Annotated in this window: 45 protein-coding genes and 1 pseudogene (1 of these 46 running past the window's edge); 27 read left to right on the top strand and 19 right to left on the bottom strand. The window is 72.1% G+C overall.

Going from position 1 to position 57671, the window contains the following annotated elements:
- The 3 genes from B207_RS0118455 to B207_RS0118465 all read right to left on the bottom strand — a co-directional run.
- Positions 1–672, bottom strand: a 672-nt coding sequence (locus tag B207_RS0118455) for a FadR/GntR family transcriptional regulator (protein WP_018638062.1), incomplete at its 3' end; no start/stop codon positions are given.
- Positions 673–1365: 693 nt separating this feature from the next.
- On the bottom strand, positions 1366–1905 hold the full coding sequence (locus tag B207_RS0118460) for a carboxymuconolactone decarboxylase family protein (protein ID WP_018638063.1): 540 nt from the start codon (positions 1903–1905) through the stop codon (positions 1366–1368).
- Positions 1905–2468: a peroxiredoxin gene (locus tag B207_RS0118465; RefSeq protein ID WP_018638064.1), complete on the bottom strand. Its 564-nt coding sequence runs from the start codon at positions 2466–2468 to the stop codon at positions 1905–1907. Before B207_RS0118465 ends, B207_RS0118460 begins: the two co-directional genes overlap by 1 nt.
- A 109-nt stretch (positions 2469–2577) precedes the next feature.
- Here B207_RS0118465 and B207_RS0118470 point away from each other — a divergent pair, with 109 nt between their 5' ends.
- From B207_RS0118470 to B207_RS0118505, 7 genes are all read left to right on the top strand, one after another.
- Complete coding sequence (locus B207_RS0118470) at positions 2578–3615, top strand: LysR substrate-binding domain-containing protein (RefSeq protein WP_018638065.1); 1038 nt, start codon at positions 2578–2580, stop codon at positions 3613–3615.
- A 730-nt stretch (positions 3616–4345) separates the two neighbouring features.
- The gene (locus tag B207_RS0118475) at positions 4346–7018 is read left to right on the top strand and encodes a carboxylate--amine ligase/circularly permuted type 2 ATP-grasp protein (protein WP_018638066.1); all 2673 of its coding nucleotides are present in this window, start codon (positions 4346–4348) and stop codon (positions 7016–7018) included.
- A 243-nt stretch (positions 7019–7261) separates the two neighbouring features.
- Positions 7262–9043 (top strand): N-acetylglutaminylglutamine amidotransferase, encoded by a 1782-nt coding sequence (locus B207_RS0118485; protein WP_018638067.1) that lies wholly within the window; start codon positions 7262–7264, stop codon positions 9041–9043.
- On the top strand, positions 9044–11224 hold the full coding sequence (locus B207_RS0118490; protein WP_018638068.1) for a S9 family peptidase: 2181 nt from the start codon (positions 9044–9046) through the stop codon (positions 11222–11224). It begins immediately after the preceding gene.
- A gap of 86 nt (positions 11225–11310) precedes the next feature.
- A complete protein-coding gene (locus tag B207_RS0118495) occupies positions 11311–11736 on the top strand; it encodes a GNAT family N-acetyltransferase (RefSeq protein ID WP_018638069.1) in 426 nt (141 codons plus the stop codon).
- Between the two features lie 224 nt (positions 11737–11960).
- Positions 11961–13289, top strand: coding sequence for a sensor histidine kinase (locus B207_RS0118500; RefSeq protein WP_230205096.1), 1329 nt, complete (start codon positions 11961–11963; stop codon positions 13287–13289).
- Complete coding sequence (locus tag B207_RS0118505) at positions 13286–14080, top strand: DUF4097 family beta strand repeat-containing protein (RefSeq protein ID WP_018638071.1); 795 nt, start codon at positions 13286–13288, stop codon at positions 14078–14080. Before B207_RS0118500 ends, B207_RS0118505 begins: the two co-directional genes overlap by 4 nt.
- Positions 14081–14195: 115 nt before the next feature.
- On the opposite strand, the gene B207_RS0118510 is transcribed toward B207_RS0118505, so the two are convergent.
- Positions 14196–14975, bottom strand: a complete 780-nt coding sequence (locus B207_RS0118510; RefSeq protein ID WP_018638072.1) for a sporulation protein — start codon at positions 14973–14975, stop codon at positions 14196–14198.
- Positions 14976–15272: 297 nt separating this feature from the next.
- On the opposite strand from B207_RS0118510, the gene fdhD reads away from it, so the two are divergent.
- The 8 genes from fdhD (at position 15273) to B207_RS0118550 (ending at position 27732) form a co-directional block, all read left to right on the top strand.
- Positions 15273–16133, top strand: a complete 861-nt coding sequence (gene fdhD / locus B207_RS0118515; protein ID WP_026311199.1) for a formate dehydrogenase accessory sulfurtransferase FdhD — start codon at positions 15273–15275, stop codon at positions 16131–16133.
- A 131-nt stretch (positions 16134–16264) separates the two neighbouring features.
- Entirely contained in the window at positions 16265–16840 is a 576-nt protein-coding gene (locus B207_RS0118520; protein ID WP_018638074.1) for an Ntn hydrolase family protein, read from the top strand.
- A gap of 136 nt (positions 16841–16976) precedes the next feature.
- Positions 16977–17984, top strand: coding sequence for a hypothetical protein (locus B207_RS0118525; RefSeq protein ID WP_018638075.1), 1008 nt, complete (start codon positions 16977–16979; stop codon positions 17982–17984).
- An 8-nt stretch (positions 17985–17992) separates the two neighbouring features.
- Entirely contained in the window at positions 17993–18721 is a 729-nt protein-coding gene (locus tag B207_RS34500; RefSeq protein ID WP_154675454.1) for a hypothetical protein, read from the top strand.
- Positions 18718–19617, top strand: coding sequence for an inositol monophosphatase family protein (locus B207_RS0118535; RefSeq protein ID WP_018638077.1), 900 nt, complete (start codon positions 18718–18720; stop codon positions 19615–19617). Before B207_RS34500 ends, B207_RS0118535 begins: the two co-directional genes overlap by 4 nt.
- A complete protein-coding gene (locus tag B207_RS0118540; RefSeq protein ID WP_018638078.1) occupies positions 19617–25616 on the top strand; it encodes a TIR domain-containing protein in 6000 nt (1999 codons plus the stop codon). The genes B207_RS0118535 and B207_RS0118540 overlap by 1 nt, the downstream gene beginning before the upstream one ends.
- A 107-nt stretch (positions 25617–25723) precedes the next feature.
- A complete protein-coding gene (locus tag B207_RS0118545) occupies positions 25724–26899 on the top strand; it encodes an ArsB/NhaD family transporter (RefSeq protein WP_154675455.1) in 1176 nt (391 codons plus the stop codon).
- A gap of 95 nt (positions 26900–26994) precedes the next feature.
- Positions 26995–27732: a hypothetical protein gene (locus B207_RS0118550; protein WP_154675456.1), complete on the top strand. Its 738-nt coding sequence runs from the start codon at positions 26995–26997 to the stop codon at positions 27730–27732.
- A 42-nt stretch (positions 27733–27774) separates the two neighbouring features.
- Here B207_RS0118550 and B207_RS0118555 read toward each other — a convergent pair whose 3' ends face one another.
- The gene (locus tag B207_RS0118555) at positions 27775–28761 is read right to left on the bottom strand and encodes an aldo/keto reductase (protein WP_018638081.1); all 987 of its coding nucleotides are present in this window, start codon (positions 28759–28761) and stop codon (positions 27775–27777) included.
- A 212-nt stretch (positions 28762–28973) separates the two neighbouring features.
- Between B207_RS0118555 and B207_RS0118560 the strand changes: the two genes are divergently transcribed.
- The 3 genes from B207_RS0118560 to B207_RS34505 all read left to right on the top strand — a co-directional run bounded on the left by B207_RS0118560 (position 28974) and on the right by B207_RS34505 (position 32508).
- Entirely contained in the window at positions 28974–30704 is a 1731-nt protein-coding gene (locus B207_RS0118560; RefSeq protein WP_018638082.1) for a TerD family protein, read from the top strand.
- Positions 30705–30791: 87 nt separating this feature from the next.
- Positions 30792–31469 (top strand): AIM24 family protein, encoded by a 678-nt coding sequence (locus B207_RS0118565; RefSeq protein WP_018638083.1) that lies wholly within the window; start codon positions 30792–30794, stop codon positions 31467–31469.
- A gap of 28 nt (positions 31470–31497) precedes the next feature.
- On the top strand, positions 31498–32508 hold the full coding sequence (locus B207_RS34505) for an AIM24 family protein (protein ID WP_026311201.1): 1011 nt from the start codon (positions 31498–31500) through the stop codon (positions 32506–32508).
- Between the two features lie 34 nt (positions 32509–32542).
- On the opposite strand, the gene B207_RS0118575 is transcribed toward B207_RS34505, so the two are convergent.
- The 4 genes from B207_RS0118575 to B207_RS0118590 form a co-directional block, all read right to left on the bottom strand.
- Entirely contained in the window at positions 32543–33436 is an 894-nt protein-coding gene (locus tag B207_RS0118575; RefSeq protein WP_018638085.1) for a DMT family transporter, read from the bottom strand.
- A 30-nt stretch (positions 33437–33466) separates the two neighbouring features.
- Positions 33467–35032 (bottom strand): wax ester/triacylglycerol synthase domain-containing protein, encoded by a 1566-nt coding sequence (locus B207_RS0118580; protein ID WP_195905317.1) that lies wholly within the window; start codon positions 35030–35032, stop codon positions 33467–33469.
- A 160-nt stretch (positions 35033–35192) separates the two neighbouring features.
- Positions 35193–35801, bottom strand: a complete 609-nt coding sequence (locus B207_RS0118585; RefSeq protein ID WP_230205097.1) for a TetR/AcrR family transcriptional regulator — start codon at positions 35799–35801, stop codon at positions 35193–35195.
- 122 nt (positions 35802–35923) lie between these two features.
- Positions 35924–37483 (bottom strand): MFS transporter, encoded by a 1560-nt coding sequence (locus tag B207_RS0118590; protein ID WP_018638089.1) that lies wholly within the window; start codon positions 37481–37483, stop codon positions 35924–35926.
- 150 nt (positions 37484–37633) lie between these two features.
- On the opposite strand from B207_RS0118590, the gene B207_RS0118595 reads away from it, so the two are divergent.
- The gene (locus B207_RS0118595) at positions 37634–38518 is read left to right on the top strand and encodes a hypothetical protein (RefSeq protein ID WP_018638090.1); all 885 of its coding nucleotides are present in this window, start codon (positions 37634–37636) and stop codon (positions 38516–38518) included.
- Positions 38519–38565: 47 nt separating this feature from the next.
- Here the strand turns inward: B207_RS0118595 and B207_RS34510 are convergent, their stop codons facing one another.
- Positions 38566–38847: a hypothetical protein gene (locus B207_RS34510; RefSeq protein WP_230205098.1), complete on the bottom strand. Its 282-nt coding sequence runs from the start codon at positions 38845–38847 to the stop codon at positions 38566–38568.
- Positions 38838–39344 (bottom strand): nuclear transport factor 2 family protein, encoded by a 507-nt coding sequence (locus tag B207_RS0118605; RefSeq protein WP_018638092.1) that lies wholly within the window; start codon positions 39342–39344, stop codon positions 38838–38840. Before B207_RS0118605 ends, B207_RS34510 begins: the two co-directional genes overlap by 10 nt.
- A gap of 162 nt (positions 39345–39506) precedes the next feature.
- Here B207_RS0118605 and B207_RS0118610 point away from each other — a divergent pair, with 162 nt between their 5' ends.
- Together B207_RS0118610 and B207_RS34515 are read left to right on the top strand one after the other, a co-directional pair.
- Positions 39507–40628, top strand: a complete 1122-nt coding sequence (locus B207_RS0118610) for an LLM class flavin-dependent oxidoreductase (protein ID WP_018638093.1) — start codon at positions 39507–39509, stop codon at positions 40626–40628.
- 144 nt (positions 40629–40772) lie between these two features.
- Positions 40773–41438: a formylglycine-generating enzyme family protein gene (locus B207_RS34515; RefSeq protein WP_018638094.1), complete on the top strand. Its 666-nt coding sequence runs from the start codon at positions 40773–40775 to the stop codon at positions 41436–41438.
- A 64-nt stretch (positions 41439–41502) separates the two neighbouring features.
- Here B207_RS34515 and B207_RS0118620 read toward each other — a convergent pair whose 3' ends face one another.
- Positions 41503–42903: an APC family permease gene (locus tag B207_RS0118620; protein ID WP_018638095.1), complete on the bottom strand. Its 1401-nt coding sequence runs from the start codon at positions 42901–42903 to the stop codon at positions 41503–41505.
- 634 nt (positions 42904–43537) lie between these two features.
- Between B207_RS0118620 and B207_RS0118625 the strand changes: the two genes are divergently transcribed.
- From B207_RS0118625 to B207_RS0118640, 4 genes are all read left to right on the top strand, one after another.
- Entirely contained in the window at positions 43538–46051 is a 2514-nt protein-coding gene (locus tag B207_RS0118625; RefSeq protein ID WP_026311203.1) for a putative bifunctional diguanylate cyclase/phosphodiesterase, read from the top strand.
- 140 nt (positions 46052–46191) lie between these two features.
- The gene (locus B207_RS0118630) at positions 46192–46656 is read left to right on the top strand and encodes a flavodoxin family protein (RefSeq protein WP_018638097.1); all 465 of its coding nucleotides are present in this window, start codon (positions 46192–46194) and stop codon (positions 46654–46656) included.
- Positions 46657–46859: 203 nt separating this feature from the next.
- Positions 46860–47105 (top strand): hypothetical protein, encoded by a 246-nt coding sequence (locus B207_RS0118635; protein WP_018638098.1) that lies wholly within the window; start codon positions 46860–46862, stop codon positions 47103–47105.
- Complete coding sequence (locus tag B207_RS0118640) at positions 47102–47503, top strand: type II toxin-antitoxin system VapC family toxin (protein ID WP_018638099.1); 402 nt, start codon at positions 47102–47104, stop codon at positions 47501–47503. The genes B207_RS0118635 and B207_RS0118640 overlap by 4 nt, the downstream gene beginning before the upstream one ends.
- A 375-nt stretch (positions 47504–47878) precedes the next feature.
- Here the strand turns inward: B207_RS0118640 and B207_RS0118645 are convergent, their stop codons facing one another.
- The 4 genes from B207_RS0118645 to B207_RS37015 all read right to left on the bottom strand — a co-directional run bounded on the left by B207_RS0118645 (position 47879) and on the right by B207_RS37015 (position 50568).
- Entirely contained in the window at positions 47879–48367 is a 489-nt protein-coding gene (locus B207_RS0118645) for a hypothetical protein (protein ID WP_026311204.1), read from the bottom strand.
- 6 nt (positions 48368–48373) lie between these two features.
- Entirely contained in the window at positions 48374–48994 is a 621-nt protein-coding gene (locus tag B207_RS0118650; protein WP_035741214.1) for a GNAT family N-acetyltransferase, read from the bottom strand.
- A 232-nt stretch (positions 48995–49226) separates the two neighbouring features.
- On the bottom strand, positions 49227–49535 hold the full coding sequence (locus B207_RS0118655; protein ID WP_230205099.1) for a hypothetical protein: 309 nt from the start codon (positions 49533–49535) through the stop codon (positions 49227–49229).
- A 196-nt stretch (positions 49536–49731) separates the two neighbouring features.
- Positions 49732–50568: a hypothetical protein gene (locus B207_RS37015; protein ID WP_018638103.1), complete on the bottom strand. Its 837-nt coding sequence runs from the start codon at positions 50566–50568 to the stop codon at positions 49732–49734.
- A 200-nt stretch (positions 50569–50768) separates the two neighbouring features.
- Here B207_RS37015 and B207_RS42930 point away from each other — a divergent pair.
- Positions 50769–51065: pseudogene (locus tag B207_RS42930) on the top strand (Clp protease N-terminal domain-containing protein); the annotation flags it as partial.
- A 499-nt stretch (positions 51066–51564) separates the two neighbouring features.
- Here the strand turns inward: B207_RS42930 and B207_RS0118670 are convergent.
- The 3 genes from B207_RS0118670 to B207_RS0118680 form a co-directional block, all read right to left on the bottom strand.
- Positions 51565–52005: a carboxymuconolactone decarboxylase family protein gene (locus B207_RS0118670; protein ID WP_018638105.1), complete on the bottom strand. Its 441-nt coding sequence runs from the start codon at positions 52003–52005 to the stop codon at positions 51565–51567.
- Between the two features lie 153 nt (positions 52006–52158).
- Positions 52159–54162, bottom strand: a complete 2004-nt coding sequence (locus B207_RS0118675) for a serine/threonine-protein kinase (protein WP_026311205.1) — start codon at positions 54160–54162, stop codon at positions 52159–52161.
- A 264-nt stretch (positions 54163–54426) separates the two neighbouring features.
- On the bottom strand, positions 54427–56349 hold the full coding sequence (locus B207_RS0118680) for a protein kinase domain-containing protein (protein ID WP_026311206.1): 1923 nt from the start codon (positions 56347–56349) through the stop codon (positions 54427–54429).
- A 391-nt stretch (positions 56350–56740) separates the two neighbouring features.
- On the opposite strand from B207_RS0118680, the gene lat reads away from it, so the two are divergent.
- Positions 56741–57671: the 5' portion of an L-lysine 6-transaminase gene (lat, locus tag B207_RS0118685; RefSeq protein WP_018638106.1), read on the top strand. 608 nt of this gene lie beyond the right edge of the window; 931 of the gene's 1539 nt are visible here — the first part of the coding sequence; it begins with the start codon at positions 56741–56743; its stop codon lies off the right edge, out of view.

Genomic DNA, 57671 nt, shown 5'->3' on the forward strand with positions numbered 1-57671 from the left:
GGGGGGTGGGGTGTGGGTGTCGAGGATGTGGCGGAGCATGCCGGCGATCATGGTGAGGGTCTGGTTGCCGGCGTGTTCGAGGAGCTGGTGGTGGAAGTGGTTGGGGTCGGGGTGGGTGAGGGCGGTGTGCAGGGCGGTGAGGGTGGTGTCGGTGTGGTGGGTGGCGAGGAGGCGGACGGCGGCGGGTTCGAGCAGGGTGTGGGCGGTGTGGACGTCGGCGACGGTGGTGTGGCGGTGTTCGAGGACGAGGCCGGCGTAGCGGGCGGCGACCTGGCCGTCGGGGGTGTGGACGCGGGCTCCGCCGTGGGCGCCGCGGCGGACGGAGATGAGGGCTTCGGATTCGAGGACGCGGAAGGCTTCGCGCAGGGTGGGGCGGGAGACGCCGAACTGTTCCATGAGGACGGCTTCGGGGGGCAGGGCGTCGCCTTCGACGAGTTCACCGCGGACGATCTGGCGGCGGAGCTGGGCTGCGACGAGTTCCGCGGTCTTCGGCACCCGGACCTGCTGGCCGACCTTGTTCTCGGACAGCGGGTTGACGCGTGGTGGACCCGCGGCGCCGACGCCCGGTCCGTCGGCGGGTGTGCCGCCCACGGGCTCGCCGCCGCGCCGGGGCACGCGCAACGCGTGTCCCCCGCGCACCGCGCTGATGTTGGCCGGATTCAGTAACGCCATGACGGTGCTCCCCCAGTTCCTCGAGCCGCCGCCGCGGTCGGCCTGCGGTGACCGGTGCGTCGGCGGTGTTGATGTGCACGCCCGGCATTGGCCGGCAGCCAGGTCGGGCGACCAGGCGGATCGGCGGTCGCCCGCCGGGCCTCGTCACGTCGCCCGGCGGGCGAAACCTCACCTCGACTACCTGGCGTGCTTGTGAAGATGCATTCTGGCACCAGATGGTCGGCTTGGTTGGCCTGCGAGGAATCAGACCACGCTGTAAACCAGAACTGGCTAGTCGTAATACGGCGTCATGGTTACTCAAAGTGGCGGCATCGAGTCGGTGGTCCGCGGTTCCGGCCGTGCCGCCCGCTGCCCGGCGCGGCCGGCGATCCGCGTGCTGAGCGGACTCGTCGATGGTGAGGCGGCTGCGGGGGGCGCCGCTCGGCACCCGGCCGGGCCGGGTGGTGCCGCCCCGTGCGATCACGCAGGGTCGCTCCCGCGGCCGGGTGACTGCCGTCACGCGTCCGGCGCGTCGCGGTCACGCGTCCGGCGCGTCGCGCGATGCCGAGTGCCGCCGCCGGACGCGTGACCGCGACGCGCCGGACGCCGGCCGCCAGGCACCCGGGACACGGCAGGGCCCGGCACCGTGGCAGCCACTGCCACGGTGCCGGGCCCTGGAGGACGAGTGCCGGAGCTCTGGCTCCGGCCGGACGCTCAGGCCGTCGCCGGAACCTGTTCGTGCGCCTCGATGGTCACCGCCGCCGCGTGTACGACGGAGGCGACGCGGATCGCGTCCTGGATGACCTCCCGGGACACCCCGCGCTCGCGCAGCTCGTGCTCGTGCGCGGTCAGGCACATCCCGCACCCGTTGACCGCCGAGACCGCCAGCGACCACAGCTCGAAGTCGATCTTGTCGACTCCCGGGTTGGCGATGGCGTTCATCCGCAGCCCGGCGCGCAGCCTGGAGTACTCCTTGTCCTCCAGCAGGTGCAGGGTCCGGTAGTACACGTTGTTCATCGCCATGAGGGCCGCGGCGGTCCGGGCCGCCGTGGCTGCCTCGGGGGTGAGGTGCTCCAGCGCCTCGGCCTCCAGCTCGGCACGCACGGTGGCGCCCCGGCTGGCGATCGCGGCGGCGAGCACCGTGCCCCACAGTTGCTGGGCGTTCAGCTGTGACTGCGAGGTCACCGAGCCGAGGTTGAGCCGGATGTCCTTGGCGTAGTCGGGAAGCTGCTCCCGCACCCGGGCGACTCCCATTACGCCGCGACCTCCACCGGAGCGGCCGCGCCGCTGCCGAGGGTGGCCTCGCCCTTCTGCCAGTTGCACGGGCACAGCTCGTCGGTCTGCAGGGCGTCGAGCACCCGCAGCACCTCGGCCGGGTTCCGTCCGACGCTGCCGGCGGTGACCATGACGAACTGGATGACGCCGTCCGGGTCGATGATGAAGGTGGCGCGCTGCGCCACGCCGTCGTCGCCGAGGACGCCGGCGGCCTGCGTCAGCTCGCGCTTGATGTCCGCCAGCATCGGGAAGGGCAGGTCCCGCAGGTCCTCGTGGTTCTGCCGCCACGCGAGGTGGACGTACTCGCTGTCCGTGGAGACGCCCAGGACCTGGGCGTCACGGTCGGCGAACTCGCTGTTGAGCCGGCCGAACGCGGCGATCTCGGTGGGACACACGAAGGTGAAGTCCTTCGGCCAGAAGAACACGACCCGCCACTGCCCGGGACGGCTGCTGGACGTCTCCTGGACGAAGGCGGTGTCGGGGTTGGTGGTGACGACACCGGTCAGGTCGTAGGCGGGGAAGACGTCGCCGACGGTCAGCATCCGGAGTTTCTCCTCTCAGAACGCCCCGCGGTGGGGCGCGGCTCCACTCTTACGACAGCAGACTCAGAAGTGAAATCGAAAAATTCGGGCAGTCTGATAGCTTGAGGCTATGGCTCAACCTCAGCCCACCCTCGCGCAGCTGCGGGCGCTGGTGGGTGTCGCGGATCACCGGCACTTCGGTCGGGCCGCGGCCTCGCTGCACGTCAGCCAGCCCACCCTCTCCAGCGCCGTGGCGGCGCTGGAGCGCACCCTGGGCATCCAGCTTGTCGAGCGGACCACTCGCAGTGTGCTGTTGACTTCGGTAGGCGAGGAGATCGTGCGCCGTGCCCGCGGCGTGCTCGGCGCGCTGGACGACATCACCCAGCTCGCGGTGAGCGCGCGGGAGCCGCTGACCGGCGACATCCGCCTCGGTGTGATCCCGACGGTGGCTCCTTATCTCCTGCCCCGGCTGCTGCCGTCGCTGCGGGCCCGGCGCCCGCGGGCGCGGCTGCGGCTGCGTGAGGCGCAGACCCACGCGCTGCTGGAGGAGCTCCGCGGCGGTGCGCTTGACCTCGCGCTCCTCGCCCTGCCGAACGACGAGCCGGGCGTGGCCGAGCTGCCGCTCTACGACGAGGACTTCGTCCTGGTCACGCCCTCCGACCACCCGTTGGCCGGCGGCAGCGGGCTGCCGGTGGGTGCGCTCGGCGGCCAGGAGCTGCTGCTGCTCGAGGACGGGCACTGTTTCCGCGCGCAGGCGCTGGACGTCTGTCGCGAGGCCGGCGCCCGGGAGCGCAGCGCGCTGCGCGGCGCCAGCCTCTCCACGATCGTGCAGATGGTCGCCGGCGGCCTGGGTCTGACACTGGTGCCGGCCGCGGCGGTGGGTGTCGAGGTGGGGGAGGGGCGCGGCCTGGCGACGGCCACCTTCCGCGACCCGCCCCCGCGGCGACGCATCGGCCTCGCCTTTCGGGCGACGTCCGCGAGAGTGGCCGACTGGGACCTGCTCGCCGCGGAGATCCGTGCCGCCCTCCCGGTGACGGAGCTGCGGGTGACTCCCGTCGGGGATCTGCCCGCGGCCGCTGTCCGTCGTGACCTGTCCGCGGTCGGCTCCGGCGGACAGTCCGGCTCCGGCGGACAGTCCGGCGGCGGCGAGCCGCCGGACGAGGCATAGCCGGCAGGCGGCGCCGCGGCCGGGGGCGAGGGGCGGCGTGGCGCGTCGGAGAGTGGTGGCGGCCGACGGAATCCGTCAGGTCGTCGCTGCCTTCCTGCGGATTCTTTCCCGGCTTCTGCCCTCCGCCATCCGTCCTGGTCGTTTTCCGGAATCAGATGGATGCCGAAAACGGCGCCGGAGGTGCTTCCGGATCGTGTTCGGATGCTGCCGCGGCGCACTCCGGTCGGTGCGCCGGGGCGAGTCCGGTCGATCGTGCTGTGGGATTTCTCGTCGGAGTTCGTGCCCCGGACCGTGGCGCTGGCTCTTGTTCCGCAGTCGGCCGGTCGCCCCGCCCCGGGCCGCAGGCCGGGCGTGGGAGCAGTCGATCCACAGCTGTTCCGGGCGATTCGTCACGGTTTAAACACCTTCTCGGTGGGTAATAGAGCCCTGCTGGCGGAGGCGGCGCTTCGTCGTGGCCGGCACGCAGGCGTCGTCCGCTCACGCCCTGACGGGCAGCAGCGGGACCGTCCGCGGATCCGGCCCACATGGAAACCGCCATGTGTGGCCGGCCGCGCCTGATCAGTTCGGAGCCGATGTGAACAGGCGAGACCGCGGCACGGCCGCGGCGTCGAGGATTTCCGGCAAGTGCCCGACAACACCTGACATCCCGCGCATGATTGTGCGGACGAGGGCGAGCGGTGACACGCCCAGGACATATCCCCGTAACCCGTCGGCCCTAGTGTAGGTATTCATGAGCGACGCGCGGATTGCGGCGGTCGGTGTAGAAGAAGAGTTTCACATCCTCGATCTGCGGACCCGGCGGCTCGCGCCTCGGGCCGAGGAGATACTGCGCGGGCTTCCCGACGACCAGTTCTCCCCGGAGCTCCTGCGGTCCGTGGTCGAGACCAACAGCCGGCCCTGGACGGATCTTTCCGACCTGCGGGCCGACCTGGTGGACCTGCGACGGCGGCTCGCCGCCGTCGCGGAGCCCCTCGGGCTGGGCCCGGTGGGCGCCGGTACCGTCCCGCTCATCGCCGAGGACCCGCACGACGTCTCGCGGGACCCGCGGTACATCCAGATGGCCCAGGAGTACCAGCTCCTCGCGCATGAGCAGCTGATCTGCGGCGCCCAGGTGCATGTGGACGTCGCCGACCGGGATCTGGCGATGGCGGTCACGTCCTGGGTGGCCCCGTGGCTGCCGATGCTGCTCGCGCTCTCGGCGAGCTCCCCGTACTGGAACGGGGCCGACAGCGGCTACGCCAGCATGCGCACCCTGGTCTGGCAGCGCTGGCCGACCGCCGGCGTGGCCGGCCCGTTCAGCACCGCGGCCGAGTACGACCAGCTGGTGGCGGACCTGGTCAAGTCGGGCGTGATCAGCGACCCGGGGATGGTGTACTTCGACGTGCGCCCCTCGGCGCACCTGCCCACCGTCGAGCTGCGGATCTGCGACGCCTGCCCGGACGTCGACACCGTGATCCTGATCGCCGGGCTGTTCCGCGGGCTGGTGTGCCACGCGATCAACGCCATCCACGCGGGCACCCCGCCCCCGCCGCCCCGGGCGGAGCTGCTGCGCGCCGCCACCTGGCGGGCCGCCCGCTCCGGTATCGAGGGCGACCTGGTCGACACCTCGGGCACCGGCAGCGTGCCGGCGGAGGAGCTGCTGCACCGGCTGCTCGCCGAGGTCCGCCCGGACCTGGAGCGCGTCGGCGACTGGGAGCTCGTCCGCCACCTCGCCGAGGCCGCCGTCGGGCGTGGCAGCGCGGCCTCCCGGCAGCGCCGGGCGTTCGCCCGCCGCGGCCGGCTGACCGACGTCGCCGACCTGCTGCTCGCCGAGACCCGCGAGTCGCCGCCACCGTCGACGGACCCGCCGGGCGTCCCGTCCGCGGCCCGCCCGGTGTCGGCGCGGCCGCTGTTCCGGGGCTACCGCCCCACCGGCTTCGACGAGGTCGTCGAGGTCGTCGAGGCCGGCGCGCAGAGCGACGGCGAGCGCGGCGGCGGCGGCGACGGCGAGCGCGGCGGCGACGCGCAGTGCGGGGGAGAGGCACAGGTGCGGGTCGCCTACCGCGGTGTCGCGCGCACCCTGGAGCGCCTCGGGCCGGCCGTGCTGGCGGAGCGTCGCGAGGCCATGGAGGCCGAGCAGATCGACCGTGGCGTGGTCTTCCGGGTGGCCGGCGAGTCACAGCAGCGCCCGTTCCCGTTCGACCTGGTGCCGCGGATCGTCACGGCCGGCGACTGGGCGCGGCTGCAGGCCGGGCTCACCCAGCGGGTCCGCGCGCTGGAGGCGTTCCTGCGCGACACCTACTCCGAGCGGGCCGCGGTCGCCGACGGGGTCATCCCGCCCTGGGTGGTCAACGACTCGCCCGGCCTGCGCCACGCCGGCCGCCTGCTGTCGCGGGAAGGCTCCCCGCTGTCCGGTGGCGTCCGGGTGACCGTGGCGGGCATCGACCTCGTCCGCGGCGGTGACGGCGGCTGGCTCGTCCTGGAGGACAACCTGCGGGTGCCGTCGGGGATCGCCTACGCGATCGAGAGCCGGCAGCTGACCCGCGCGGCGCTGCCCGAACTCAACCCGCCGGGCGCCATCCTCGGGGTGGACGCGGTGCCGTCCCTGCTGCACGAGGCGTTGGTCGCCGCGGCCCCGCCGGCGGTGCGCGGCGAGCCCTCGGTGGCGGTCCTCAGCGTCGGCCCGCAGGACTCGGCCTACTACGAGCACACGTTCCTCGCCGAGGAGATGGGCGTCCCGCTGCTCACCCCGGCGGACGTCCTGGTCGACGGGGACGTCCTGTACGCGGTCACCGGCGGCGGGCGGCGGCGCCTCGACGTCCTGTACCGGCGGGTCGACGAGGACGAGCTGATGGGCCTGGCCGGGGCCGACGGGGCCCCGCTGGGGCCCGGTCTGCTGCGCGCTGTCCGGGCCGGGTCGCTCGCGCTCGCCAACGCGCTCGGTAACGGGGTCGCCGACGACAAGGTGGTGTACGCCTACGTCGCCCGGATGATCACCTACTACCTCGGTGAGCAGCCGCTGCTCGACGACGTCCCGACCTACGTGTGCGGGGACGAGGAGCAGTGCGCCCACGTCATCGACAACCTCGACCGGCTCGTCGTCAAGCCGGTCGACGGCTACGGCGGCGCGGGGGTCCTCATCGGACCCGCTGCCACGCCGGAGGAGCTGGCGCGGGCCCGGGAGCAGATCACCGCCGACCCGCGGGGCTGGATCGGCCAGGAGGTCGTCGACCTCTCCACCCACCCGACCTGGGTGGACGGTGAGTTCCTGCCGTGTGCGGTCGACCTGCGGGCGTTCGTCTACGCGGGCCGCGAGACCGTGGTGGCGCCGGCCGCGCTCAGCCGGATGGCGCCGCCCGGCAGCCTGATCGTCAACTCGTCGCGCGGCGGCGGGTGCAAGGACACCTGGCTGCTCCGCTCCTGATCACCGTGACGCCGGCAGTGCTGTCGTGCACTGCAACACCGGCGTCATCGAGGTGAAACCTCGGCCGTCGAAGGTAGGTGCGCGGTAGGTCGCGGTCACCGGCTGCATACGTCCGTTACGTCCGACGTGTCCGGTTTCCGGGTCCTACCGTGACCTTCGCCGTTTCTGGTGGCCCGAACGGGTGGCCTGCGCCGAGGAGGAGCAGAACGACCGTCTGACCGACCGATCGACGGGAGCTGGAACATGTGCGGGCTGAGCGGTGAACTCAGGTTCGACGGCCGGGGGGCGGATGTCGCCGCGGTGGAGCGGATGACCGCCGCGATGGTCGCCCGCGGACCGGACGGCGTCGGGACCTGGTCGTCCGGCCCGGTCGCGTTCGGGCACCGGCGGCTGCGGATCATCGATCTGTCGGAGCGGGGCGCCCAGCCCATGGTCGACACCGCGCTCGGGCTCACCGTGGTGTTCAACGGCTGCATCTACAACTACCAGGAGCTGCGGGACCAGCTCACCGACGCCGGCTACAGCTTCTTCTCGACCTCCGACACGGAGGTCATCGGCAAGGCGTACCACCACTGGGGCGCCCGCTGTGTCGACCACTTCGCCGGCATGTTCGCCTTCGCCGTGTACGAGCGCGACACCGGCCGCCTCGTCCTCGCCCGCGACCGCCTCGGCATCAAGCCGCTCTACGTGACCCGGGACGCGCGCCGGCTGCGGTTCGCCTCCAGCCTGCCGGCGCTGCTCGCCGGCGGCGAGGTGTCCTCCGACATCGACCTGGTCGCCTTTCACCACTACCTGTCGTTCCACGCGGTCGTGCCGCCGCCGCACACCATCCTCGCCGGGGTGCGCAAGCTGCCGCAGGCGACCATCCGGGTGATCGAGGCCGACGGCACCACCCGCGACGAGGTCTACTGGCGGCCGGAGTTCACCCGCCGGCCCGAGCACGCCGACTGGACCGCGCAGGACTGGCAGGAGGCGATCGGCGAGCGGCTGCGCACCGCCGTGCGGCGCCGCATGGTCGCGGACGTCCCGGTCGGGGTGCTGCTCTCCGGCGGGCTCGACTCCAGCCTCATCGTCGCCCTGCTCGCGGAGGCCGGGCAGCGCGACCTGGCGACGTTCAGCGTCGGGTTCGAGGCCGCCGGCGGCGAGTCCGGCGACGAGTTCCACTACTCGGACATCATCGCCCGCCGCTTCGGGACCGACCACCACCAGATCCGCGTGCCCGGCGCGGGCCTGCTGCCCGCGATCGACGCGGCGGTCGCCGCGATGAGCGAGCCGATGGTCAGCCACGACTGCGTCGCGTTCTACCTGCTCTCCCAGGAGGTCGCCCGGCACGTCAAGGTCGTGCAGTCCGGGCAGGGGGCGGACGAGGTCTTCGCCGGGTACGCCTGGTACCCGCCGCTCGCCAGCGTTCCGCGGGCCGAGGCCGTCGACGCCTACCTGCGGGTGTTCGCCGACCGCCCGCACAGCGACCTGCCCGGGATGGTCGAGGCGCACCACCTCATCGAGGCCGACGCCAGCCGCCACTTCGTCGCGGAGCGGTTCGCCGAGCCCGGTGCCGCCACCACCCTCGACGCCGCCCTGCGCCTCGACTCCACCGTCATGCTCGTCGACGACCCGGTGAAGCGGGTCGACAACATGACCATGGCGGCCGGCCTGGAGGCCCGCACCCCGTTCCTCGACCACGAGCTGGTCGAGCTGGCCGCGGCCTGCCCGCCCGAGTTCAAGCTCGCCTCGGGGGGCAAGGGCGTCCTCAAGGATCTCAGCCGTCCGCTGATGCCGGTGGACGTCATCGACCGTCCGAAGGGATACTTCCCGGTCCCGGCCATCCGTCATCTCGACGGGCCCTTCCTGCGCCGGGTCGCGGACGCGCTGACCGACCCGGCGGCGCGGGCCCGCGGGCTGTTCCGGAAGGACTGGGTCGACTCGATGCTCGCCGAGCCGAACTCGAACCGCACGACGTTGGGAGCGAACGCGCTCTGGCAGGCAGCCCTGCTGGAGATGTGGTTGCAGACACAGGGGGTGTAAATGCTCCGTCCGGCCGACCCGGTCTCCACCGGTATTCCGTTGCAGGCCACCGCACCGGGGCCGGAGAGCCTCGCGGTGGACGTACCGTTTCCGGACCTGCCGTTCCCGCGGAGCGGGGCCGGCACGCGCGACCTGGTCGACGAGTGGGCGGCGCCGCCCAGCGTGCGCTGCCCCTCACCCGGGCCGGGCGGCACCCTCGCGTTCGTCGGTGACCGCACCGGGCCGCCGGCGCTGTGGATCCGCGGAGCCGACGGCGGCGAGCGGGTGGTCGACACCGGCCCCGGCCAGGTGCGGTCGGTGATGTGGTCGCCGGACGGTGCCTGGATCGCGGTCGTGGTGGCGCCCGGCGGTGGGGAGCGCACCGAGGTCCGGGTGCTCCGGCCGGACGGCACCGGGCTGCGTACGCTGGCCGGCGCCGGCGCCGCGGGGTCCGGCGGGCCGAACCCGACCGACCCGGTCGCGGCCACGGCCGTCCGCTGGCTCGCGGGCGGTACGGCGCTCCTGGTCACCGAGGCGGGCCGGAGCGGCCTGACCCACGCGCTCGCCGTCGAGCTGTCCGGGCGCCGCCGTCATCTCGCCGCCGGTCTTGCCCTGCAGGTCTGCGCCGTGCACGAGGCGGCCGGCCGGTGGCGCCTGCTGCTGCGCGAGGGCCCCCGCGGGGCCCGCCGAGCCCTGGTGACGCAGATCGACGTCCAGCCGGCCGATGTGCCGCCGGTGGACGTCCAGCCGGTGGACGTCCTGCCGGCCGACGCGGTGGCGGCCGGGTCCGCGGTGCCCGGCGGCACGGTGACGGCGCTCGCCGGCACCTTCCTCGCGGACGGCTCCCGGGTGCTGATCGCCTGCGATCTCGGCCGGGAGCGGCCCGGGCTGCTGGAGGTTCCGCTCGACGCGGACGCCACCCCCGGCCCCGCCCGCCTGCTGGCCGGGCGCGACGACGCCGATCTGGAACGACTCGTCCTGGTCGACCCGGCCACCGCCGTGCTGAGCTGGAACGCCGGCGGCCGCAGCGAGCTGGCGCTGTGCGATCTCGCCACGGGCGCCTCCCGGCCGTTGCCGCCGCCGCCGGGGGAGGTGGTCACCGGCCTGCTGAGCGTGGCCGACGGCGCGACCCTGATGCTGGCCCTCGCCGGCCTGACGGCCCTCGGCGAGGTGTGGACCTTCGACCTGGCCGGCGCCCGGGCCGACGGCGAGCCGGCGTACCGATGCCTGGTCTCCCACACCCCCACCGCCTACCCGACCGTGGACCTGGCGGCCGTGGACCTGGCGGCCGTGGACCTGGCGGCCGTGGACCTGGCGACCGTGGACCTCGCGGTCGTCGGCGCCGCTGCCGACCGCGCCCCCGCGGGGCCGCCGGCGCAGCCGGTGGGCTACCGGCTCGTCCGTCCGGTCGGCCTGCGGTTCCACGCCCACGACGGGCTGGAGCTGAGCGGCTGGTGGTACCGCCCGCCGGCCGGCCCCGGCCCGCTGCCGACGCTCGTGTACTTCCACGGCGGCCCGGAGGCCCAGGAGCGCCCCGTCCTGAACCCGCTGTTCCACGCGCTGCTCGCGCAGGGCATCGCGGTGTTCGCTCCGAACGTGCGCGGCTCGACCGGGTTCGGCCGGTCGTTCGAGGAGGCGGACCACGGCGAGCACCGGTTCGCCGGCATCACCGACGCCGCCAGCGCCGTCCGTCACCTGGTCGACGAGGGCCTGGCCGCGCCGGGCCGCATCGGCGTGGCCGGCCGTTCCTACGGCGGGTACCTGACGCTGGCAGCGCTCGTCACCTTTCCCGACCTGTTCGCGGTCGGGGTGGACGTCTGCGGGATGGTCGACCTGGAGACCTTCTACCAGCACACCGAGCCGTGGATCGGGGCGCCGGCGGTCGTCAAGTACGGCGACCCGGTGGCGGACCGGGAGCTGCTGCGGGCCCTGTCGCCGCTGCACCGGATGGACGCGCTCGCCGCCCCGCTCATGGTCGTGCACGGGGCCAACGACACCAACGTCCCGCTGTTCGAGGCCGAGCAGACCGTCGCGGCCGCGCGGGCCCGCGGGGTGCCGTGCGAGTACCTGCTGTTCGAGGGGGAGGGCCACGAGGTCGCGGAGCGGGCGAACCGGCTGGCCTTCGTCCGCGGGGTGGCCGGGTTCGTCTCCGCGCACCTGACCGGAGCCGGGGCGGCGGAAAGCCTCGGTGAGGCCGTCTGACGGCCCGAGTCGGGCGGGAGGGACGCCGTCCACGCAGGAGGGGTGCCGTCCACACATCGCGCGATGGAGCTGTAACGTAGCGTAATGTGAAGATAGAGGAGCTGGAGGCCGAACGTACCTGGCTCGCGTTCGACCCCATGCGACAGCTGCGGCCACACCTGACCTCGGCCGGATTCGTGCGGCTGGTGAACGAGGTACAGCGGCCGCAGGGGTACCGCCTGATCGGCTCGTGGGACGCGGAGTCGGGCCGGGTGGTGGCGGCCATCGGCTTCCGCGAGAACAGCTCGCTCGCCTACGGCCGCTACCTGCTCGTGGACGACCTGACCACCATGCCGAACATGCGCGGCCGGGGGCACGCCACCCGACTGCTGGCCTGGCTCGAACGCGAGGCCCGGCGCCTGGGCTGCGCCCAGATCCACCTCGACTCCGGCACCCATCTGCACGACGCCCACCGGCTCCTGCTGCGCAGCGGCTTCACGATCCCGGCCTTCCACTTCTCCCGCCGTCTCTGATCCGCCGCCGCTGCTCCTCTCCCGCTGCCGTCGATCCGCCCGGCCGTCGATCCGCGGGGCGCCGAGGTATGGCTAGCCCCAGGGCAAACCGACCAGCCAGCTCGGTCGTGGCGCCCGGTCCGGGTGATTTACCGTCGCGTCAACGGCCGGTCATGGGCCGTACGACACGCCGGCCGGGTGCGGGATGCCCGACCGGCGGCGGACGGGGCGGGAGGTGAGGCGGGGTGCGGATCCCTGGAGTGGTTCGGCGCCTGGCCCGATCGGCCTACGGGCCGCAGACGTGGAGGGCGACGATCTTCGTCGCCCAGTCCGCGGTGGTCGCGACGGTGGCGTTCCTCGTGGTGCTGGTCAGCCTGGTCGTCGGAGTGCCGTTGCTCTTCGTGGCCCTGTTCGGGCTGCCGCTGCTGTGGTTCTGCCTGGTGGCCGCCCGGACCAGCGCCGTCGTCGACGCCTGGCGGTTCACGGCGGTGCTGGGCTGGCGGCTGTGGCTGCGGCCGCGGGCGGGATCGGTGCCCCCCGGGACGCCCCCGGACCTCGTGCCCGGCCGGCTCGGCCGGGCCGTGCTGCGGCTGACCAGCCCGGCGGCCTGGCTGGAGGTGCTGTACGCCTTGGTGGTGCTGCCGCTGTTCGGGTGGCTCGGGGCCTGGCTGGTGTTCGTGGTCTGGGGCGCCGGTCTGTCGTTCACGCTGTTCCCGCTGTACGGGCACGGGCTGGCCGACTCCGGCCGCTTCCTCGGCCTGGACCTGGGCTACCCGGGGTCGCTGCTGCTCCACCTGGGGATCGGGATCGCCGCTCTGCTCGCGGCGCCGTGGGTCGCCCGAGGGGTGGCCGTGGCCCACTTCGCGGTCGCGCGGCTGGTGCTGTCCCCGTCGGTCGAGCCCGACCTGCAGGCCCGGGTGGACGACCTGGAGGCGAGCCGCGCCGGCATGGTCGCCGCGGCCACCGCCGAACGCCGGCGCATCGAACGTGACCTGCACGACGGTGCGCAGGCCCGCCTGGTCTCGGTCGCGATGACCCTGGGCCGGGCCCAGGAGCGGTTCACCGACGATCCGGAGAGCGCCCGCGGCCTGGTCGCCGAGGCGCACACCGAGGCCAAGCGGGCGCTGGTCGAGCTGCGTGACCTGGCCCGCGGGATCCATCCGTCGGTGCTCACCGACCGCGGCCTCGACGCGGCGCTGTCCGGTCTCGCCGCCCGCTCCCCGGTGCCGGTCACGCTCGACATCGAGATCGGCCGGCGGCTGGACATCGCCACCGAGTCCGTCGCGTACTTCTTCGTCGCCGAGGCGCTGACCAACGTCGCGCACCACGCGCAGGCCACCCAGGTCCGGGTCGGGGTGCGCCCTGCCGGCGACCGACTGGCGGTGGAGGTCGCCGACGACGGCCGCGGCGGCGCCCGCGAGGACGCCGGGACGGGCATCGCCGGCCTGCGGGACCGCGCCCGCGCCGTCGACGGCGACATCGTCCTCGTCAGCCCGCCTGGCGGCGGGACCACGCTGCGGATGGAGCTGCCGTGGGCGATGACCGGGGGGACGACCGGAGGGAAGAAGCGATGAGGGCCGGGTACGGACGGGGCCGGATCGCCGCGCTCGCCGCCGGAGCGGTGCTCGCCGCCGCCGCGACGGCGCTGGCCGGCCTGCAGCTCGTCGACTGGACGTCCGGCACCGTGCAGCGGATCGAGCGGCGCAGCTTCGCCGCCGACATCGAGCGGATCAGTGTGCGGACCGGATCCGGGGAGATCCGGATCGCCGGAGCCCCCGGCGGTGCGGTCACCGTCGAGGGCAGGCTGTCCGGCTCCGTCGCGGTGCCGCGGCTGTCGGCGGTGGTCCGCGACGGCGTCCTGTTCGTCGACACCACCTGCGGCTTCGCGCTCTGGTCCTGCCAGGGGTCGCTCGACCTGCGGGTGCCGCCGAACATCCCGGTGTCGGCGCGGACCGGTTCCGGCGCCATCACGGCGACGGACCTGCCTGCCGCCGCGACGCTGCACACCGGCTCGGGCTCGGTGCGGGTGGACGGCGCCGGCGCGACCCTGGCCCTGTCGACCGGTTCCGGTGATCTTCGCGCCCGGCGCGTCACCGCCGGGCAGGTCAGGGCTTCCACCGGGTCCGGCAACGTGCGGGTCGAGCTGGACCGGGTCCCCGAGGAGGTCGCGGTCCGGACCGGGTCGGGGAACGCGGAGATCGTGCTCCCGCCAGGCGGCACGCCGTATGCGACCGACATCCACACCGGGTCGGGGGACTCCCGGATCAGCGTGCCGACCGACCCGGCGGCAGCGCGTCACCTGCGCGTCTCCACGGGCAGCGGCGACGTGGTCGTCAGCCACCCCGAGCCGGCCGGCGTCGGCTGACCCGTGGCGCGGTGGTGGCCCGGGAGGGAGCCGGCCCACCACCGCGTCAGGCACCCGGGCGCCCCCGGAAGCCGGGCTCGGTACCGGCCCGGCGCCGAACAACGCCGAACTGGTGTCAGAACCAGCCGCGGCGGGCGCCGAGGGCCTGGAGCTGCTGGTGCAGCGCGCCGGCCAGGGCGTGGCGGTCGGTGTCGTGGTGGCCCACCCGGAACCGGCTGAGCTGGTCGCCGCCGGAGTGGAGCAGCCCACCGCGGCGGTCCGCCTCCAGAACGATGTCCATGCCGGAACCGTCCACCAGGAAGGTGACCTCCAGCTCCTTGATCCGGCGGGCGTACTCACCGGAGGGCGCCAGCTCGATCTCCTGGTAGAAGGGCAGGTCCGAGCCGTGCAGCCGGCCCTTCTCCACGTCCGCCGACCGGAACTGGAAACCCAGGTCGCCGAGCGCGGCGAGGACCGCCTCCTGGGCGGGCAGCGGGTGCACGTTCACCGGGTCGAGATCGCCCGGGTCAAGCGCACCGGGGATCGACAGCGTCGTGCGCACACCGATCTTCATGCCGTGCAGGTGCCAGCCGCCGACGTCGGTGATCGGCGTCTGCCACGGCACCGCCAGCTCGAAGCGGCCGGACTGCTGCTCACCGGCGCGGATCACGAAGCCGCCGCCGATCTGCTGGGACCCGAAGGTCACCTGCTCGTACCAGGTGGAGTCCTCCGTCTCGACCTCGACCGTCGCCTCCAGCGCGACCAGGATCTTCTCGATCTCCTGGTCGACCTTCCCACCGGTGATCGTGGTCTGGCCGGTCACCACCGCGCCCGGCAGGGTCTCCGGGCGGTCCAGCACCGTCTCCACCTCGGCGGCGCCCACTCCGAGCCGTGACATGAAGCGCTTCATCCCCATGGCGTTTTCGTCCCCTCGTCGTCGAGTCCGTGGCTTTCACATAGCTCTAGCAGGTGGAGGCTGTCCAGGGCCGATGCGTCAGCGACCAGACACCGCATCTCTGTGTCCCCGTGTCCCCGCGCTGCCGGGGGCGCGGCCGCCGGTCGGCTGGTCCACCGGTGGGGTGATCCGCTGACCAGGCCCCGCTGGGTGCTTTCCTGTCATTCGTCCTGATACGCCCGGGTAGTCGGCGCGGAACGACCGCGTCGAAGGCTCGACATGATGGATTTCGCGACCCACCTGGGGGACGGTGACCCTATGGGGCGAGCAAGCACGCGACGTCGGGTCATGCGGGTGACTCTGGGCGCGGAGCCGGTCCTGCGGCCGGACACGGTGGTCGGGGAGGAACCGCTTGAGATCCGCGTCGGCGGCCAGCCCCTGGCCGTCACGATGCGCACCCCGGGCGACGACATGGATCTCGCGGTCGGCTTCCTGCTCGGCGAGGGCCTGATCGCCACCGGCGCGGACATCGCGGGCATGCGCTACTGCGCCGGCCCCGAGGGCTCCGTCGACGAGGAGGGCCGGCTCACCTACAACGTGCTCGACGTGACGCTCGCCGCCGGCGTGCCCGAGCCCGAGGTCGACCTGCGTCGCAACTTCTACACCACCAGCTCGTGCGGCGTGTGCGGGCGTGCCAGCATCGACGCCGTGCGGCTGCGCGGGCGCCACGACATCCGCGACGACCCGCTGCGGATCACCGCCGAGGTGCTCGCCGACCTGCCCGGGCGGCTGCGTCGCGCGCAGCGCCTGTTCGCCGCCACCGGTGGCCTGCACGCGGCGGCGCTCGCCGACCCCGACGGCGGCGTCCTGGCTGTCCGTGAGGACGTCGGCCGGCACAACGCGGTCGACAAGGTCGTCGGGTGGGCCGCGCGGGCGGGGATGGTGCCGCTGCGCGGCCACGTGCTGCTGGTCAGCGGGCGCGCGTCCTTCGAACTGGTGCAGAAGGCGCTGCTCGCCGGGATCCCGGTGCTCGCCGCGGTGTCGGCGCCGTCCGCGCTCGCGGTCGACCTCGCCGAGGAGAGCGGGATGACCCTCGCCGGTTTTGTCCGGGGCTCGTCGATGAACCTCTACACCGGCTTCCACCGGGTGATCCTGCCCGGCGTCGCCGCCGCCCGGTGATCGCCAGATGATCATCGGGATGGCTGCGTCCCGGCCCCGAAAACCGTCATCGGACGGGTTCCGTGCGCCCGGCGGAGGGTGCGGCGGCGGGCGCCGTCCGGGCCTGCGAACCACCCGATAACATCTGAACCGTGACCTGCATCGTCGGTGTGGAGCACGACGGCCGGGTCGTGATCGGGGGAGACAGCGCTGGCGTCGCCGGCTGGTCGATCACGGTCCGTGCGGATACGAAGGTGTTTCGCAACGGCGAGTTCATCATGGGCTTCACGGACTCGTTCCGCATGGGCCAGCTGCTGCGGTACAGCCTCGTCCCGCCCGTCCCGCACACCTGGGATCTCGACCGTTTCATGGCCACCGAGTTCGTCTCGGTCGTCCGAGACTGCCTGCGCGACGGCGGCTTCGCCCGCAACGACGCCGGCAACGAGACGGGTGGGCAGTTCCTGGTCGGCATCCGGGGGCAGTTGTACCGGATCGACTCCGACTACCAGATCGGTCGCACCGTCGACAACTACGACGCGGCTGGCTGCGGCGAGGAGTACGCCCGCGGCTCTCTGCACAGCACGGTCGGCGAGGAGCCCGAGGAGCGGGTCCGCAAGGCCCTGGAAGCCGCGGCCCACCACTCGACCGGCGTCTGCCCGCCCTTCCACATCCTCTCCGGCGACGCCGGGCACGACGTCGGAGACCTCGAGGACCGCACCACCTTCTGACCCGGCGCCAGCCGTGGCTGTGTCGCGTCCACCATCTCGAGGAAAGCAACTGTTTCCATAATCGTGCCTGGAATACCTGGTCAAACCCGTCTTTGGACGGTATGAGTGCGAGGAATGTCCCTCTACGATTCGTCGCATGGGACGCCTCGGGGGCTGGCTCGGCCGCTACGCGGAGAGTCTTATCTCGCTCGCCGTGGCCTTCGTGGTGGCCATCCTCAGTCTGGTCGACGTACTCGACGTCGATGCCGTGAACAGCTCGATCCTGCTGGTACTGGCGCTGCTGGCGGCCGCGGTTCTACGCGACCGCGCGCACGGCGAGACCGTGGAAAGAGCTCTCGCCGCCTCCCGGCGGCACCTGGACGAGGTTCTGACCCCACTGACCCCGCAGGTCGCCCGGCTGAATGGTGTGGGGCACACCCTCGAGCTCGCCCGGGTCGCCCTGGACGAGACGCTGAAGATCCGGGTCATCTCCGGAACGGAGGTCACCGACGCTCTCGCCGAGGCCCGCGCGGACACCCGGGAATGGATGTTCAAGGGAGGCACCGGAACGTACATGAGGGCGGTGACCCTGCCCAGCTGTGTGGAGGCGGCGCGGCGAGGGCGCCGGGAACTCAAGATGTCCGTCGAGATCATCGACCCCACCGACCGCCTGGTCTGTGAACGTTACGCACGGTTTCGTCGGGACATGTCACCCGGGCCGGACGGCACCGGCCAGGAATGGACGTTCCGGCGCACCCGAAACGAGGCCTACGCGATGATTCTGGCTGCTGCCTGGTACGAGCAGCGGTTCAACCTCCTCGACATCGACGTGCGGCTGTCTCCGGTCATGACGACGTTTCGCTGGGACCTCTCCTCGCACTGCCTGATCATCACCCAGGACGACCCGGGTGCCGCGAGCACCCTGATCCGCCGGGGCGGGCGCCAGTACGACAGCTGGCGGATCGAGCTCCGCAAAAGCCTCGACCAGGCCCGGCGCGTGCCGATGGAGCTCGCCGACCAGGCGCCGCTGAGCGAGGAGCCCCGGATCGGCGAGGCGCGGGCCCTGCTCGACTGCCTGGCCGTCCCACTGCCGGCGGGTCTTCCGGACGCCGAGGTAGAGGACATCATCGACCGCGCGATTCGTGCCCGCAACCCGTATGCGTGAGGACCACGATGAATGCCACGGCGACCGCCCCCATCCTTTCGGTCGCGGACATCCGCGCATCCGTCGCCACCGCCGTCGAAAAATACATCCTCGACCGGGACGACGCGTCGGGGAACCCTCGCCCGCTCGCGTTCCGGCATCCTCTCGGTTTCGCGTGCCTACCCGTCCTGCGCGGCGCGGTCGGACTGTGCGTCCATATGTGGACCACCGCCTCGGTTCGCGACGATCTGACCACATCGCCGTTCCACTGTCATAGCTGGGACCTGCACAGTCTTGTCCTGGAAGGCTCCGTCCTAAATCAGTGCCTTGATGTGCTTGATATAAAGGCAAGCGAGGCTTACCGGGTTTTCGAGGTGCGGAGTCATCCCGAGTTCGACGAGATCCACGCCAGCCGGGATCTCGTGGTGGTCCGCATGGGAGAGACGCGGCTCAACAACGCGCGGGACATCTATCATCTGGCTGCAGGGGTCTTCCACCGCACAGTGGTTCCGGGAGGTGAGGCGTGCACAATGGTCATCGGTCTGAGTCGGCCCGGCGGCACCGACCGCTCACTGGGCCCACCGAGTACCGGCTCGCATTGTCGGCGTCGCCGCTACTGCGATCCTGAAGAAACCGAACAGCTGGCGCATCGGGCGGCGGAGCATCTCCGCGCCGCGACGGCCGAGGGCCTGGTCGAGCGGCTGTTAGCCGCCGTCACCTGCGAATACGTCACCATGACCGTCGAGGGAGAGACGTGAGCGCCATCAGCCGGCCGCCCGGGTACCGGTGGGATGCCGACCTCGACCTCGACCATGCCCGTGCCGTCGCCGTGGAGGCCGCCGAGACGGCGGGGGCCATGCTGCGCGGTCGTGCCCTGGGTGAGCTCGGTGTGGCGGCGAAGGGCTCGGCCGGCGACCTGGCAACCGTGCTTGACACGGCGGCCGAGGAGATCATCCGGGAGCGGATCAGGGTGAGCTTCCCGGACCACCGGATCCGCGGGGAGGAGGGCGGGGCCTCCGGCCCGGCGAGCCGCTGGGAGTGGTTGATAGACCCGCTCGACGGCACCAACAACATCGCGATCGGGATGCCGAACTACGTGGTGGGCGTCGCGCTGTGCTCGGACCGGCAGCCCACGGTCGGCGTCGTGCACGACCCGGTCGCGGGGCGCACCTGGTCGGCGCTGCGGGGCGGGGGGATGCACGGCCCCCGCGGCGGGCACGCGGCCAGGGCCCGCGCGAAGGGGCGCGACCACAGCCTCACGATCGCCTGGACCCAGGGCTACCAGGTCGGCCGGCACAACATCGCGGCCCGGGCCCTCAAGTACGTGCTCGACGCGGCGGCGCTGCGCATCCTGCCCCTCTGGGCGCCGCTCGCCTCCTGGTCGATGCTCGCGCGGGACGACATCGACGGCTTCATCGGCTACTGCGCCGAGGAGGTCGACCTGCCGGCCGGCTATCTGCTCGCCGTCGAGGCCGGCGTGACCGTCCTGACGCTCGACGGCGGCCATTTCGACGGCCGCATCGGGCAGGCCGCCCGCCGCCGCTCGTTCGTCGCGGCCCGGCCCGGGCACGTCGACACGTTGCTGAGCATCGTCAAGACCGCGGCCGCGCTCGAGCCGGAGCTCCCTGACATCCGTGTCCCGGGGCTGACCTGATGGCCGCCGACGCGGCCGACGCCGCAGGGCCGGTGGGGCCGGCGGGGCCGGTGGGCGAAGCGGTCCGGCCGCCGTCCTTCTTCATCAGCTACTCGCCGACGGACGTCCGCTGGGCGAGCTGGATCGCCTGGGAGCTGGAGGACGCCGGGTACCGCACGGTGCTGCAGGCCTGGGACTTCGTCCCGGGAACCAACTTCATGGAGTTCATGGACCGCGGGGTCACCGAGGCCCATGTCGTCATCGCGGTCATGTCCCACCACTACCTGAAGTCGCGCTGGGGCATGCTCGAATGGCAGACCGCGATGCGCGGGAACCCGAACGATCCGAAGAGCCGGCTCATCACCGTGCGCACGGACGACGCGCCCCTTGACGGCTTCCTGGCGGTCGTGACCTTCGTCGATCTCGCCGGTGTGCTGGATGCCGACGAGGCTCATCGTCGCCTCCTCGACGGGGTGGCCGAGTCGGTCGCCGGCCGGGCGAAGCCCGCGGCCAGACCCCCCTACCCGCTGGAGAAGGCGCCCGCGGCAGCCGCCGTCGGCGTGGCGGTCGATCGGGCTGAGCGCCGCCGTCCCCGCATCCCACCGGCCTTCCCTCCGACCCAGCCGACCCGCAGGCGTTCGGCTGGGTCGGTGACGGTGCTGCACCTGCCCGGCCCCCGCTTCGGGCGGGCCGACGCCTCCGACCTGCGGGACCGGATCTGGGGGCGGCTCGCCGCCATCGAGCGGGCGGGCGGGCCCGCCCCCGACCTGGTGGTGATCGCCGGCGATCTCACCGAGAGCGGGACCCGGCGCCAGTTCGACGCCGCGCTGGACTTCGTGAGCGACCTGCGCGCGATGCTGAGCCTGGAGACGCGGCGCATCCTGCTGGTGCCGGGCCGGCACGACGTCTCCCACGCGGCGTCCGAGGCGTACTTCGCCACCTGCCGGGCGGACGACAACGAACCGCGCCGCCCCTACTGGCCGAAATGGCGCCACTACAGCCGGATGGTCGCCGAGTTCTACCAGGAGGTGGACGGCGCCCTGTTCGACCCGGCGCAGCCGTGGCACCTGCTGCCCGTCCCGGATCTCGCCGTGGTGCTGGCCGGGATCAACACGACGATCGCGCAGAGCCACCGGGACGAGGATGACCACGGCCTGGTCGGCGCCGAACAGGCAGCCTCCCTGGAACGGCACCTCGCGCTCTTCGAGGACGACAACTGGCTGCGGATCGGGGTGGCGCACCACGCTCTGGCCGCGCCGTCGGTCTCCCGCACCGACACGATCCGCGACACCCAGCTGCTCCGGGAGAAACTGGGCCCCCGGCTCAACCTCCTGATCACCGGCCGCGGGGACACGGCTCCCGGTCTCGCTCCGGTCGTCGTGACGCCCCCGGCCCGGGAGGGCCTCCAGCTGCTGGAGATCCGTCAGGACGGCCTGCGTTCCTGGCGGGAGGGTGCCGACGGGAAGCAGTCCGAGGCCTGGCGGGCGCACCGGTGGGTGTCGGTGGGCGCGGCCTTCTCCGCGGCCCGGCCCGGGACGACCGGGCACGGCGACCCCGGCCCCGCCGAGCCGTCCGGAGCGAGCGCCGGCGGCGACGATCCGCGGACGGTGGCGGCTCCCGACCCGGCAGAGGAACTGCTGGAGCAGGTCGCCGAGGTCTGCCGGGTCAGCAACGAGCGCGCGCGCATCCGGCGCGTCGGCGGCGAGGCGCCGCACCTGGTCGTCACCCGCCCGGGTGACGGCGTGACGCCGGTGGTCCGCATCGGCGCGCATGTCGGTGAGCTCACCCATGCCGACCTCGAGCGTTTCGCCGACCGGGTGCGGGCCCTCGACCCGGACGGCGAGACCGAGCTGATCTGCTCCGTGCCGCCCTCCCCGGGGCTGCGCCTGGAGGCGAAGCGGTGGGGGATCCGGCTGCGCAGCTTCCTGGAGTTCCAGGGCCTGCTCGACCTGCGCGAGTTCGTCGCCCGCCAGAGCGCCGACATCGCCGCCGACCGGCGTTACCCGCCGTCGCTGTACGTCCCGCAACGGTTCCGGGAGATGGTCGGCGCGACCCGCACCGTCCGGGAGGGCCTGAGTGAGGAGCTGATGCGGCTGGTCGCCGAGGAGGAGGGCCGGTTCGTCCTGGTCCTCGGTGACTTCGGCCGGGGGAAGACCTTCGCGCTGCGGGAGGTGGCCCGCCGGATCCCGGCCGAGCTGCCCCACCTGACACCGATCTTCATCGAGCTGCGGGCCCTCGACAAGGCACATTCCATGGACGGCCTTGTCGCCGCGCACCTGGCCAACCACGGGCAGAGCCTCGCCGACCTGCAGGCCTTCCGCTACATGCTGCGCGAAGGCAGGATCGTGCTGCTCTTCGACGGGTTCGACGAACTGGCGAGCCGGGTGACCTACGAGCGGGCCACCGAGCACCTCGCGACGATCATCGAGGCCACCGAGGGCAACGCGAAGGTGATCGTCGCGAGCCGCACCCATCACTTCCGGACCGACGAGCAGGTGCTGACCGGGCTCGGCCACCGCGTCGGGCTCCTCCCGCGGCGCCGGGTGCTCACCATCGAGGACTTCGGCTCGTCCCAGATCCATGACTACCTGCGCAACCGCTACCGGGACGAGGCCACCGCCGACACCCGCCTGCGCCTCATCAACGGCATCCGGGACCTGATCGGGCTGTCCCGCAACCCCCGGATGCTCAGCTTCATCGCGGACCTGCCCGCCGAGCGGCTCACCCGGGTCGCCGGTGCCCACGACACGATCAGCGCTGCCAGCCTCTACCGGGAGATCCTCGACAGCTGGCTCGCCTTCGAGATCAACCGCACCCACGGCGTCGCGGGCAGCCCACCGGGGCTGGGACTGACCGACATGTGGACGGCCGTGACGACCCTGGCGCTGCGGCTGTGGACAACGGAGGAGCAGCTGCTGCGGCTGTCCGATCTGCGCGAGGTCGCGCAGACCCTGGCCGGCATGACGGAGGAACGCCCGTCCCCGGCCCAGACCGAGCACGCGCTCGGCGCCGGAAGCCTGCTGGTCCGCACCGAGGACGGGCTGTTCGGCTTCATCCACTCCTCGGTGGCGGAGTGGCTCGTCGCCAACGAGATCGCGACGGCTGTCTCGTCCCGCGGTGGCGCCCGGACGTCCACCGTCGCCGTGGCCACCGCGGCGGCCTCGGACCTGGCGGACGTCGCGGAGCCACTGGGGCACCGCCAGCTGTCCGCGCTCACGGTCGAGTTCCTCTGTGACCTGGCCGATCCGAAGGCGCTCCGGAGCTGGACCAGAAGTGTGCTCGACGACCCGGCGTCCGACGAGACCTCCCGGGCGAACGCAGTGAAGATCAACGTTCGGATGCGCACCCCGGTCCGCGGTGACCTGCGCGGCGCCTCGATGCGCGGCGAGGACCTCTCGCACCGTGAGCTGCGGGGTGTCGACCTCACCGGCGCCGACCTCGCCGAGACCCGTCTGATCGGTGCCGACCTGACCGGCGCGACGCTGCGCGGGGCCACCCTGGCGGGTGCCTGCCTCGACGGCGCGAAGCTGCGCGGCGCGGATCTGCGCGAGGCGGACCTGACCGGTGCCCGTCTGCTCGGTGCCGACCTGCGGGAGGTGCGGTTCGCCGGGAGCCGCTGGCCGCGGGCCCTGGTGATCAACGCCGGTGCCGCGCCCGAGCTCGTCGCCCGGGCACGGGCGTCCGGCGCCGCCGTCATGCCGGGCGGCAAGGTCGAGGTCGGGCTGGCGCCGCCCGCGGTCAGCGTCAACTTCGGCTTCGAGACCGGCCGGCTCCCCACGCCGGTCAGCTACAGCCCGGACGGTTCGATCATGGTGATCGCCGGTGAGGACGGCGGCGCACTCGTCTGCGACACCGACGGCCGGCCGCTGCGGACACTGCAGGGCCACACGGGTCGGGTGTACGCCGTGGCTCAGAACGACGACCACATCGTGACCGTGTCGATCGACCGGGTGATCCGGTTGTGGGACTCCCGGGCCGGCGAGCCGCTCGGCGACCTGCGCGGGCACCAGGACTGGATCTGGCCCGTCGCGCTCAGCCCGGACGGCGTGCTGCTCGTCAACGGCGACCGCGGGGGCAGCGTCCGGGTGTGGGACATGGCCGCGCGGGAGATCAGGCACACCCTGCCCGGCCACGGGGAACGGGTCTGGAGCGCCGCCTTCCACCCCACCGCCCGGCTGCTCGCGATCGGGGACGACACCGGAACCGTCCGGCTGTGGAACCCCTATGACGGCAGGCTGGTGAAGGTGCTCGGCGGGCACGCGGGCAGCGTGTTCCGGCTGGCCTTCGCCGCGGACGGCGCGGAGCTGGCGACCGCCGACGGCCAGGGGGACATCCGCCGGTGGGACAGCGCCACCGGCCGGCTCCGGCAGGTCCTGCGCGGCCACGAGAACGCCGTGTACACCCTGGACTACCGGTCGGACGGCGCCGAGCTCGCCAGCGGCGACACCCGCGGCGTGGTGCGGGTGTGGGACCTGCGCACCGGCGAGGGGCGGGTCGTCGTGCGGCACACCGGCGCCGTCTACCGGGTCGCCTACAGCCCCGACGACACGATCCTCAGCTCCGGCGACAGCGACGGGGTGGTGCAGCTGACGAGCACCGCGACCGACATCCGCCTGCACACGCTCGGCGGTCACCGGGGCTCGGTGTGGCCGCAGGTGTTCCGGGGCGACAGCCAGCGCCTGGTGACCGCGAGCAACGACGGGACCGCGCGGATCTGGGAGACCCGCACCGGGACCTGCCGTACGACGGTGACCGGGCACGGCCGCCGCAACACGATGGTCCGCTTCAGCTCGGACGGCCGGCTGGTGGCGGTGTGCGGCAACGACGGGCTGGTCCGGGTGTGGGACCCGCGGACCGGCCGGCGGCTCGGCCAGCTCGGCGGCATCTCCGACCGGGTCGTCTCCGCGCTGTTCAGCCCGGTCGACCACCGGATCACGGCGAGCAGCAGCGCCGGCTCCGCCCACGTGTGGAACCTGCAGCCCGTCGCCGAGGCTCTCGGCGGGCTGGACGAGAGCTCCACGGAGCCCGCCGGCGGCGCGGACCAGTCCGGCGGCCCCGGCCCCGGCCCCGGCGCCGACGACGTCGATGCGTCTGACGTCGATGCGTCTGACGTCGGGGTGTCCGAGATCGGGACGTCCGAGATCGGGGTGTACGAACGCGAGGTGCGGGTGGGCACCGAGCACGTCTGGGCCGAGGCCTACGACTCCGACGGGGACGTCCTCGCCACCGCCAACGACGACGACTCCGTCCAGCTCTGGTACCGCACGACGGGGCGGCATCTGCTCACCCTCGCCGACCACAACGGCCGGGTGCGGTCCCTGGCCTTCAGCCCGGACCGCCGGATCCTGGCCTCCGGCTGCGATGACCGGCTGGTGCGGCTGTGGCTGGTCGAGGCGAAGGTCCCCAGCCGGCCGGAGGACTGGAAGGCAGGCCCGCCCCTGATCCTCGAAGGGCACACCGACCGGGTCTACGCCGTCCGTTTCAGTCCCGACGGGTGCCACCTCGCCAGCGCGAGCAACGACGGGACAGCCCGGATCTGGGACGTCGCCTCCGGGACGTGCCTGCACGTCCTCGGGGACGGGACGGCGCGGCTGTGGGCCGCCGCGTTCAGCCCGGACGGCAGCTTCCTCGCCACCGCCGGGGACGACCTTCTCATCAGGCTGTGGGACCCGCGTTCCGGACGGCAGATCGCGGCCCTGGCCGGGCACACCCGCCGGATCTGGTCGATCGACGTCTCGCCGGACGGCCGGCTGTTGGTGAGCTGTGGCGATGACGGCACCGCCCGTCTGTGGGACGTCTCCCGGCAGTCCCGGCAGGCCGAGGCCACCCGGGCGCCGACCGTCACCCTGGTCGGGCTCGACTCCGGGTGGGCGGCCATCGCACCGGACGGGCGGTACAAGTTCGCCGGGGACGTCGCCGGCCAGGTCTGGCACGTGATCGGGATGTCCCGCTTCGAACTCGGTGAACTCGACGGGCACCTGGGTGACGTGCGTCGGCTGGCGCTCGGCGAGCTGTTCTGAGCGGCCAGTGCGTGGATATCGCAGCGCGGGCCGCCCAGCCGAGTGAACCCGGTGCCCCGTCGCGGCGATATCAGCCGCTGCCGCAGATTGCTGACTAGGGTCATGGTGTGGCGGTAGTGCAAGTATCCCTGCTGGCGATCGCCGTCATCGGTGTTTTCGTGCCCCGGTTGCCGAGCTGGTTGGTACCCGTCGCGGCGGCCGTCGTTCTTCTGCTTACCGGCGGTATTTCGCTCAGCGCGGGCTCGGAGGTGCTCGAACCACTCGTCGCGCCTCTGGCCTTCCTGCTGCTGGCCGTTCCCCTCGCGGTGATGCTCGACCGGGTCGGATTCTTCAGTGCCGCGGCGGCTCTCATCGACCGGGGGCGTGACCCGAGGCTCGGGCTGTGGGCGTTGGCCGCCTCCGTCACCACCTTTCTGAACCTCGACGCCTCCGTCGTTCTACTCACGCCGCTGTACATCCGATTTGCCCGCCGGCACGGCCTGGATGCCCGACTGCTGGCATTTCAACCGGTCCTGCTCGCCTGCCTGGCGTCGAGTGCGCTTCCCATCTCCAACCTCACGAATCTGATCGCGGCGGATGCCCTCGATATCGGATTCGAGGACTTTCTCCTCCGCCTCGGCCCGGCGTCACTCGCGGCGGTCGTCGTCGGCTGGTGCTGCTACCGGCGGCTGCCGGGCAGCGTCGACCGGCCCGTACCGGTACACGAGCCGGTGGACCGGCGAGCACTGCGCCTCGGCCTGCCGATCGTGGTCTTCGTGATCCTCGGGTTCACCGTCGGCGACGCGCTGGGCATCAAGGCCTGGATGATCGCCCTCGTCGCCGACGCCGTGCTGCTGGCGATGACACGGGATCTGCGCTGGGGGGACTTTCCCTGGGGAGCGGCCGGTCTCGCCGTCGGCCTCGGCCTGCTCGCCGCCGCGGCGGCACCGCACCTGGGAATCGACCGGGCCTTCGACGACAGCGGCTGGCTCGCACAGCTGCGCACCGCGCTGCTCGCCATGGCGGCGGCCGACACCATCAACAATCTGCCGGCGCTGCTCGTCAGCCTGCCCGGCCTCGAATCCGGTTCGGACCACATCTGGCCGTTGCTGTTCGGGGTGAACTTCGGCCCGATCTTCGTCCTGCACGGAGCGCTTGCCGGGCTGCTGTGGCGTGACACCGCGGCACGCCTGGGAGTGCAGGTAAGCGCCTGGGAATACACCCGGGTCGGCGTTCGGGTGGGTACCCCGGCTTTGCTGGCCGGCCTGGCGATCGTCCTGGCGACCGGAGCCCTCGTCGACTGACCGCCGCAGCCGCAGCCCGCACTGCTCATGACAGCCGCCCGCACCCCTCGTGACAGGAGTACCCGCCCATGCCGCGTTCCGCCGCGGACCGTGCTGTGAGCCCCGCGGTCCATGTCCTCGACGTCGTCCTGCTGCCCTCACCCGAGCTGTCCGCGACGACCGCGGGGCAGAGCCGCTCCCTCGCCGGACGCATGCGTCAGATCGGAAACCCGTCCCACTTCGCGCTGGGCAGCGACTTCCCGGCCGGCGACGCCGCGGTGTGCGCTCCCCATGTGTCGCTGTTCATGTTCGTGGCCACGGACGCCGACCTTCCCGCCGTGGTGGCCGCGCTGCACGACGTGGCCAGTGGCGTGCCGCCGCTGGACGCGGTCGGCGCCCGGTACGGGCACAACCCGCACGGGGCGCCGGAGCTGTACTTCGAGCGGTCGGCTGCCTGGTTCGACCTGCAGCGGCTGGTCGTCCCGGCCTTCGAGCCGATCCGGCGCGGCCGGCTACGCGAGGCCGACCCGGCGGGAACACCGCTGTCCGCGGTGCTCGCCGACGATGGTCCCCGCTGGGCCGCCCGGCGGCGGCAGCTGCTCGCCTACGGCTACGACGAGATCACCGACGAGGTCGACGACCTGTTCCACCCGCACATCACGCTGGCCTGGCCCGAGCGGGCCGAGCCCAGGGTGGAGCTCGGCCCGCTCGGCCGGGCGGACGGTGTGCGTGCCACCTTCGACCGCCTCGCCGTCTGCGGCATGAGCGCGTGGGGCACCTGCACGACCCTCGTCGGGGCCGCCACCACCGCGGGCCGGTGTGCCGCCGAGCACGGTGCCCGCCCCGGCACCTGACGGCGCGGCGGCGCCTGGCGGGGGCGGCGGCTCAGCGCCCGGTCAGGACCGGCCCACGCGTTCCGCCGCGAGCGCGGCCCAGGAGGACGGGCCGGTCAGCGGGGCGAAGCTGTCCGCCGCGGTGGTCAGCGCGTCGTACTCGGCGTCGGTGAGAGTGATGTCGGCGGCCGCGGCGTTGCTCTCCGCCTGCGCCACGCTCGACGCACCCGGGATCGCGACGACCTGTGGGTGGTGCACCGCCCAGGCGAGGGCGATCTGGGCGGGCGTCGCGTCATGCGCGGACCCGACCTCGCGCAGCACGTCGAGCAGCGGGGTGAGCCGGGCGAGGTTCTCGGTGAGGAACAGCGGGTTCGCGGCCCGCACCGCGCCGCGTGGGCGCGTCGTGACGTCGTAGCGCCCCGACAGCAGACCCTGTGCCAGCGGGCTGTAGGCGATGATCAGACGGCCCTCCCGCCGTGCGAACGGGATGAGGTCGCGGTCGGCCTGGCGGCGGATCAGGCTGTACTGGACCTGGTTGGACAGCACCCGGCCGCCGAGTGCCTCCTCGGCGGTGCGCCAGCGGTCCAGCGAATAGTTGCTCACCCCGACCTCGTCGACGAGGCCGACCCGGCGCAGCGAGGCCATCCCGCGCATCGTGGTGCCGTCCCGGACGAGCGGATTGGGCTGGTGGATCTGGTAGAGGTCGATGGTCCGCACGCCGAGCCGGTTCGCGCTGGCGACGGCGCGCTGCTCGACGACCGGTGCCACCGGCAGCACCGGGAAGATCTTGGTGGCGATGAACGCGGCCTCGACGGGCACCGGCGCGTCGGCGAGCGCCGCGCCGAGAATGCGTTCACTGCGGCCGAAAGCATACATCTCGGCGGTGTCGAACAAGGTGACACCGAGCTCGAGGGCACGGCGGACGATCAGCGCGGCCTCCGTGCCCGCGTAGGACGGCCCATAGCCCCATTCCCGTGAGCCGAACTGCCAGGTCCCCAGGCCGATCTTGGAGATCTTCTTGGTAGTGGAGACGGCTTCCACGTAGCGCATGGCATCCAGTCAACGCCACCGCCGCGCCGACGGCGAGGGGAGACGGGGCGGCGCGGATCGTGATGTCCGAGGTCCGACAGGTGCTCGGTAGGATCCACGTCCTGTCAGATGCGGGCCGGGCTGCTAGTTTTCCGGACATCCGGTCCGTGGGGTTCGGTGGGACTCCGGCGTGGGCCCGCTCCCGCGGCGACGCACCGACGGAGGGGAGAGCGGTGGCAACGCAGTTCAGTCGAGGGCAGAAGTCCCCCCTGTCGGCGATCACCGCTGGCACCGATCTGTACATCGGGATCCAGATCACGGCGCCGGGCGACTGGGACGTCTCCTGCTTCGGCCTGGATGGTGCGGGCCGGCTCTCCGACGACCGGTACTTCGTCTTCTTCAACCAGCCGCGGTCACCCGAGTCGTCCATCCAGCTGCTCGGCACGCAGGCCGGTGACACCCAGTCGTTCCGGTTGACTCTCGACAAGGTGCCCGACTCGGTGCACAAGCTGTCGTTCTGCGCCGCGCTCGACGGTGCGGGCAGCGCGGCGCAGATCGCCTCCGGGTACTTCCGGATCGTGGCCGGCGGTACCGAGGTGCTCCGTTACGCCTTCACCGGCGCCGACTTCTCGGACGAGCGCGCGGTCATGATCGGCGACGTCTACCGCAAGGGCGTCTGGCGGGTCGCGGCGGTCGGCCAGGGTTTCAGGGGCGGGCTGGCGGAGCTCATCCGCAGCTACGGCGGTGAGGTCGCGGACGAGCCGGAGCCGGAGCCCGCTCCCGCCCCGGCCGGGCCGCCCGGCTTCGGGCCGCCGCCCGGCGCGGCGCCAGCCGGCCCGCCGGCGTTCGGCGCTCCGGCCGCACCCACCCAGCAGTTCCCGCCCGCTCCCGCACCGGCGTTCAACCCGCCGCCGGCACCGCCCGCACCGCCACCCCCGCCGCCGGCGCAGGGACCGGGCCACGGGCAGCCGCAACCGGCCTACGGGCAGCCGCAGCCGGGCTATGGCCAGCCACAGCCCGGCTATGGTCAGCCACAGCCCGGATACGGCCAGCCGCAGCCGGCGTACGGGCAGGCCGGTGGGCCCGCCGGCTACCCTCAGGCCCCGCCGGCTCCGCCCGCGCCAGGAGGTTTCGGCGGCCAGGGCGGTCCCGGGGGCCAGGGCGGTCCCGGGGGCCACGGGGGCCACGGAGGTCCCACACCCGGCGGCTTCGGGGCCGGGCCGGGTGGGCAGCAGCACCCGCCGGCGGGCTTCGGCGGGCCGACGCAGATACTCCCGACCCAGGTTCTCCCCTCGCAGGCCCAGCCGATCCAGCCGGGTGCGATGAACAGCCTCAACCCGTACCGGGAGGTGGCGACGGCGGGCCGCTGGACCCAGCAGAACAGCAAGCTGGTGAAGGTCACCCTCGGGGCGGAGGCGCTCGCGCTGCGTGGAGCGATGGTCGCCTACCAGGGCAACGTGGACTTCGACTACAAGAGCGGCGGAATCCGCGGCCTGATCGAGGAAAAGCTCACCGGCCAGGGTCTGAAACTGATGACCTGCAAGGGCAACGGTGAGGTCTTCCTCGCCCGGGACGCGTCCGACCTGCACATCGTCGATCTCGGCGACAAGTCGCTGTGCATCAACGCGAAGAACCTGCTCGCGATGGACGCCACCGTGCGCTCCGAGGTGCGCCGGATCGAAAGCCCCGGAATCCCCGGCGGGGGTTTCTTCCACTTCGAGGTGTCCGGGCCCGGGTCGGTGGTGGTGATGACCAAGGGGACACCGATGACGCTCAACGTCGCCGGGCCGACGTTCGCGGACATGAACGCGCTGGTGGCGTGGACGTCCGGTATGCGGGTGAGCGTTTCCACGCAGGTCCGGGTCTCGCGCCAGATCTATGCGGGGGCGAGCGGTGAGTCGTTCGCGCTCCAGTTCATGGGATTCGCCGGTCACTTCGTCGTGGTGCAGCCCTATGAGGTCTGACGTGTCCCGCCCCGGCGGTTGGCGGGGCGCGCGGCGTCGCGGGGCACCCGCGGTAGATCGCGGCACCGGGCGAGAGGGGAGCAGGTCGTGCACGGCAGCCTGATGGACCACTACGGTCCCACGCCGATCATGGATCGGATGAGCAGGCACGGATCCAAGATCGCCAAGGTCGTCATGCAGCCCGGCCAGGACCTCTTCGCCCGGGTCGGCTCGATGATCGCCTACGAGGGGCTCATCGACTTCAACCCGCAGCCGCCGCAGCTCGGGCGGATCGCGTCGTCCTGGGCGACCGGCGAAGGCGTCCCGCTGATGACGGCCACCGGGCAGGGCCTGCTCTACCTGGCCGACTACGGCAAGGAGGTCATCGTCGCCCAGCTCGCCGGCGAGGGCCTCTCGATCAACGGCAAGAACGTCCTGGCCTTCGACGCGAGCCTGCAGTGGGGCATCGAGCGGGTCAAGGGCGTCAACATGCTCTCCGGGATGGGGATGTTCAACGTCGTCGTCCGCGGGCACGGCTGGGTCGCACTCACCGCCAAGGGGAACCCGATCATGCTCGACACCCGGGAGGCCGCGACCTTCGTCGACACCGACGCGCTCGTCGCCTACACCGACGGCCTGCGGGTGGAGCCGCGCCGCACCGCCCGCCTGGGCGGGCTGATCGGCCGCGGCTCGGGCGAGGCGTTCCAGCTCGGCTTCTCCGGCCAGGGTTTCGTCGTGGTACAGCCGAGCGAGGACGAGCGCCCGTCGTTCTCGGTGCGCGGATGACCGTCGGCGCGGGTGAGAGGATCGGATCATGACGCACGGCGGGATGTACGGCGGCAACCCCGGCGGAGCCGGCTACCCCGGCGGCCCGCCTGGTGGCCAGGGCTACCCCGGGGGACCAGGGATGCCTGGTGGGCCCGGAATGCCGGGCGGTCCGGGAATGCCCCCGGGACCGGGCGGCCCGGGCGGGGGGCTGCGGAGCAGCCTGCTCGACAACCCCGAGGTCACCAGCAACGAACGGTTCACCCTGCAGAACGGCAAGATGCTCAAGGCGACCCTCGGCGCGCAGGGGATGAACAAGTTCTACGCGCGCCGCGGAGCCATGGTCGCCTACCAGGGCGCGGCGACCTTCGACGCCCAGTGGGAGGGCTGGGGCTCGCGGTTCCGCGGCTTCTTCAGTGGCGGCGAGGGCCTGAACCTGATGAAGGTCGCCGGCTCCGGGGCGGTCTACCTCGCCAACCAGGCGCAGGACATCCACATTCTCGACCTGGCCGGCGACGGCCTGACCGTCGACGGCAAGAACGTCCTCGCCTTCGACTCCGCGCTGAACTGGGACCTCGTCCGGGTCGACAGCCAGGTCGGGATCGCCGGTGTCGGCGGCTACCAGGTCGAGCTGCGCGGGAACGGCCAGGTCGTCGTGTGCACCACCGGCGCTCCGCTGGTGATGCGGGTGACCACCCAGAACTACTACTTCGCGGACGCCGACGCGGTGGTCGGCTGGTCCTCCAGCCTGCAGGTCTCCATGCAGGCCGCGGTCACCTCCAGCGCGGCCTGGAAACCGCGGGGGAACACCGGCGAGAGCTGGCAGCTCCAGTTCAGCGGCGAGGGCTTCGTGATCGTCCAGCCGTGTGAGCTGCTCCCGCCCTACGACGCGCTGGCCGGCTCCGGTCTGGCCGGCCAGTTCGGCCTCGGTCAGGGCGGTTTCGCGGGCAACCAGCTCGGCGGGCACGGCGGCGGGCACGGCGGGCATGGCGGGGGTGGGTTCGGCGGAGGCGGCGCGGGCGGCTTCGGCGGTCTGTTCGGCAATTCCGGCCGCCACTGACCCTGACCGCTTCGGTCCGGTCCCGCTGCCGGCGTCAGGGCAGCTGGCCGGTCGGCCGGGGGAGCGCGGGGGCACGGGCGAGCAGCACCACCCCCACCGTGATCAGAGCTGCGCCGAACGTGACGCCGAGCAGCTGGCCGGCGGTGCCGGGTGCCGGCACCCCGTACAGCAGCACCGCCAGCACGTAGGAGACCACCGGATTGGTGATGTTCATCGCGGTGACCGCAGGTGCCAGTGGGCCGCACGCATAGGCGGCCTGCCCGAGCAGCAGACTGCACGTCGCCGCCGCGGCGACGGCGTAGCCGTCCCAGTGCGACATCGCACCGAGGAGCCCCTCGCGGAGAAGCTGCTCCGTCGCCTCCTTCATCAGGACCGCGCTGAGCGCGCAGAACAGCCCGGCCGCGAGGCCGAACAACGCGGCCCGGAACGCGGGCGGGCGGCCGCGGGAGAGTGCGATCAGCACCCCGGCCAGGGCCGCCACCGCCCCGATCGAGGCGACCAGCCGCGGCTCGTCCACGCCCGTCGCCGCCGGTAGCTTCCCGCGTGCGGACAGCAGGGCGGCCAGCCCCGCGCAGACGCCGGCCGCCCCCCACCAGGCACCGGCCGACATCCGCCGGCCGGTGCCGACCAGGCCCAGTGGGAGAGCGAACAGCAGCTGACAGACCATCAGCGGCTGGACCTCGGCCACCGACCCCAGATGCAGCGCAGCGGCCTGCACGCAGAAGCCGCTGATGTTCGCCACCCACCCCAGCACCCACACCGGCTCCCGGGCGAGCTCGGCCAGCAGCCCGGGACCCGGTACCGCGTGCGCGTTGTCCGTGCGGGTCGCGAAGCTGGTCCGCCCCGCCGCCCGTTGCTGCAGGGCGGCGGACGCGGCGATCAGGAAGGCGGCGAGCAGGGTGAGCGGGATGACGGCGGGCACGGTCACCCAACCAGCATGGCCACCGTAACGGCAGGATCACGAAATCGGAATTGTCACAGGGTGCTGGTGGCACCACGCTCCCGTGTCCGTAGCCCGGTCGTCGCCCCGGTGCGATGCGGTGCGGCCCGGTGCGGGTGCGGCCCGGTAGGGGGCGGACAGCGCGGCCAGCGCGTCGTTCAGACCGGCGGCGAAGGCCGCCGGGTCGACCAGGGCCGGGTCGACCAGGGCCGGGTCGACCGTGGCCGCGACGCAGTAGCGGTCGTTCCAGCCCAGCGCGCCCACGGAGATCGGCACCCGCGCGGCCAGCGGGACGATGGGGTGGACGTCCAGCAGAGGGCGGCCGAGCAGCTCCAGCGGCCGCGGTGCCCCGCGCATGTTCGACACGATCGCCGTGAAGAACCGTGCCTGGTAGACCGACCGGACGGCTGCCCGGTGCAGGGAGGGCGGCAGGACGCCCATCAGTCGTACGGCCGCCGTGCTCGCCAGCAGTCCGGCGGACGTCCGGCGGCCTCGCGCCGCCCGGCCCACCTGCTCGGCGCGCCGGGCGGCGGGCATCGGGCCCAGCGGCACGTCGAGACGCAGCGCCGCGGTCCTGTTGCCGGGCCCGCGCGGGACTCCCGGGCCCGCGGGCCCGGGCAGGCTCAGCGTCACGGGGACGGCCGCCCTCAGCACCTGGCCGGCCGGCTCCTCCCCGGTGGCTGCCACCGCCCTCGCCGCGGCCTGCCCGACCGCGGCGAGCAGCAGGTCGGTCATTCGGACGTCCAGCCGGTCGGCGCAGGCGCGCAGCCGCGGGAGGGACCAGGTCGAGGTGAGGTAGGCCCGGGACCGGCTCAGCGGGCCGCACAGCGACATCGGGGGCGCGGCAGCGTCCCGGCCGAGGCTCACCAGCCCCTGGACGACGGCCACCGGCCGCGTCAGACAGGCGTGCGCGGCCGGGGCCACGGCCCGGCGCGCGGCGCGGCACGCGGGCCGTGGCGTCGCCTCTCCTGCCGCCGTGGGAGGGATGGCGCCGGGTGCGTCGAGGAGGTTCCGCAGCAGGGCCACGACACCGAGCCCGTCCGCCACGGCATGGTGGACGATCACCACGACGGCCGTCCGATGCAGGTCCGGGCCGTGGACCAGCCAGATTCGCCACGGCGGGCGGTCCGGGTCGAGTGGGGTCGTGCCGAGGGTGGCGACGAGCTCGTCGAGGGCCGGCCGGCCGCCGCGGCCCGGCAGCGCCGTCTCCTGTACGTGCCAGGCCAGGTCGAGCTGCCCACCGGCCACCCACCGGTGATGCCGCGCCCGGCCGGCCGGGCGCAGCCGGCGGGTCAGCCGGGACATCGCCGGGAGCCGCTCCGCGAGGTGCCCGCGCAGCGCCTCCACGGTCGGCGGGGGTGCGGCCGAGGTGTCGAGGATCGCCACGCCGCCGACGTACTGCGGGTTGTCCGGCGTCTGCACGTGCAGGAAGAACTCGTCGGCGGCGGCGACCCGCCGGGCGCGAGCAGCGTACGGAGGCTCTCGCGGCTCTCGCGGCTCTCGTCTTCTGCCCGCCGCGCGCCGGGCAGCGGGGCCGAGGCATACGGGTGCCCGCACCCGCCGGCTGGGTGTGAAACGGTTCATGGATCGCCCCCTGCCTTCACCGTGCCCCGCAGCGGTACTGGTCATACCGGGCCAGGACGGGGCGCGCAGGCACTGCGCACCGGGCAGGGCGGCAGGGCGGCGGCGGCAGGGCGGCGGCGGCAGAGCGGCGGCGGCAGAGCGCCGGCCCGGCTGCCGCGAGTCAGGGGCGCAGCGCTGCCATCACCATGTCGGCGTAGCGGCGCCACTGCTCGGGGTCGCGGACCCCGAGTTCCGCCAGCACCCGGGAACAGCCGCCGATCAGGACGCGGACGTCCGTCGCGGTGACGTCGGGGCGCAGCGCGCCCTGGTCGCGGGCCGCCTCGACGAGACCCGCCAGCAGCTGGAGGGTCTGTGCCCTGACCATGGGCCTGTCCTGCTGGGGTAGTACCTGCGCCAGCAGCAGCTGGCTGCCGGCCAGCAATGCGAAGACGTCCCGGACGAAGCCGTGCAGCCCGGCGACCGGATCGGCGTGCTCGGTGGCGGTCCTGAGACGCGCGTCGACCCAGCTGAGCTGGTGTTCGGCGACGGCCTCGACCAGGGCGGCCTTCGTCGGGTAGCTGCGGTACACGGTGGCCTTGCCGACCCCCGCCCGGGCCGCCACCTCGGGAACCGTGGCAGCCAGGCCCTTCTCGGAGAAGACCTCGATCGCCGCGGCCATGATCTGTTCGTGGTTGCGGCGGGCGTCCGCGCGGCGTTCGGACCAGTCGGGTGACGGGCCGTGCGGCGCGGGCGGCATGCGCGTGCGCGCGGAGGACCACGAGACGGACATGGTGGCCAGTCTGCCCGACCGCCCCGCGGTGATGCTCTGACCAGGGATTACAAATCCCGCGGCCGTGGAGTCGGCCACCGAAAGTCCGTCCGTCCCGAGGGCGACACACCCTATCGACGGATTCACCCCTCCCCGGAAAGGGGAGCGGGCCGGCTCCGGCGTGGAATGAGAAGAGCGGCCAGCGCCGCGAGGACGAGGCCGCCGGCACCGAGCAGGAACGCGTCGGCGAAGGCGCCGTCCGTGGGCAGAGGATGCTCGGCGCTGGCGCTGCGGGTCAGCAGGGTGGCCGCCACCTGCGACCCGAGCGCGGAACCCACCGAGCGGACCAGCGCGTTCACACCGGTCGCCTGCCCGGTCATCTCCGCGGGTACCGCACCCATGATGATGTTGGGGACGGCCGCCATGCCGGTGCCGATGCCGGTGAAGACGACCAGACAGAGGCCGAGCACCATCCCCTCGCTGCCGTGCTGGGCGGAGAGCAGGACCAGGCCGGCGGCGGAGACGGCGAGGCCGCCCACGAGCGCGGCCCGCGAGCCGATCCGCGCGTTCACCCTCCCCGCGAGACTGCCGGTGACCAGCATCGCGAGGCAGGCCGGCAGCAGCAGGAGCCCGGAGCCGGTGGCGTCGAGGCCGAAGCCGTAGCCCGCGGATTCGGGGGTCTGGGCGATCTGCGGCACCAGCACGAACGCGCCGAACAGCCCGAAGCCCACCAGCAGCGTGGCGAAGTTCGTCGCCGCGACCGCGGGGATGGCGAGCGCACGCATGTCGACGAGGGGCTCGGCGACACGTCGCTCGTACACACCGAACAGCACCAGGACGACCAGCCCCGCACCCATCAGGCCGAGCGTGCGTGGGCTTCCCCAGCCCCAGGTGGTCGTCCTGGTCAGCGCGATCAGCGGGGCGGTGAGACCGATGGCGAGCAGCACCGCGCCGGGCACGTCGACCCGGCCCGGGGTGGTCGTGCCGGAGTCCGCGAGACGTAGCGCCCCGAGCGCCGCGCCACCCGACATGATCGCCCCGATCCAGAAGATCCACTGCCAGGACGCGTAGTCGATCAGGACGCCGCCCATGATCAGCCCGGCACCGGCGCCGATCCCCGCGATGGCCGCGATCAGGCCGACAGCCCCGGCCCGACGTTCCGCCGGGATGTTGTCCCGGATGAGCCCGAAGCACAACGGGAAGATGCCGCCGCCGGCTCCCTGCACCACCCGGGCGAGCACGAGCACCCAGACGTTCGGTGCCAGCGCCGCCAGCGCGCATCCCACGGCGAAACCCGTCAGGGAGACGACCAGCATCCGCCGCTTGCCGAACATGTCGCCGAGCCGCCCGATCACCGGCGTGAGGATGGCGGCCGAGACCAGGTAGCCGCTCACCACCCAGGAGACGTCCTCCCGGCTCGCGTGGAGCGCCTCGGTGAGGTGGGTCAGGCCCGGTACGACCGCTGTCTGGGCCAGCGAGAAGGCCAGGGCCGCCAGGATGAGGACCGTCAGGGCCCCGTTGCTCGTCGACGCCTGCCGGGCCTGCCGGGCCTGCCGTTTCTGCGGTGCCTGCGACCCGCCCGACCCGCCCGACCCGGCGGACCCGCCCGACCCGGCCTGCACTGCCGACTCGGCCTGCACTGCCGACTCGGTCCGCGTCGCCGGCCTGGCCAGCGTCGCCCGTGCTGTCTCGCGGTCCTTCATGCGTCACCCCGCGCTCGCCGTCGAAGCGGACTCACGAGTCCGTTTGTTGCGCGAGGTCGATCATAAGGACCGGGGAGTCCGCGGTCCACGTGACCCCCTCGGGCGCCTCGCCGACCGTGTTCTGTCGGACCCGGTCGGCATCATGCCGCCATGCCTTCCTCGGCCCATGAGACGCCGATCGAGCTGGTTCGGCTCGACCCGTCCCTGCCTGACTGGGTGCAGACGCTGCTCGGCGACGACACCCCGGCCTTCGACCAGGCGCGACTGTACGACCCGAACGTTCGCCCGCGGACCTACCAGGCCGATGCCATGGTGCTGCTCTGCGGGCCCGACGGCAGGCCGGTACGGGCTGTCGTGTTCGAGGTGCAGCGCGGCCGGGACCCGGAGAAACTCGCTTCCTGGAAGCTCTACGTCGGGCATCTTGAGCGGGAGTTCGCGATCAAGGCCTCGCTGGTGGTCTTCTTCCCCGATCCGGCTGTCGCGGCCTGGTATGGCAGGCAGATCGAGCAGGACACCGCCAGCGGCGCGCAGCTTCGGCCGCGTTTCGGTACGCCCTCCGACGTCCCTGCGATTGTCGACGAAGAGGTGGCGGCTGCCTGGCCGGCGCGCATGCTGCTCTCGGCGATGTGCCATCTCACCGATGCCGACGTGGACGTGATGTTCCCCGCGCTGCTGGCGGCGCTGGTCACGTTGGAACCGGACGCGAAGATCTTTTACCATAATGTGACGGTGGCCAGGCTGACCGAGGCGGCCCGGGCCCGGTGGGAGGAGTTCCTCATGACCACGGCGGTTGGAAAGCGCTACTACGACGACATGCTGAACGAGGTCGACGCTCGGGCTGAGGCACGTGGCGAGGCGCGTGGCGAGGCACGTGGTGAGGCGCGGTCGGTGCTACTGGTCCTGGAGAGCCGCGGCGTGTCGGTGCCTGCCGCGCTGCGGGAGCGGATCCTGGCCACTGCCGACGCTGGTCAGCTCGACCTGTGGCTTCGCCACGCGGCCACCGCGACCACTGTCGAGGATGTCGTCCAGGACTGATCGGGGTTGGTGCGGCCTGCGGGCAGGGTACGGCCGGAGTCGGTCAGTCAGTCTGCGGACGGAATCCAGGTGTCGTCGTCGTCGACGCGGTGGACGGCGATGTCGGCGATGTCGGCGATGTCGGTGGTGTGGTGCGGGAACATCACCCGCCCGAACCGGAGCCCGTTCGCGAGCTGCGCGAGCGGCGCCCCGCCCACGGTGGCGTCGTCGGTGTAGGCCCCGGGCAGGGCCGCCAGCGCGATGTTGTCGAACACGTGCGGATGCCTGGCGAGGAGGTCGCGGACCTCGGCGTAGGTCGCCGCGTCGACCGGCACGACTCTCACACCCACGGTGTCGTCCCGTCGGCGACGACGGCCGGGCCGCCGTGGCGCGGGTGCACGGTCCGCCGGGTCACCCGCCAGCCGGCGGGCGTCTCGGTGAGAAGGTCGAGGACGTCGGCGCTCGCGGCACTGCCGTCGCCGGCGATCGTCACCAGCCGGCTCCACGCGGCCAGGCCGCCGGGCACCCGCTTCACCTCGGTGTTCACGGTGTGGTGGGACGGGGATGGCGCCGCATCGCCGAGGGCGGGCGGGTCACCGAGCACGGGCGGGTCGGCGAACACCTGGGCCAGCAGCTCCGCGTCGCCGTTGTCGACCGCATGCCCGTGGAGCGCGAGAAGCTGCGCGACCGCCGCGCTCTGCTCGCCGGACGCGTCCGGCAGCGCGGCGAACGCGGCGTAGGTCAGGGGCAGGCGGTGCTGTTCCACCCGCACGTCGGCACTGTCGCGGACGCCGCCGGGCGGGTGCCCGCCGGGTCGCAGATGCCCCGCGATGTGATTTGTCGTCATCGTGTGAACGCTGGCCCTTCGAGACTGGGTCGCCGAGGCAACCGAGGACAGAGGTCGATAAAAACCTACACTTGTCTATCGGTTTGATGGAGTTTTGAATCTGACTCACCGTCGTCTGGGAGCGTTGGCGATGGCGATGGTTCGGGAAGTGGGAGACACCGCATGAGGTTTCTGGCCATCACCCTGATCGTGCACACGCCCGATCCGTCGACCGGGGCGCGCGGCTCCACCGCCGCCCGGTTCCGGGAGGTGGTCGACAACGCGATCCTGGCCGAGGAACTGGGGTTCGACGGCTTCGGGATCGGCGAGCGGCACAAGCGGCCGTTCATCTCCTCGTCGCCACCGGTCGTGCTCAGCCACATCGCGGCGCGCACGACGAAAATCCGGCTGTTCACTGCCGTCACGACGCTGAGCCTGCTCGACCCGGTGCGCGCCTACGAGGACTACGCCACCCTCGACCAGCTCTCCGGCGGGCGCCTGGAGCTGATGGTCGGCAAGGGCAACGGCGCCGCGCAGGCCCAGCTGTTCCACGTGACGACCGCCGACCGGTGGGACCGCAACCACGAGTCCTACGAGCTGTTCCGCCGGCTGTGGCGGGAGGACAAGGTCACCTGGTCCGGCCGGTTCCGGCCGTCACTGGAGGACGCCGAGACCTGGCCCCGGCCGCTGCAGCCGGAGATCCGGATCTGGCACGGCAGCGCGACCAGCAGGGAGTCGGTGGACCTCGCCGCCCGGTACGGCGACCCGCTCTTCTCCGCGAATGTGACCAATCCGGTGGAGCCCTACGCGGAGCTGGTCCAGCACTACCGGGAGCGCTGGGTGGCCTACGGGCGTGACCCCGCCGACGTCCTCGTCGGTGCCGGAACAGCCGGCTACTACGGCGCCCGCCGTTCCCAGGACGCCGTCGACCGCTACCGGCCGATCTTCGACGCCCGGGTCGCGCTGTTCCGGAAGATGGGGATGGAGCCGGTCTTCCCGACCCTCGAGGACGCGATCGAGCGCAGCTCGATTCTCGTCGGCAGTCCGCAGCAGATCATCGAGAAGGTCCACTGGTACCACGAGCGGCTCGGCCACGAAGTGATGCACCTGCACGCCGACGCCGACGGCCTCACCGCGAAGGAGCACCGCGAGACGATGGAGCTCTTCCAGAGCGACATCGCGCCCGTTCTGCGCGCGGAGATCCCCAGCCGCCCCTTCCCCGGCCAGGTGGCGCCCGCCGACACCCAGGTCGGTGCCCAGGCGGACGGCCCGGGTTCGATCACGGCGCCGCGACCGTCGGCGTGAACCGGATCGCTGTCGACCGGTGGACGTCCACCGCCCGGCCTGAGCTCGCGACCTGGACGACCTCCAGGCGGCGCGCGGCGAGGCGGGCCCCTCCCGAATCGTTGGTAAGATCTTTCCGTTGTGGACGTAGGTAAGGCATCAGAGATGATCCACATCCCGGCGGGGCTGGTGACGTTGTCGGATCGGCGGACGCAGCGGACCTGGTCGGTCGAGCTCGCGCCGTACCGCCTCGCCGCGTTTCCGGTCACCCAGGCGCTCTATGCGCAGGTCACCGGTGAGCCGCCGAGTGCCGTCCAGGGCGATCGGCTCCCGGTCGAGAGCGTCTCCTGGTGGGACGCCGTCCGATTCTGCAACGAGTTGTCGCTGCGCGAAGGCCTGGTGCCCGCCTACAGCATCCAGGCCGACGGTGAGCGTGTCGACTGGGACGCCTCCGCCGACGGATACCGGCTGCCCACCGAGGCCGAGTGGGAACATGCCTGCCGGGCGGATTCCGTCGGCCCACGTTACGGAGCTCTCGACGAGATCGCCTGGTACCGCGCCAACTCGGGCGAGCGGATTCACGAGGTGGGTGGCAAGGCACCCAACACGTGGGGCCTCCACGACATGCTGGGGAATGTGTGGGACTGGTGCTGGGACACCTACGATCCCACGGTCTACGGCGACTACAGGGTGCTGCGAGGCGGCGGCTGGTTCGACGAGCACTGGAGCTGTCGGGCGTCCGTGCGGCGCCGCAGCCATCCGGATCTCCGGGTGGACGACGTGGGTTTTCGCGTGGCACGCGGTCGTCGCGACCCCCGTCACCGCGCTTAGCGTCGCCGCGCGCCACCGTCCCGGCGTCGCCGGCCGGGCCCAGGATGCCCGAATCGCTACCGGGTCAACTCGGGCGGCACAGGACCAGCGGATCCGCAGGACCGCGCCGGGGCGGTCCGGCGACACCGGATAACTCACCCGCACGGAACCGGCCGCTGACAGCTTTCTGGGCGAGGAGGAGGACTGCGGCGAGCGTGAGCAGGCCGAGGGCCCGCAGGTAGACGGTGCCCTCGCGGTGGACCAGCGGGGAGGCCAGCGCCGCGCAGGACAGCGCGCCGAGCGCCGGGGCCCAGGTGGGGGCACGGTAGGCGCCCGGCGGGACGGGCTCGCGCCGCAGTACCAGCGCGCTGGTGTTGACGACGAAGAAGACCAGCAGCAGGAGGACGACGGTGGTGTCGGCAAGGCCGGCCAGCTGGCCGGTGCCGGCCAGCACCACCGCCAGGACCGTCACGAATCCGATCGCCACGAGCGGGGTCCGTCGGCCGGGCAGCACCCGTGCGAAGACGGTCGGGATCGTGCCCTGGGCCGCCATGCCGTAGACGAGACGGGAGGCCATCACCATGTTCATCAGGGCGGTGTTGGCGACCGCGATCAGTGCGACCGCGGCGAACAGCTTCGACGGCACCGGCTCGCCTGCGGCCTTCACCACTTCCAGCAGGGGGGCACCGGAACCGGCGAGGATGGCGGGATCCACCAACATCGCGCAGGTGAACGCGACGAACAGGTAGACCATGCCGGCGATGAACATGCCGCCGAACAGAGCCCGGGGCAGGTCCCGGCGCGGCCGGCGGGCCTCCTCGACGAGGTTCACCGAGTTCTCGAAGCCGAGCATCGCGTACAGCGCGAGCGTCGTGCCGGCGAGCAGGGCGAGCGGCGCGGGCCCCTCGGTACGCAGCTCGAAGGCCCGTCCCGGTTCACCCGCTCCGGTAACCAGCGCGTGCACGCCGATCCCGACGATCAGCAACAGCCCCGTCAGCTCGATCACGGTGAGCACAAGGTTCACCCGGGCCGACTCCTGGATCCCACGGGCGTTGAGGAAGGCGGTCAGCAGGATGAACACGACCGCGACGACAACCGTCGGGGCCGTCACGAACTCCGCGAGGTACTTGCCCCCGATGGCCCGCGCGGCCGTGGCGGTGGAGGTGACCCCGGCGGCCAGCACGGTGAAGCCGACCATGAAGGTGAGGAACGGGCGACGGAACGCCTCGTTGGCGTACAGTGCTGCTCCGGCTGCCCGGGGATACTTGCCGACGAGCTCGGCGTAGGCCGTCCCGGTGAGGAATGCCAGGGCGAAGGCGATCAGGAACGGCGCCCAGATCATCCCACCGACGTCGGCGGCGATCTGTCCGGTGAGTGCGTAGATCCCCGATCCGAGGACGTCACCGAGCACGAGGAACAACAGCATCCGCCCACTCAGGACGCGCGCCAGGGTGGGCTGTGCGGCACGTGCCGGTTGCCCGGTCACCGCCGTCCCGTCATCGGTTGTCCTGTCCCCGCGGGCTTGGCCGGCCGTCGTCCGGCCGACAGCGGTCGGACGCCCTTTCATCGTGTGGCTGCCCCTGATCTGCGGGTTGCTCGCCGCCCGCCACGCCGTCGGGAGCACCGGGCCGACGTCCCCGGGCCCTGAATACTGGCACCGTGCCCGCCAGCCCGCCTGTCGGAGCTTGCCCGGCTCACACGCAGTGGCGGCGCGGAAAAGTCTGCATGGACGCCGTGTCGGGAACGCGGGCGAAGCCGGCATTCGCTCCCAGCTTTCCTCGACACGGCAAGACTGTTTCTGTTTTGACCGGAACGCCAGGAACGCCAGGAACTCACGGACGAGCTGTGCGGCTGGTTCCAGGCTGGATCGCCAGGCCGCTTCGGTCTGATCGGCCCCGGGATTGGGGCGAGGAACGTACGGAGGGCGTATCGGGCCTCCTCGGCTTTTCGGCTCGTTGGCGGTCCTCGTCCGCCCGTACTAATGTACGTGCCGTCACTCTGGCTATATATGGCATTGCTTTCGGTTGATCGGCCCGAGGAGGCCGCGTCGAGGCTATCCGTTCCGGCCGGCAGGGCGATCCAGGTCGAGCGGGCGAAAATGATCCCAGGCGGAGAGGTCGATGTCGCGCGCGGAGATCAATCGAGCGGCCGCGGTGGAATGCGACGCACCGAACTGCGGCGCGGCCTTTTTCCGCCGAATAGTGTATGTGTGGGCGGCAGTCACGCTCGTGGTCATGCTCGCTTCCTTCATCCTTCCCTCGCGCACCGCTGATCTGGTGGTCCGCGCCTGCGGCATGGCCGCCATAGCGTTCCAGGGTGGGTGCGAACTGTGGTCGGCACGGCGAGCGAGGGGTGGCGAGCGGCGTTGGCGAGTGCTCCTTCTCGCCGGATGGATCACGGTGGCAGCCGGCCTGGCCATCACTTCCATCAGGGCGTTGTTCTCGGGCCAGAGCCCGGTGCCACCCCTGTCGGGGACGGAGCCGGCGTATCTGGCGTTCATTCCAGCATCCGTTGCCGCGCTGCTGGCTTTTCCCACCGACCCACTCAGCCCGGAGGACGACCCGGCGCGCCGAGCCGGCCAGCACGGCACCCATTGGCGGACTGTCACCGTCATGGACGCGGTGCTCTTTGCCGGCTCGCTGAGCCTGCTCGGCTGGGTGGTCGTCCTCCAGCCTCTGGTACGTGCGCGAGCACCCACACCAGCCAGTCTCGCGGTCTTGTTGGCGTTCGGCCTCGGATGTCTCCTGCTACTGATCACCCTCCTGCTCGTAGCGGCGTTCCGGCGCCCGCACCAGAACACGTCGTTCGCATTGCTCGGCGGTGGGCTGGCCTCTATCACCATACTTCTGCATGTGTCGCTCTACTTCATCGCGAGCGACCAACCGGAACCCCTGCAACTCGGCGCAGCCAACGCAGTCGGCACTGTGATGATCGGGCTTGCCTGCATCGCACCACCACGGCCACCGACTGGTTCCGCGGTTGACGCCGCCCCCCTCGGTCTTGAATCCGGTTCTGACCGCAGGGCCTCATGGCGCATCCGGTGGGCTGGCTGGCGGGCCGGACCCGGCGTACGCTGGACAAGGATATTCCTCCCGTACGTTCCACTGTCCGCGCTGGGCGTGCTGGTGGGATTTCAGGTGTCAACCGAGGCGCGGGTCGAACCGGTCGAAATATACGGTTTCTTCGCGCTCGTGATACTGGTGCTGATCCGGCAGATGCTTACTTTGGCGGACAACCAGAAGCTGCTGGACAGGGTTGAGTACAGTCGTCGCCAGTTGCACCACCAGGCACTCCACGACCCGCTGACCGGGCTGGCGAACCGTGTGCTGTTCGGTGACCGGGTGGAAGAGGAGGTCGCTCGGGGGGCCCGCCGCCGGCTGGCTCTGCTCTTCTGCGATCTCGATGACTTCAAGAGTGTCAACGACACCCTGGGCCATCCGGCCGGGGACGAATTGCTGAGGATAACCGCTCGGCGGCTGCTTGGTTGTGTACCGCCTTCGGGCACTGTCGCCCGTCTCGGTGGCGACGAGTTCGCGGTTCTTCTGGCGGACGATGCCGCGGACGCCGAGGAGGTCGGCAGGAGGGTGGCCGCGGTGGTCCGGGCACCGTGCTTTCTCGCCGGGCAGCCGTGCGCCATTCACGCGAGCCTTGGCCTGACAGTCGCCGCGCCGGGATCCTCGATCAGTGCCGAGGACCTGGTCCAGCAGGCGGATCTCGCCATGTACGCAGCCAAGCGGCGGGGAAAGAACAGCCTGGTCGTCTACGATCCTGACATTTTCGCCCACGGCTGGTCGCCGACGGCGCAACTCGCGCTGTCCCAGGTTCTGCGAGGCGATCCCGCCGGCGGCGTCATCGATATCCTCTATCAGCCGATCGTCGATCTGACCCGCCATCACACGGTCGCGTTTCAGGCTTCACCGTGCTGGCACCATCCGACGCTCGGGTCGTTCACGGCGGAGCAGACGGCCATGGTCGCGACCAGAGCGGGGCTAAGAGCACAGCTCGAACAGTTGATCCTCGGTCGCGCCTGCTGTGACATCGGCCGCTACCGAAGGCAGACGGGGCAGAAGGTCGCCGTCTGCGTCGGCGTTTCGGCGGCGAGGCCGGCTGGTGACCTGCTGCCAGACGTCGAGGCGGCGCTGGTGGCCTCCCGCCTCCCCGCCCAGGCACTGATTCTTGAGCTTACGGGCATGGAATGCCTCGACGAGGAGGCCGTGCGCAGCCTGCGGACATTCGTCACCCGTGGCCTGCGCCTCGCGCTGAACGCCATCGCCAGGAAGCAGAGCACCTTTCTGGCACTCGACGAGCTGCCGATCCAGATACTCATGTTCGACGGCTCCTACGCCGGCGGCCTGACAGGCAGCGCCAACCGGGCCGACCTGCTCCGCCGGGCACTGCTCGCCCTCGCCAGGGACCTCGGTCTGACGGTCGTCGCCACCGGTGTCCAGAACAGAGAACAGGCACGCACACTGGCACGCCATGGCTGCCGTTTCGGACAAGGGCAGTTCTTCGGACCGCCAGCCGCACTGCCTGGTCAGCCGCCGCCTCACCGCTACGACGACACCGACGGCCGGGCTGGTTACGGGAGCAGGAACGGGAACAGGAACGGGAATGGGAACGGGAACCAGCGGTAAGGAGTCCGACCGTCCCGGCCGAACCGTCCGAGTCCGGCGGCTGGCTCGATAGCTGTCGCCCCGGTGAGTGGCGCCTGCCAGCCGGCATCCAGGCCATGCCCGGGCGCGCACCCAGGCCCGGCATCGGCGGTGGCCATAGCATGACCGCGATGTCGACGCTGCTGATCGTCCACCACACCCCGTCGCCGACGATGCAGGCGATGTTGGAAGCCGTGCTCGCGGGCGCGCGAGACGAGGCGATCGAGGGCGTCGAGGTGGTGGTGCGGCCAGCGCTGGCCGCGACCGCAGTGGATGTGCTCGCCGCTGACGGCTACCTGCTCGGCACCCCGGCCAACATCGGCTACATGTCCGGCGCGCTGAAGCACTTCTTCGACACCGTTTACTATCCGTGTCTTGACGCTACAGTGGGTCGTCCCTACGCCTTGTACGTGCACGGCAACAACGACACCACCGGCGCCGTGCGAGCAGTCGAGGCGATCGCGACCGGTCTGCGCTGGAAACGCCTGCGCGACCCGGTCACCGTGATCGGTGTCCCGGACGCCGCCGCCCGCGAGGCCTGCTGGGAAGTCGGCGCCACGACCGCCGCCAGCCTCATGTCCAGCTGACGACGCGCCACCCGCGGCGCCGCTCCTGCCCACGAGAAGATCGGTCTCGTAGGTGGATCGGTAACCCGGACGCGAAGGACCGGGATGGATGCTGGGAGCTGGGCGCCAGCACGGCGGCGGGCCTGACGCCGTGGTGCTCGGGTCTGGTCGGGCACCGAGCGTGCGTTCATGCGCCATGCATGAACGCGTGGTAACGTGGACATATGAGCGAGTCCGTCGACGGCGGCATCATCCAGGTGCGCGATGTCGATCCGACGACGCTCGCGGTCCTCCGCGAGCGCGCTAGATCGCTCGGCCAGTCACTGTCCGGGTACTTGCGGGATCTGATGGATGCGGACGCGGCCACGGAGACCAACGCCGAGGTCATCGCCCGCATCGCCCGCGACAGGGAACCGGTGGAGCTCACGATGGACGACATCCTCGCGGCGCGCGACGAGGGACGGCGTTGACCCTCACGTACGTGGTCGACTGCTCGCTCGTCATCGATGTGCTGTCCGTCCGCGATGGCGACGAGGTGCTCCGGCAGCGCCTGTCCGCCCTGCGCACCCTGCACGCCCCGCACCACCTCGACGTCGAGGTGGCGTCAACAGTCCGCGGGCTTGCCGCCGGAAAGAAGATCACTGACCATCGCGGCGAGCAGATGCTGGCTGACTACGCGCGCCTGCGGATCACCCGTCATCCGGTCTGGCCCTACCACCCCCGGATGTGGGAGCTGCGGCACAACCTCGGCGCCTACGACGCCGCCTACCTCGCGCTCGCTGAGGCACTCGGCTGCGAACTGCTCACCGGCGACACTAGGCTCAAGAACGCTGCCGGACACCGCGCGACGGTCATCGTCACCCGGTAGCGGAAGCAGGCACGCCCCCCTGGGGGTGACCGTGAAACGTAGCGTGCAGACCCCGCCCTTCAGGGTAGGGGCAGGGCGTCGATGTCGAGTCCACCGCAAGTGCTGTATTTTTTAACTTGTTCCCGATTTTGGTCATGGCCAGGTGGTAATCACAGGTTTCCGGACCGACGCCGCTCAGACCGTCAGCGGCTCAAGTACCGGGACTCCATGCCGCCGTGAGCCACTCCAGATTCTCTTGGTCCTTGGTCCTTGGTCCGTGCCTCGGCCTCGTCGGTGAAGAGTGCGTCGGTCTTGTGGAGGACGAGCGTGTAGGGGCGGCCCTGCCGCCGGGTGACGTGGCTGACGGGCAGTTCGGCGGCGTCGATGCGGGAGTGATCAGCTGACTCGCGGCTGAGGCGGTGCGGACGTCGGAGGAGGACCGTCGAGCCACCAGGCGGACCGTTCCTCCTCGTGCAGGCCCGCGAGAGTGGGATACCAGGCGCTGTTCTCGGAGAAGTAGCTCCTCATGGCCGGCGACGAGTTGAAGAGGTCCAGAATCCACGCGCGCCAGGAGTTGAGATCCTTCTTGGAGTACTCGAGTTTCCGATCCCAGATGCATTCCATGATGTCGAGGCAGAACTCGGTGATCGCCAGCACCTGGTTGCGGTCCTGGTGCGCTGAATCTGCAGGTATCGGCTCGTCCTCGTAGAAAAAGGGTCGCCACTGAGGGTACTCGATGAAGACTCTGTCCACTTGGAGGGCCAGATCGGTTGTACTGTTGTAGGTGGTGACTGTCCGATTTCTTCTGGCATCCGACACGGATAGTGCCGTCGCGCCGATGGAAAGCATCAGCGCGACGAGCGCGACAATGTTTGAGAATTCCATCCGAGGTCACTTTCCAGATGTCGAGATGACAAGCGGGTGGTCGGGAGGGAGATCGTAACCCTCTTCGTACAGTGCTCGAACGAGGTCGGTCAGCTCGTCGCCGGTCGGCGGGTCCGGTCGGGTGGCCGGTGCCCACATCAGAAGCATCGGTTTTTCGCCGTCTCCCTGGAGAAGCGGAACCCGGAAGTCGGTGATGGGCAACCTGCGGGCGCCTCTGTTCTCGTAGAAGCAGATACGCCGTCGGCGTGTGACGGCCGTTCCTGGATCGATATCCGGCTCGTCGGGGTCCTCGACCTCGAGGACAATCGCTGTCACGTCCTGACGGTGCTGGGCGTCGGTACGGAGGTGATACCACAGCTCGCCACCGAAACCGCCGCCGCGATGCATCTCGTCGATCGCGAGGTATTCAAGAAAGAACGTCTGGACCGACTGGAGTACGTAGGCCGACGCAAAGCCCAGTGCAGTGCCCTCGTCGAGTGCGACGTAGGCGACGCGAACACCCTCGGCGGCGTCTCGCAATATCTCCTCGAACGGCATCCGCTCGCCTGCGGGGAAGGCCTCCAGATAAATTCTCTCAACTGAACTGACCTGCGACGGATCGAGATCGGACAACGCCGTGACGCGCATACCCCGCATACTAGCCGGTTTGGTGACATCCCCGTATGGATTACTACGGAATTCGATACCTTGACCTGGGTCTGATCATGACCGGTTGCGGGCGACGATCACACTGGGTGATGCCAACGGCCCTCGCGTGGTTATCGAGATTGTCGGTCGCCTCGTCGGAACGGCCGGCTGGTCCGCCATCGACCCTGGCATCGACGGCCACGCTTCATGCTGCATCACTGGCTGCGGGTGGTCAGGGGCTGGGGAGGGGCGCGTAGGTGGCGGGTCCGGGGGTGCGGCCCTGCGGCGGGTATTCGCAGTCCGGCGCGGACGAGTCCACATCGGAGCCCTCGTCGCCGTCGGTGTTGACGATGATCGTGCAGACCCTGCCGTGGGCGTCGGTGAAGGTGACGACCTCGTTGCGGTCGTTGCTCCCGCAGGCTGTCGCCATGAGGCCGAGCAGGCCGAGCAGACCACCCATGGCCACCAGACGTGCCTGGCGCCGTGTCGTCGGGCGGGGTCGGCCGAGCCCGGACTGCCGGTGCGGATTTCCGCGCGTCATAGAAGCTCCCGTTCATGGTCAGGGCCGCGCCGCGGAGGTTCCGGAGTTTCGATCCTCCACCCTGTGGATGAATCCCGGCTGTCACGGAAGTGACAGGACAGCGGCGCGGGCAGCCGGCCTGCCTCGCCTCATGCTGACAGATAGGGCGGGGAGCAGGCCGCCAGGCTGCTGGTTGATGCGCCGCCCGCCCTGACCGTCAGATCGGGAGCCCCGCCGCTGCGCGGAGTGGCGCGAGCGCGGGATGGCTGCGCAGCCCCCCCACTCCGTGCAGGGCCCAGGTGACGTAGGCGGCGATCGCCGGGCTGTTCGGGCCGCTCAGACGTAGTGGCGGGGTATCCGGGAAGTCGATGACCAGGAACCAGTTCTCCGGCTCCGGGTAGAAGGCGCGGACCCCGGCGTAGTCGAAGGTCAACCAGCTGGACCAGGTCTGGCAGACCAGGCGCTGGTTCGTGACGACGACCTGCACGGTCTCGTGGTCGCGCCAGCGCTGTGCCGCCTCGGCGAGCGCCGCGTTACGACGCGCCGTGTTTCCCATCGCCGTCAGCGCGTAACCGGCCGCCACGAACGGCAGGCTCCCCATGAAGAAGCCGTTGACGTGCGTGTAGCTGCTGTCGCCGCCGTAGTGGCGGGAGTAGACGGCTGGGAGTACGAGGTGCGCCTCCTCCCCGGGACGCAGCACCAGGCCCCAGATGGTCACCGGAGCGGGGAACTGGCCCGCGGCCAGGTGGCGGAGAAGATACGCGGCTCCGTCCCAGCCCTGGCGTGCGGCGTCGCGCGCACTGGCCTGGTGGGCCGCGGCGGTGGCTGCTGCCCTGGCGCGGTCTGCCCGGTGAGCCTCGACCATGGCGACGATGCCGAGGACGAGGGTGGCGGCCAGAGAGACCAGGAAGACCAGGCCTGTGATGACGCCGACCACCGTGCGGGCGGTACCGACAGAGGTCGTCTGATCGTCGTCCGGGAGAACGGCGGCATTCAGGGCACCCGAAACGACGGTGAGGGTGAGGGGCACAGCCCACAGCAGGTGTCTGCGCATGACATCGACTCCCGGGGCAGAGGCGGTCGAAGAGGATATTCTGTTCGAACGGTTGGACGCAGCGTCAGAAACTTCGCTTTCCCCAGCGACTTTAGAGACTCTGGGCGCGGACCGCGCGACGTTCTGTGTCCTGACTGTGGTGAACGCGATGGGGCGCCCCGGCCTGGTGGCGGCGTTGCCGGAATGATCGGGAGCTCCGCCATGCCTACGTGGGCTCCGGGCATCTCCTGCTCGGGCTGCTGGCAGCGAATGATGGCCGCACCGCGGAGTTCCCGGCCCGTCTCGGCAGCAGCACGGAGGAAGCTCGCCGCCGAGTCCTCGCAGCCATCGCCGCCGTACCGGAAGCTGCTCCGCCCGGGACGACCCCCTGCCCCGATCCGCCCTGGATCTCGCCCTCGCCCTGGCCAATGCCCGAGCCGGTGAGATCGCCGCGCAGCTCAGCCAGGCGAAGGCGGAGATGGACGCCGCGCATGCCACCGGTGATGGCGTACGCGTGACCGCGATGCGCGACCGGGAGCAAGCACTGCTCGCGCAACGCGCCGAGCTGACGGCGGAGCTTCTGGCGGACAGTCGGCCCCCACCGCCCTCCGCCTCGCCGGAATAACCGCGACGTGCGCCTGGCCGAAGGCCCTCGGTGACCTTGGTGAATTCGTCCAGCCGACGCCTGCTCTGCTCGTTCGCTCAGGGTTCGTTCGGACCCGGTCGAACGCGGCGCGGTAGCTCGGAGGCCGGTCGCCGCGCCAACGCCGCGTGGACCCAGGCGCGTGGACCGTCGACGTGGCGGGCCTGCGCGCCGCGTTCGCCGCCGGCCCACCAGGCTCGCCGAGAACTGCAGGAGAACCGCACAGGCCCGGTGCCAGTCAAGATAGTCAACGATGTTGACGACCGCCCGTGCCGCAATGGATCTTGAAAAAGTCCACGCGATACATGGTGGGAAACGTCAGACGATCAGCCTCAGGTCGCGGACGTCGGACGTCGGACGTTGGACGTCAGGTGTCAGACGTCGGTGGGTGGCTGCGTGCGGGTGGTGACCGAGATGCGGTTCCAGACGTTGATTGTCGCGATGGCCACGATGAGGTTCGCGGTCTCCTCCTCGCTCCAGACCTTCGTCACCGAGTCCCACACGTCGTCGGGGACGCCGTCGGGGCCGAGTCGGGTGACGGCGTCGGTCAGGGCCAGGGCGGCCCGCTCCTTCTCCGTGAAGAACGGGGATTCCTGCCAGGCGGCCACCGAGAACAGCCGGCGGCTGGACTCGCCGGCGGCGAGCGCGTCGCGGCTGTGCAGATCCACGCAGAACGCACACCCGTTGAGGATGGAGGCGCGCAGCTTCACCAGCTCCAGGACCGTCGGGTCGACGGCCGACCGGACGTACTTCTCCAGCCCGGCGACCGCCCGGTAGGCGCCGGGAGCGATCGTGGCGACGTCGAGACGCTGCATGATGATCTCCTCTGATCCTGCTGGGTCGTGCACGGTCGGTCACATCATCGCTGCCGGAGAAGGAGATCTTCTCCGGCCGGCCCATGGCACAGACCGCCGTGGGTGACCGGCGCGGCAGTTCACGGGCGCGGCTCAGCAGGTCTCCGCGGGGGGTCAGCAGGGCTCCGCGGTGGGGGTGGCGACGAACGACTCCGTCCGGCTGCCGGCTGCGCACGGCGTGCCGGTCGGGGAGCCGCTCGGTGCCGTCGGGGCGGGCGCGTCCGGGCTGGCTGACGCACTGGCGGTGGGGGAGACGGCTGATGTCGGCCCGGGCCCCGCGTCCCCGGTCGGCCCTGCTCCCGTGGTGAGAGCGGGCTGGTCGGTGGCGGTCGCGCTCCCTGCCCGAGGGCCGGGGCGGCCGGTGTAGGCCATCGTCGGCACGGCGGTGACGGCCGGCTGGGACGTCCGTACCGGCGGGGTCGTGGTGGTGACGCCCGACGGCGACGGATCAGGCGCCGGCGTTCCCGGGCTGCCTTCCGCCCGCTGCCCGTCGGCGGCGGTGAGCAGGACGACCATGCTGACGACAAGCCCGATCGCGACGACGGCGGCGACCATGGCGGCCCGGTCACGCCGCCTCGTCGTGGCCAGCAGCGCCAGCCAGGCCCGCGGGTCGGGCGGCCAGGTACCCCACACCGGCGGGCCGTTGCCGCCGCCGCCGTTGCCGCCGTTGCCGCCGCCGGCGCGGTCACCGTTGCTGGTGCGGTCACTGCTGCTCGTGTGGTTGCCGTTGCTGCTACCGGGACCGGAGCCCGGGCCGGACCCGCTGTGCCGGGGCCTGATCGACGGGGCGGTGATCTCGCTGCGCGAGCCGGCGAGGCCGGACAACCGCGGAACCGGAATGGTGCCGAGGGAGGAGTCCCCGCCCGGCGGCTCCTCCCAGAAGCCGGTATCCGCCCGGGAGGCCAGCGGCTGCGTGGGCCGGTCGATGGCGGGGAGCCTTCCGCTCGGCCCGCCCGCCTCGTTCCTGGCCGGTCCGGTCCCCCTGGCGCCGCCCCGGTCCACGGTCGCGCCGGCGCCGCGTGCCGCGAGGCCGGCCGCGCTGCTGGGCGCCGCCGCCCCGGCTGCTCCACCGGGTCGCGCGAAGGCCTCGGAACCAGCGGGACCGGCAGAACCAGCGGGACCGGCAACGCGTGCGGAGCCGGCAACGCGTGCGGAGCCGGTGGGGTTGGCGGGGCGTGCCGACGCGGCGGCCGCGGCCGCCAGGGCCTGGTCGCGTCCGGCGGGCGCGTTCGGATCCCATTTGTCCCACTGCCAGGGGGTGAGCGCGTGCGCGGCCGCGCGGGCGGGGTCCGGGACACCACGGCCACCGGGCTGATCGGTCACCAGAGCGCGGACCAGCTCGGCCGCGGTCGGGCGGTCCTCGGGCCGGCGGGAGAGGGTGGCCAGCACCGCGTCCAGCAGGTTCGCGGGCACGCCGTCGAGGTCGGGCTGCTCGTCGCGGTGCAGCACGGTCAGGACGTCCGCGGGGTCGCCGGTGCCGAACGGCGGGTGCCCGGTGGCGGCGTAGGTGACGCAGGCGCCCCAGGCGAACACGTCGGCCGCCGGGGTGGCCCGCTCCCCGCGGAGCTGCTCGGGTGCCATCCAGGCAGGGGTGCCGACGAGGATGCCGGTGTGGGTGTGCGTCGGAGTGCCGGTGGCCCGGGCGATGCCGAAGTCGATCACCTTGGGGCCGTCCCAGGCGAGCAGGATGTTGGACGGCTTGAGGTCGCGGTGAACGACACCGACGGCGTGGATGGCGATCAGCGCATCGGCCAGCCCGACGCCGAAGCCGTGCAGGAGGCGCTGCTCCAGCGGCCCGTGCCGGATGACGGCGTCGGCCAGGCTGGTGCCCTCGACGTACTCGACGGCCATCCACGGGGGGGCGGCGTCCGGGTCGGCGTCGACGACCGCGGCGACGGCGCGGCCGCGGACCCGGCGGGCGGCCTCGACCTCGCGCCGGAACCGGGCGCGGAACTCGGGGTCACCGGCGAGGCTGTCGGCGGGTACTTTCACCGCGGCCGCTCGGCCCTCGGCGGTGAAGCCGAGGTAGACCGAGCCCATCCCGCCCGCGCCGATCCGGTTGTGGATCTCGAACGGGCCGATGCGCCGAGGATCCCCCGCCGCCAGCGGTGTCAGCACCGTGCCCCCTCGTGACCGGCCCGCGCGGGCTCCAGTGTCGTTCCTGCCCCGGGCGCCGCCGGAGCGGCTCCCGTGATGTCACGACCGTGGCGCTTGCACCCACTCCGGTCGGGCTTCTCACCATCCCAACATTGACGCCCGAATACCGGTAGGCCCATCCGGGTGGCTTCGTTGTGCCGCTCACACTTGTTTGGCCTGAAGGTGGGTCTGTTCGCCGGCGCGATGGTGTGCTTCCCGCCGGCCGCCTGCGCCGGCGTCCCCGTGTCAGCGATGGTTGGCCGCCGTGGGGTCCTCGGTCGGGATCGTGTCGAGGGCCACGAACTCGGTGCCGTTCCAGCGGAACCGCACCGTGACCTCGCCGGTGGGAGCCGTCCCGCCGGCGTCGTAGGTCCGGTAGGTCACCGTCGCGTCGACGGGCCCCGAGTGGTCGACGGCGATGCTCGTGCTCGGCGCCCGGGTGTCGGTGCCCTGATAGGCGCCGTCGGCGAACACGAAGGCCAGCTCCTGATGGCGCCCGCCCTCCTCGCGGCTGCCGCGGACGAGGCTGAGCATCCGCCGCGGGTCGTAGGTGCCCATGTCCGGGGTGTAGCCCTCGCGCCGGATGATCTGCGCGGCGTCGTTCGCGGTCAGCACCTGTGCCGGTGTGGTGGCCGAGCCCGTGCCGCCGGACTGCTGGCCGGATGACGGCGTGACCGGCGCGGACGGTGTGGGCGACGAACCCGAGGAGGGGTCGGTGCCGGGCGTGCCGGGTGTCCCGGGTGTCCCGGGGCCGGCGGTGCTGGCGGGCGGAGCCGTGGACGGCGTGCCCTCCGGGGAGGGCGCCGCGGTCTGCGTGCCGGTTCCGGGATCCTCCCTGCCATTGAGCAGGACGGCCGCCGCCACCCCGCCGGCGACCAGCAGCAGGCCGAGGACGACCGCCATCGCGACGGGCACCGTGCTGTGGCGCCGACCGCCTCCGGGCCGGCCTGACCGGCCTGACCGGTCGGGAGGGCCGGGATCGCGGTATCCGCCCGGGGGCGGTCCGGGCTGCCGGTAGCCAGAACCCGGGTACCCGGGATTCCGGTACCCGGGGCCGGGCTGGCCGGGGTGGCCGTGCTGACCGTGCTGACCGGGGTTGTGATGGCCCGGGTACGGCTGTCCGGCGGGCGGCGGTGGGTGATCCGGCAGGGTCCGGTGGACCCGCCCCGGGGCCGGCGGGCCGGGCGCCGGGGCCCGGGACGCCGCCGGTGGCTGGGGCGGCCACGAGCTGGCCGGCACCTGCCCGGGCCGGGCCGTCGGGGTGCCCGGCCGCCGGGCGGGCCCGCCGCCGGGCGGGGTGCCCGGCAGGTTCCACCACTCGCGCATCACCTGGCCGGTGGCGGCGGGGTCGGCGGGCGCGCCCGGTGGACGTCCGAGCAGCTGCGCGAGGATCTCGGCGGCGGTGGGGCGCTCGGCTGGCTCCTTGCGCAGCGCGGCGCGCACCTGTGATGTCAGGGACGGCGGGAGCCGCTCCAGGTCGGGCTCGCCGGTGAGGATCTGTAGCGCGACGACCTGCGCCGTGTCTCCGCGGAAGGCCGGCCGGCCGGCCGCCGCGAACGCGACGCACGCGCCCCAGGCGAAGATGTCGGCGGCCGGCCCGGCCCGCTCGCCGCGCAGCTGCTCGGGCGCCATCCAGGCCAGGGTTCCGATGAGGCTCCCGGCCTGCGTCTGGGTGGGGCTGTGGTCGTCGCGGGCCACTCCGAAGTCGATGACCCGGGGTCCGTCGAAGGCGAGCAGGACGTTGGCCGGCTTGAGATCGCGGTGCACCACGCCGGCGGCGTGGATCGCGACCAGCGCGTCGGCGAGCCCGACGGCGACGGCGGTGACAAGGTGCTCGTCGAACGGGCCGCGGGTCTGCACCGCCTCGGAGAGGCTGCGGCCCTCCACGTACTCGGTGGCCATCCACGGCTGCTGCCCGCTGGGGTCGGCGTCGAGGACGGCGGCGACGGAGGCGCTGCGGACGCGGCCGGCGGCCGCCACCTCCTGGTGGAAGCGGGCCCGGAACTCCGGAGTGTCCACCAGTGCCGCGGAGGGGACCTTGACCGCGGCAGCCTGGCCGTCGTCGGTGAAACCGAGGTAGACGACGCCCATCCCGCCCGCGCCGATGCGGTTGGTGAGCTGGTAGGGCCCGATCCGCTGGGGATCGTCCCGGGTGAGCGGCGTCAGCACCGCGTCCTCGACACCTCGTCTCCTGCGCCCGGTTCCGTGGTCTTTTCGTGTCTTCGTGGTGGATGGTTTCTGCTGGTGTCCGTCTGTTGCCTCCCCCCGGGGAGAACCCGGGATAACGCGGGTTCTTGTCGCGTTTGCTGCGTTTCCCCCCAGCCGATGTTCTCAGAAGGATCTCCCGCGGGCGCAGGCGCCGTCGGCGAGGCCGCCCGGCAGCCCGGAACCTGGCGGCCCCGCAGGCCGGCCCGCGTGTGGTTCGCCGGTCGACGTGCAGGTCGCGGCGCCGACCGGCCGCGGGAGATCGGATTCGCGGTTCTGCCTGGCAACCGCGACGCTGGCATCGTGGCGCCGGCCTCCCACCGGGAGGGCCGCGCCGCAGGGGAGGAGGCACGCAGTGGCTGTCGGAGAGGTCCAGGTGGGCACCTCGGCCCACGCCCAGGGTCACCTGGCGCCCACCGAGGTGATCCCGACCTTGTCCCGTCATGTCCTGACCGACGGGTACGACATCGTCTGCGACCTGGAGGCCAGCTCCGGCAGCACGATCGTCGACGCCCGCACCGGAGCGCGTTACCTCGACCTGTACAGCTTCTTCGCCTCCGCGCCGCTCGGGGTCAACCCGCCCGCGCTCGTCGGTGATCCGGCCTTCCTCGCCGAGCTCGCCCGGGCCGCCGTCAACAAGCCCGCGAACCCGGACATGGCCTCCGCTCCGTACGCGGAGTTCGTCGCCGCCTTCACCCGCGTGCTGGGCGACCCGGAGCTGCCGCACCTGTTCTTCGTCGAGGGCGGCTCGGCGGCCGTCGAGAACGCGCTGAAGTGCGCCTTCGACTGGAAGAGCCGGCACAACGAGGCCCACGGACGGTCCGCCGGGCTCGGCCGGCTGGTGCTGCACCTGCGGTCGGCCTTCCACGGCCGCGGCGGCTACACGCTGTCGGTCACCAACACCGACCCGGCCAAGACCGCCCGGTTCCCGGCCTTCGCCTGGCCGCGTATCGACTGCCCGGCGGTCACCTTCCCGTGCACCGGTGCGGCGCTCGACGCGGTGGTGGCTGCCGAGCGGCGCGCACTCGCCCAGGCCGAGGAGGCCTTCGCCCGCCACCCGCACGACATCGCCTGCTTCCTCGCCGAGCCGATCCAGGGCGAGGGCGGTGACAACCACCTGCGCGGCGAGTTCCTGCGCGCGATGGCCGCCCTGTGCGAGCGCCACGACGCGCTGCTGGTCGTGGACGAGGTGCAGACCGGCGTCGGCCTGACCGGCACCGCCTGGGCCCACACCCAGCTCGGGCTGCGCCCCGACATCGTCGCGTTCGGCAAGAAGGTCCAGCTCG

The sequence above is a fragment of the Parafrankia elaeagni genome (assembly GCF_000374165.1).
In the GTDB taxonomy this organism is placed as follows: domain Bacteria; phylum Actinomycetota; class Actinomycetes; order Frankiales; family Frankiaceae; genus Parafrankia; species Parafrankia elaeagni.

Coding starts and splice junctions, on each gene's coding strand:
- B207_RS0118460 (WP_018638063.1), bottom strand. CDS start 1,905: ATGGGAGTCGCCCGGGTGCGGGAGCAGCTTCCCGACTACGCCAAGGAC.
- B207_RS0118465 (WP_018638064.1), bottom strand. CDS start 2,468: ATGCTGACCGTCGGCGACGTCTTCCCCGCCTACGACCTGACCGGTGTC.
- B207_RS0118470 (WP_018638065.1), top strand. CDS start 2,578: ATGGCTCAACCTCAGCCCACCCTCGCGCAGCTGCGGGCGCTGGTGGGT.
- B207_RS0118475 (WP_018638066.1), top strand. CDS start 4,346: ATGAGCGACGCGCGGATTGCGGCGGTCGGTGTAGAAGAAGAGTTTCAC.
- B207_RS0118485 (WP_018638067.1), top strand. CDS start 7,262: ATGTGCGGGCTGAGCGGTGAACTCAGGTTCGACGGCCGGGGGGCGGAT.
- B207_RS0118490 (WP_018638068.1), top strand. CDS start 9,044: ATGCTCCGTCCGGCCGACCCGGTCTCCACCGGTATTCCGTTGCAGGCC.
- B207_RS0118505 (WP_018638071.1), top strand. CDS start 13,286: ATGAGGGCCGGGTACGGACGGGGCCGGATCGCCGCGCTCGCCGCCGGA.
- B207_RS0118510 (WP_018638072.1), bottom strand. CDS start 14,975: ATGGGGATGAAGCGCTTCATGTCACGGCTCGGAGTGGGCGCCGCCGAG.
- fdhD (WP_026311199.1), top strand. CDS start 15,273: ATGGGGCGAGCAAGCACGCGACGTCGGGTCATGCGGGTGACTCTGGGC.
- B207_RS0118525 (WP_018638075.1), top strand. CDS start 16,977: ATGGGACGCCTCGGGGGCTGGCTCGGCCGCTACGCGGAGAGTCTTATC.
- B207_RS34500 (WP_154675454.1), top strand. CDS start 17,993: ATGAATGCCACGGCGACCGCCCCCATCCTTTCGGTCGCGGACATCCGC.
- B207_RS0118540 (WP_018638078.1), top strand. CDS start 19,617: ATGGCCGCCGACGCGGCCGACGCCGCAGGGCCGGTGGGGCCGGCGGGG.
- B207_RS0118555 (WP_018638081.1), bottom strand. CDS start 28,761: ATGCGCTACGTGGAAGCCGTCTCCACTACCAAGAAGATCTCCAAGATC.
- B207_RS34505 (WP_026311201.1), top strand. CDS start 31,498: ATGACGCACGGCGGGATGTACGGCGGCAACCCCGGCGGAGCCGGCTAC.
- B207_RS0118580 (WP_195905317.1), bottom strand. CDS start 35,032: ATGAACCGTTTCACACCCAGCCGGCGGGTGCGGGCACCCGTATGCCTC.
- B207_RS0118585 (WP_230205097.1), bottom strand. CDS start 35,801: ATGTCCGTCTCGTGGTCCTCCGCGCGCACGCGCATGCCGCCCGCGCCG.
- B207_RS0118590 (WP_018638089.1), bottom strand. CDS start 37,483: ATGAAGGACCGCGAGACAGCACGGGCGACGCTGGCCAGGCCGGCGACG.
- B207_RS0118595 (WP_018638090.1), top strand. CDS start 37,634: ATGCCTTCCTCGGCCCATGAGACGCCGATCGAGCTGGTTCGGCTCGAC.
- B207_RS0118605 (WP_018638092.1), bottom strand. CDS start 39,344: ATGACGACAAATCACATCGCGGGGCATCTGCGACCCGGCGGGCACCCG.
- B207_RS0118610 (WP_018638093.1), top strand. CDS start 39,507: ATGAGGTTTCTGGCCATCACCCTGATCGTGCACACGCCCGATCCGTCG.
- B207_RS34515 (WP_018638094.1), top strand. CDS start 40,773: ATGATCCACATCCCGGCGGGGCTGGTGACGTTGTCGGATCGGCGGACG.
- B207_RS0118625 (WP_026311203.1), top strand. CDS start 43,538: ATGTCGCGCGCGGAGATCAATCGAGCGGCCGCGGTGGAATGCGACGCA.
- B207_RS0118630 (WP_018638097.1), top strand. CDS start 46,192: ATGACCGCGATGTCGACGCTGCTGATCGTCCACCACACCCCGTCGCCG.
- B207_RS0118635 (WP_018638098.1), top strand. CDS start 46,860: ATGAGCGAGTCCGTCGACGGCGGCATCATCCAGGTGCGCGATGTCGAT.
- B207_RS0118645 (WP_026311204.1), bottom strand. CDS start 48,367: ATGGAATTCTCAAACATTGTCGCGCTCGTCGCGCTGATGCTTTCCATC.
- B207_RS0118650 (WP_035741214.1), bottom strand. CDS start 48,994: ATGCGCGTCACGGCGTTGTCCGATCTCGATCCGTCGCAGGTCAGTTCA.
- B207_RS0118655 (WP_230205099.1), bottom strand. CDS start 49,535: ATGACGCGCGGAAATCCGCACCGGCAGTCCGGGCTCGGCCGACCCCGC.
- B207_RS37015 (WP_018638103.1), bottom strand. CDS start 50,568: ATGCGCAGACACCTGCTGTGGGCTGTGCCCCTCACCCTCACCGTCGTT.
- B207_RS0118670 (WP_018638105.1), bottom strand. CDS start 52,005: ATGCAGCGTCTCGACGTCGCCACGATCGCTCCCGGCGCCTACCGGGCG.